Below are 53,258 nucleotides of genomic sequence, written 5' to 3'. Positions count from 1 at the left end.
GTCTGGGACTGACGAAGACCGCCGCAATGCCCGACCATCAGCCAGCAATCCGGGCGAAGCACCGCGAGGTGGTCGGTGATCGTCTTGGCGTTTGAGGGACCGACGCCGATGTTGACGAGCGTCGTACCCTGCAGGGTCCCGTCGGCACCGCGGGCGACGAGGTGATAGGCCGGCATCTGGTGCCGGTGCCACGGCGAAGCGGCAATCACGGCCGCAGGATCGGCATCCGCGGCCTCCGCGCGCGTCACCGAGACGCCGCCCGGAAGGACCAGCCGCTCGAAGCCTTCCTCATCGGAGGCCAGCCGTTCCAGGCCGTGGCGCACGAACTGGTCGACGTAGCGGTGGTAGTTGGTGAGCAGGATCCAGGGCTGGACGTCCCGCCAGTCGCAGCCCGTGTAATGAACCAGCCGCCGCAGCGAGTAATCGACCCGCACCGCATCGAACAGCGCCAGAGGCAGCGGCTCGCCGTCGGCTTGAGCGAACGTCCCGTCGGCGATCTCGTCGCCGACGAGCGACAGGAGCGGAACCGGGAAGTACGTGGCGAGCTCCGCGCCGTCGACGGCCCGGCCGCGGGCATCGAGCCCGGCCTCCAGCACGTAGGGATAGGGGATCTCCTGCGCGCTCAGGCCGATTTCGAGAGCCACGCCGTAATCGGCGATGAGCGGCTCCAGTTGCCGGGTGAGGTAGTCACGGAAGAAGCCTGGATGAGTGATGGTTGTCGCGTAGGTACCGGCGGCCTGGAGCTTGGCGGTGGCCCGCCGCACTCGGGGCAGCGGTCCGTCCGGCCGGTAGCTGACGCGCAGCTCGGGATAGCGGAAGGCCAGCCGTTCGGTCGCGTCCGGCGGCGGGCCGCCTGCGAGGTAGCGTTCCAGGGCGGTTCGCAGAGCGCCAGCCGCGTGGTCGTAGAGTTCGACCAAGCGGTCGATGGCGGTCCCGGCATCGGCCACCGCCTGCATCGGCCGCAATTCACGCTCGATCATGTCGCCTCCGTCGCTGGCGGCGGATCTACACCTGCGGCCGCCGGGGAGCGAGATGCAGGCCTGCTGCGCGTGCCATGTGGGCTTGCGGGCGCCGGGCGCTTGGCCGACAAGCCCGCCGAACCGGAGCGAGGCGGCATGGGCGCGGACGAGTTCGGGATCCGTCCCGGCGAAGAGGTGGCGGCTCTGCCGGAGCGCTACGACGCCGGCCTTTACTTCATCGGCCGGCTGCACACGCCGTGGCAAACGCGCTCGGATTGTCCGAAGAACGGCCTCCAAACCGACGCGGTCTGCAGCGTCGAGGTCGACCCCGCCTTCGCCCCAGGCCTGCGTACCGTGACCGGCTGCACGCACCTGATCCTGCTCTACTGGATGGACCGGGCGACCCGCGGCCTCGTCGTCCAGCACCCGCGTCACGCCGACGGTCCGCGCGGGACCTTCTCGCTGCGTTCGCCCGCGCGGCCGAACCCGATCGCCCTCTCGGTGGTGGAACTGGTCGGCCGCGACGGCGCGGTTCTGAAGGTTCGCGGCCTCGACTGCCTCGACGGCACGCCGCTCCTCGACATCAAGCCCTATTACGCATCGACGGATTCGCGGCCTGACGCCCAGGTCGATCGCGCTGGTGCCGCTTCGTGAAGCGCCTCACTCTTTTGCTCGTCGTCGGCCTAGTCCTGCTGGCGCTCGGCGGCCTCGCCGGATGGCGCCTCCACCGGCCCGGGGCCGACGCGCGCGCCTACGCGGACATGCGCCTGATCGCCGTGCAGGTGAGCCTCGACGAGGCGCCACCCGATTACGTGTTCTGGGCCGGCGATTCCCAGGTGGAACTGCAGCCCGGCGGCCAGCGCCCGTGCGGTCTGGATCTGGTCAACGGCGGCGTCAGCGGGGCGACGGCGGGCAGCTATGCCGACTACCTGAAGCGCCTGACCTTCAAGACCCGTCCGCGCTTGGCCGCCCTCACGATCGGGACCAACGACATCCTAGTGAAGAACAATCCGCAATTGACGAAGCCCACGGAGCAGTTCGAAGCATCTGCCGAGGCGATCATCAGGCGGCTCCAGGACTTGAGCCCCCGGGTCACCGTGACCGCCCTGCCCCCGGTCGGCCGGGAGATCGGCAAGCTCGTCGAGGCAGGCGCGGTGGCGGATTATTCGCGGCGGCTTGAGAACCTCTGCGGACGTCTCGGCTGCACCTTCGCGGATCCGTTCGCGGCGCTGCGCGATGGCGATACCGGCTATGCTAAGCCCGGTGCCTTGCGCGATGGGCTGCACCTGGCTGCGTTCCGGCCGGCCCTGCAGGCGCTTGAACCAGCCCTGTGTGCACCATGACAGCGCCCGCGGCGCGGGCTCTGCCGCCTTCGTTGGCTTCGCAGACCAAGTGAAGCAATCCAGGGTACGCCACGTCTTCCGACGTCGCGCTGCACCGAGTCGTTTCGCCGCGCTCGCGATGACGGCGCAGCACTCGGATGAAGATCGGTCCGTTGGCCGGCTCACTCCCACTCGATCGTGCCGGGTGGCTTCGAGGTGATGTCGTAGGTCACCCGATTGATACCCTTCACCTCGTTGATGATGCGGGTGGCGACCCGGCCGAGGAAGGCCATGTCGAACGGGTAAAAATCGGCCGTCATGCCGTCCACCGAGGTCACGGCCCGGAGCGCGCAGACGTGGTCGTAGGTGCGGCCGTCGCCCATCACGCCCACGGTCTTCACCGGCAGGATCACCGCGAAGGCCTGCCAGATCGTGTCGTAGAGCCCGGCCTGCCGGATCTCGTCGAGGTAGATCGCGTCGGCCTTGCGCAGGGCTTCCAGCTTCTCGGCCGTGATCGTGCCGGGACAGCGGATTGCCAAACCCGGACCGGGAAACGGATGGCGGCCGACGAAACCCTCGGGCAGGCCCAGTTCCTTGCCCAGCACCCGGACCTCGTCCTTGAACAGCTCGCGCAGCGGCTCCACGAGCTTCATGTTCATGCGCTCGGGCAGCCCGCCGACGTTGTGGTGGCTCTTGATCGTCACCGAGGGGCCACCTGTGAACGACACGCTCTCGATCACGTCCGGATAGAGCGTGCCCTGTGCGAGGAACGCCGCCCCGCCGATCTTCTTCGATTCGGCCTCGAACACGTCGATGAACAGGCGTCCGATGGTCTTGCGCTTCACCTCCGGGTCACTGACCCCCTCAAGCGCCGAGAGGAACATGCCCGAGGCTTCCACGTGAACCAGCGGGATGTTGTAGTGGTCGCGGAACAGGGCCACGACCTGCTCGGCTTCGCCGAGCCGCAGGAGCCCGTGATCGACGAACACGCAGGTGAGCTGGTCGCCGATCGCCTCGTGGATCAGCACGGCCGCGACGGCGGAATCGACGCCGCCGGACAACCCGCAGATCACCTTCTCCGCGCCGACCTGCTCGCGGATCTTGGCGATCGCCTCCTCGCGATAGGCGCCCATGGTCCAGTCGCCTGAGCATCCGGCGACGTCGCGGACGAAATTGCGGATCAGCAGGGCGCCGTGGGGCGTGTGCGCCACCTCCGGATGGAACTGGACCGCATAGTAGTTGCGCGCCTCGTCCGCCACCGCCGCGAAGGGCGCGTTCTTCGAGATCGCCACGGTGGTGAAGCCATCGGGCAGCTTGGTGACCCGGTCGCCGTGGCTCATCCAGACCGGGTACTTCTCGCCCTTATGCCAGACGCCGTTGAAGAGCGGGCAATCGGCCAGGATCTCGACCTCGGCCCGCCCGAATTCCGCATGGTGGCCGCCCTCGACCGCTCCGCCGAGCTGCGCCGCCATGGTCTGCTGGCCGTAGCAGATGCCGAAGACCGGGACACCGGAATCGAAGACCAGCTGGGGCGCCCGGGGCGAGGCCTCCACCGTCACCGACTCAGGGCCGCCGGAGAGGATCACGCCCTTCGGCCGCTGCTCGCGGAACGCGGCCTCGGCCTTCGTGAAGGGCACGATCTCGCAATAGACGCCCTCCTCCCGCACCCGGCGGGCGATGAGCTGAGTCACCTGAGAGCCGAAATCGACGATCAGGATCTTGTCGTGGTCGGTGTTCATCGCGGGCGATTATCCGATGGCCGGGACGCGCGCAACGCGCTGGCCCGCACCGGGCTGGGGATCGCGACGCAAGGTGCGCACCGCAATCCCCGGGTCGGTGGCCGTTCAGTCGAAATTCCGGACCTTGGCCGAACCGCCCAGGCTGATCGCGGGCTTCGGTGCCGCGCCGGCGAGGCTCACCTTCTTCTGCCCTGGCGGCGTCTTCGCGCGCAGCTGCGGCGCGGCCTCCGGCGCCGGCCGGGACGGCTTCAGGTGAGCCTGGCCGTGGATCACCGATCCGATCTCGCCGGCGACGCGGATGAGGTCGTCGCGCTCGCAGGAGCGGGCGACCTTGAGGCCGAGTTTGTGCATGTGGCTCTTGCCGTACAGGTAGGCGGCGAGCTGGGCACGCTTGAGCGGCGGGATCTGCTCCAGGATCAGCGGCAGATCGAAATCGTCGGCCCGATACACGGAGCCGAGTACCTCGAGGGTCACCGGGCAATCGACTTCGGGCTCGGCGCCGCTGGTCGGATGCGCTTGCGTCATGGATGCACCTCGGAAGTCGATGGATCGGGATGCTCGTCGGATGCCCCGGCACTGGGGTCGAGTTCAACCCCTATCGGCACCGCGAGGTTCGCAATCTGCGCCTCACGGGCTTCTGCGAGTCCGGGCCGCGCAGCCGTGGTCGGTGGGGCCTCGGCCTTCCAGGCGCCGAGGCAGCCGGTGCAGACGGATTCGATGACCGCGCGGGCATGAGCCTGCCGGCGTGCCCAGAGCATCTCCCGGGCGACGCGCGCGGCTTCGGCGTCGGGGAGCGGCCGGATCCGGATGAAGAGGGCCTCCTGCGCGGACGCCTGAAGGGGCGCTGTGAGCAGCGGGATGAGCAGGGCTAGCAGACAGCCGTCGTGCCGGCGCAACCGCCGCCCCGTCGAGGACCCCGCCATCCTGCTCTCCCGACCCGACCGAGCCCGAACCCTCAGCGCGCAGGGTAAACCGCGTCTTAACGGGCGGGACGGCGGCCGTTCCGGAACTTCGGGCTGCCGCGCCGGTAGAACCCAAGGCGGACCGTGAGAAGGACTGCCTCATGCCTCAGATGTTCGACTGGATCTTCTTCGCCATCATGCTCCCCTTTCCGGCCTTCCTGATCTGGGATTTCATGAAGCACCGGTAGGTCGACGGCCTCGCGCTGGCGGCGGCGGGCGGACGGCGGGCTGCTACCTTCGCCCAACGATGACGCCGCCGTGCACCCGGCCGGTGTCGTCGCCCGTCTCGCTTTCCTGGGCGATCCGTCGGCGCTCCTGAGCGCGGCCGAGCCAGACGCTGTTCACCAACCACGCCAGCGACAGCGGGATCGCCGCGCCGGCGATGCTCGCGCTGCCGAGGCCGATAGTCTGGATGCCGGTGAACGACCACGCGCCGACCTGATCGCCCAGCCGATACACCACCGTGTCGATAAAGCTCTTGGCCTTGTAGCGGTCCTCCCGTGGGACCACGGTGAACAGAACCTCCCGGACGGGCCGCGCGATGGCGAAGTTCCCGGCCCGGCGCAGGACCTGAAAGGCCACGATGACGCCGATCGTCGGCCAGGCCGCGAGCGCCGCGAAGCCGAGGATACTGAAGGCCGGCAGGATCGCGAGGGTCATGGCGACGCCGAGTCGCTTCACGATCCGCCCGGTGAGGAAGAGCTGGATGCCGAGGGTCAGCACGTTTACCGCAAGGTCGACGCTGGCGAAGAAGGCGGTCTGAGCGCCCCGGTCCGGGAAGCTGCGCTTCGCGATGCCCGCCTGCTCGAAGTACAGGAAGGTGGACGTCACCGAAAACAGCAGCAAAAACAGGGAGATGTTGAGAAGGTAGGAGGACGCCAGCGTACGGGTCACGCCGGCGAGCACGCTGCCGCCGATCGTCCGGTCCTGCCCGTCCTCCGCGGTCGGGCTGTTCCCCGGAACCTCGTGCAGTCGGGTCGACAGGGCCGCCAGCCCGCGCATGCAGAAGACCGCGACCTCCAGCAACACCACTGCGCAGAGCATCAGCCCCCAGGTTGGAACATTCTTGGCGAGCAGCGCGGTCGTGGCCGAGCCGGCGATCGCGCCCACCGTGGCGCCGGCCGCGATGAAGCCGAACAGGCGCTTGCCCTGGGCGTTCGAGAACACGTCGACGATCGTTGCCCAGAAGATCGATACGACGAATAGGTTGAAGATCGACAGCCAGACAAAGAAGACGCGCCCGATCCACACGCCCCACTCGGGCGGCGCGAGGTAAAGCGTCAGCGCGAAGGCGAGGATGTTGGCCGCGAAGAACCGATAGGTGATCGGCACGAAACGCGCCCGCGGCATCCGCTTCACCAGATAGGCGAAGGGCAGGTTGAGGCTGAGCATGCCCACCAGCGTGGCTGTGAAGAGCCACGGCAGGTTCTCGATGCCGCCCGCGACGCCCATCTGGTCGCGGATCGGACGCAGGACGTAGTAGGCGGCGAGGATCGAGAAGATGTAGGCCCAGGACCATGCGAGGGCCCGACCTTCCCCGGGCTGAACGCCGATCAGGCGCGCCAGTGGGCCACCAGCTCTTGCGGGCTCAGGCATGGAGAGATCTCAACGGAGCGTTCCCGTGCCGTCGGCCGACACGGCGACTCGACAGCGCGGCGTCTCGACCGGCCTGATCGAGCGCAGGGCCTGCCGCGCCCATGCCCTAATTCGCTAGTCCGAGCTTCTCGCGCAGCTCCGACGCGGTGACGTTCTGTCCGAAGGCCGGAGCACCGATGGCGACCTTATCGGCATCCTTGAGAGAGCCGATCACGACCGGATCGAACCCGGCATCACGGACGAGTTGCTCGGCGACCCGGAGCGCCGCAGGATCGTCGCCGGCGATCGGGATCGCCATCCGGCCGCCGGTGCGGTCGCGCCCGCCATTGGCGCCCTCCTTCGCGAACACTTTGTAGTTGGCTGAGCTGAAGGCCCGGACGAGCTTTGCGCCAGGGAAATACTTCGCGGACGTGATCCCGAGGCCGTTCGCCTGCACTTCGTCGTAGAGGGCCCCGTCACGCTTCTGCGTGGCATTGCCGGCGTCGAGCACGATCTTGCCCTTCAGCGACGGGCCGATCTCCTTCGCGAGATCCGGATAGGCCTTGTAGGGCACGGCGATGAACACGGCATCGCCGAACCTGATCGCCTCCTCGGGCGTACCGGCCTTCGCCTTCGGCCCGAGTTCCGAGACCATCGGGGCCAAGGTCTCCGGATGCCGTGAGGCGAACATCACCTCATGACCGTCCTTGACCCAGAGGGTGCCGACCGTGCCGCCGATATTTCCGGCCCCGATCACCCCGATTCGGATCTTCCTGGCGCCGTCCTGCGCCAGGGCCGGCATGGCGGCCGCCAGGGACAGCCCGGCCGCCAGGGCGAGCGCCGAGCGGCGCGTGGTGTGATCAGACCGCATCGATGAAAGCCTCCATCTGCCTGCGCTGCGCCGGATCGGGGAGCCTGCCCCGGGCGGCGCCGAGATTGTCCTCAACGTAGGAAGCCTTGGCCATGCCGGGGATCGGGCAGGTCACGGCCGGGTTGCCGAGCACGTACTTGAGAAAGAACTGCGGCCAGGTCGCGCAGCCGAGATCCTTGGCGACGGCGGGCAGCTCCTTGCCCTGCACGGCCTTGAACAGGCGGTCGCGGCCGAAGGGCACGTTCGTCATGACCGCCACCCCCGGTCGGCGGCGAGCGGAAGCACGCGCTCGGCGGCGGCACGGTTATCGATGGCGTAGTTCACCTGGATGAAGTCGAGGGTCTCGCGCTTCATGACCGCTTCCAAAGCGTCGAGCTGGTTGTCGCGCCACACTGTGACTCCGACATAGCGGATCCGTTTCTCGCCCTTCAGATCGCGCAGCACCGCGAGGTTGTCGTCCACATCGATCAGGTTATGGACCGCCACGAGATCCAGTGTGTCGACCTTCATCCGCTTCAGCGACCGTTCGAACTCCGCACGGGTCTGATCCCGGCCCGTCGTGTCGACCTTGCTGGCGAGGAAGATCTTCTGGCGCAGGCCCGTCTCCGCCAGGATGACCCCGAGCACGTCCTCGGCGGTCCCGTAGCTCGGCGCGGTATCGATCACTGTGCCGCCCAGCGCGACGAAGGTCTGCACGGCCTCCTTGAGGGGCGCGACCTTGTCGGGCGTGGCTTCAACCTCGTAGCGCCGGGAGGTGCCGATGCCGATCGCCGGAAGCATCTCCCCGGTCGATGGGATCGGCCGGCGGATCAGAGGTTCGGCGGCCCGCGCCAGGCGGCCCGCGGCGGGCATCAGGGCCGCTGCGGCGATCACGGCGCGACGGGATACGGACATGGCCGGCCTCCGGCGAAGTCAGGACGACGGGGAGATAGGGCGGCCACTGCCGGAAGTGTATTCGTTATTCTCACGCTTGCGCGAGGCCCCCGGTCCCGCGGCATTCCATGGACTGGCGGAACGGCTCAGTCCTCCTCCGGCGGATCCTCGAATTCGGCACCTTCGGTGTCGGGGGCGATGCGGAAGCGGTACTCGTCGATCGCCAGGAAGGCGCGGTGCACAACCTGCGGATCGATGCCGTCGCGGACCACGAGCGTCTGGAAATCGATGAACAGGCGCGCAATCCGCGCCTCTTCCGAGAGGGCGGCGAGCGCGGACGAACCGGCGCCCGCGCGCATCATGTAGCGCTTGGCCGCGCCGGCCTCGTCGGGTGCCGGCAGCACCGCCACCTGCCCGGCGGTCTCCGGTTTCAACTCTGCCCAGCGACGGGGTGTCCAGGCGATGATGGCCTCGATCTGCTTCATCCGAAGGCTCCGGCAGGTGGGGCTCCCCGCCTAACCGGACGAAGACTGCCCGTCGAGGCGCCGGCTCAGCGCGCCGGCTCGACTTGGCCGCGGATCTCACCCTTGGGATTGGCCGCGGTGTGGATGTTGAAGTAGAGCCGGCCTCCTTCCAGGTCGGCCGCCTTTGCGTCGTCCAGCATGGCCTCGCCGGAGAACGGGCTGCCGGCGGCAGTCACGGGCACCAGCACGCCCGCGTTCTCGCCCGCCTTGGCGGGACCGTGAAAATGGGCCGCCGTAACAGGGCCGGTGAGTCCGCTGTAGGTACCTTTCCAGCTGAGGCGTTTGCTGGCCGGGTCGAAGGTCGCGGTGACCTCGCCGGTGCCCTGCGATTGTGTCGGTGGCACCTCGCTGCTCCCGGTCAGCGCCGCCCGGTAGGTCTTGTCGGCCGCGAATGCCGGCGCGCCGATGAGGGGTGCTGCCGCGACGGCGAGCAGGACTGCGAAGCGGATGCTGGCACTGCGGGTCATCGAACACTCCGGGTCTGCCGGCCCTCGTTCCGGGCCTTCGGGTCAAGATAGCGGCGCGTACCGGATCGGACATGGTTCGATGCCGCGATCACCCCGTTCGGACTGACAGTTGCGACCATGTTTCAGCATGCCGGTCACGGGATTCTGCGTCCGGCCGGCAACGGACCGTTGACACCCCGCACCCCGTCTTCCTATACCGCGGCCTCGCGACAAGCCGTCCTCCCGGGGCGGATGCCGCTTGGGGCGGGGTAGCTCAGCTGGTTAGAGCAGAGGAATCATAATCCTTGTGTCGGGGGTTCAAATCCCTCCCTCGCTACCAAAAATCTCCAGCAAAAACACTCAATTAGCCGCCGAGCCCTGGACCGACCGTCCGGGGCTTTTCGCATCTCGGGCTGTTCTCGGGCTGCGACCCGCGATATTCGCGGCGGCCCGATCCGCACGGATTCGAGCGCCCGGACGCGCTCCAGGCCTCGATCGTCTCAGGCCGCGCTGGCAGTGCCAAGCCCTGCTTCGATCGCGCGGAAGCGGGCTAGCGACCGGGCAGCCTCGGCCTCGTCCACCGGCGGGCACGGGGGTTCCGGATCGTAGGCGGCCCGCCACTCCATCAGAACGATCTCGCAGAATTGGTCGACCAGCTCCTCGCGGAGGTCCGGGTACTTCCGCACCAGGCGGGCCAGCGTGGCGTTGCGCTCGCCCGGCTCGGGAAGGTGCAGTTCGAAGATGATGGCGTCGCGGTCGATCATGGCAGGTGTCTCCTTCCTCCATGCAATCGAAGCGAAGCGGGGAGACCGGAAACGGTAGTCGGCTCGCTGGACAGGATGCCGCACTCCGCACCCGTCCAGGCTTGCCCGCCGCCCCGCCCGGCGCGAGAATCCCTTCATGATCGACGACGACGACGAGCCGACCCTTGTCGACGAGGCCCTCGACCTGGTGGCGCGCGCCCGCCTCGCCGGGGCGTCTGATCTCGCCGTGCGGGTGCTCCAGCGGCTCGGCCGAGGCGACCCGGCGATGTGCCGGCACGCCGAGACTGAGGAGGAGGTCTACCGCGCGCTGACCGTGTGGCTCGTCGATGACGTCCGGGACGCGCTCGGGCGGAACGCGCGCGGCGAAGAGGTCTGAGCATGCCAGACGACAGCTACCCGCCCGAGAGCCTCCGCGTCCTCGCCGGCATGGAGCCCCGCCCCGAAGGCGTCACGATCGGCGAGAGCGCAGAGCACTGGTGGGCGTCGATCGACGGGCTCGCCGCCGAGCCGGTCGGCCTGTGGCGCGATGCCGGCGCCGAGCAGGATCCCCCGCAGCCCTGGGGCGTCGAGCGCCTCGGGCACGAAGGCCTCATCTGGCCGGACCGTGTCCGCCTCGTGGCCAGGGCCATCCCGCCGGGCGGCCGGATCGCGTTGCGGGCCGAGGACCTTTCCGACGACGAGATGGCCGGGATCATGGCATCCCAGCCGAGCGGACCCGGCTACCAACTCGACGACATCCCCGAGGCCGATGACCGCTATCCCGTCGAGGACGGCCCCGGCAGCGGCCAGCGCGTCGAGCTCAGCGTGAGCGTGCTCGTCGGGACGGAGCGGTCCACGATCATCGTGGCTGACGCGGTCACGGGGCGTGCCCTGGCGAACGAGGTGGTCCCGCACGGGGACGAAGCCCGGGCCGCGGCGGCCGCCGTCGAGGGCGCCGTGAAATCTTCCTGAAATTTATGTGTCGGTTTGTGTGTGGTGCCCGGGTGTGGAGTCGAACCACACTCTCTGGCTCTGTAAACCGGCGCTAACACCGGGTCAGCTGTCCGAGCCCGTTGACAGGATACGGGCCCAGCTCGCTTCAAACAGGTCGCCGCACAGCAGACGGGCTACACGCAGCCGAAGCCAGCCCCGGCTTAAGATCAAGCCGCCCGAAGGCGCCGTGGTGCACGGACCGCGGCTACATCCTCTCCGAACCAATCGGCGTAGCTTTGTCGAAGACGTGCATCAAACGGTGACAACCCAAGCATATAGGACAGGAGGCGGGATGCGAGAGCTTGCCCCGAGGTATCCATCCTGCCGCGATCGACATCCCAGATGACGTTCGCGAACGGTGTCCTGTTCATGAGTAGGGGGACGCGCCCCAACTCGACGAAGGTTTCCGCAAGAGTGTACCGTTCGCGCAGCTCGGCTGCGGCTTTGGTAATAATCTTGAGGCCGACCGGTCGTGCTAGCAGCCGCGGGTTGTCGACAGAGCGAGCGGCAACGACCGCCGGGCCGACGATTTCAGGTTCCGCCCCGAAAATCCGCGCCAGGAGCGGCTCGATAGCAGAGAGACGATCATAAAAATCGACGACGCCAGCTTGGTAGAACGCGATACGATCCTCGGGCAACCGGACCTTCTTTGCGTCATCAAGCTCAGCTGACACGCGTCCTTCGATGATGTTTTCAATTATTACTTTATTTGCATCATAAAAATTACCGATGGTAGTCCAAAATGAGGAGCGAGCCGGGATCGCATTGCCAAAACGATCAACGTCGACAATGCTGCGATTAAATTTTGGATTAGTGTCGATTAATCGACGACTTATGATTGCGGCCAAATCAACTTCATCGAGGATGATGATGTCCTTACGTTTAACCGGGACGGCTTTCTTGTTCAGTGATATGAACAAAGTCCTTGTCCGGATGATTCCTGCCGCTGTGGCCATGTGGGGAACGAAAAGTAGCGTTAGCTTCTCGTTGCCTAAAGCGGGCTGCTCATTAAGGGCGCGCCTGATACCCGCCAAACGATGCTGGCCATCGAGAGCAAACAGGGTTTCGTCGCCACTGAGTTGGAGGTACCCAACCAAGTCTTGATCACGCTCGGTCACTGCACCAAGATCGTGTTCGCCTTGTCTGCTAGACAAAGAAAACGGATGCCATTCTGGCTGGCCCCCAAGAACACCGATCACTAGGGCGTTGAAGAACCTGTCATCATTTCTAATGAGGTACTCGGCTATATCGTCGGCCCGCGCGCGATCGTCAAGGCGCCTCTGAATTTGCCCGGCCAAACCTGCGTTTTCATGCAACGGCGTCGCGTAGCCAACGCGCTCGACAATATCGCTGAGGCGGACTAGAGCAGAATAATATGTCCAATCGCCGAAGGAGCCTTGCAAAGCTGGCAGGAACAAGGGTTCGGGCATTATTGCCAAGCTCCTCTTGGTGCCCGGATTTCGGCGCTGTAGCCGGAATCACTGTAGGCCGGCATCATTGCATTAAGTAACGCTGTCTCGGTCGCCTTGACCTCCTGTGGAGTTCCGGCGAAGTGCGTACACATGAACGTAAGTTCGTTCTCGAATACATTGAGGAACTTACGTACGTGAACCCTGCCGGCATCGTTATCCTGCTCGCGAAGATACTCCGCGAAGCGTGTGCGAAGGGTGCGCTCGGTTTTCCCAAGATACATTGGATACCCTACCTGCGGCAGCGCGGCAGGGGGCGGTCCGACGAAAAAGCAGTAGAAACCTGGTTGCTGAGGAATATATTGCAATGCAGCGGCGTTGAATGGAAATGGCTGCCACTGCAGGTCAGCCCTACCGTGAAAGGCGACCCACCTCGCAGGCACTGGCTGACAGACGATCCTTCTCATTTCAAGGACGCCGAGGCCCTCCAGGAACGCTTTCATCTCAAACCATCGGATCCGTTCGTAGCCTCAGCGAGGCGCTGATAAGCTTATCTCCTGCAGCCGGGGCTGCGAATCCTTGAAACAATAAACAAATCGCGCAGCCTGATTTTGGCCTGTACGACCCGTCTATGGTCATCCAAGTTGCGTCATCGCTGCCAGCTGACGACCTTCCGAGCGGCATCCTCGCCGCGCATCTTCATCACGCATTGCCCTGTGACGAGCTTCGACAGGTTGACTCCCTTGCCGAAGATTTTCGTCACGGCATTGGGGCGTGCGTTCGATGCGAACGCCCCAACGAGCCCCATCTCGCTTAGGAACTCGTCATCCTCGCCTGAGAAGTCATCGGGCGACTGCGAGATCAGCATTATGGCCCCTCCCTTTGAGCGGCTCATGCGGATGAGGTTAGACAACGAGGGCAGTTTGCTCCCTAGGATCCGATGAGCCTCGTCGATGACACAGACCATGCGCAAGGAGCGGTGAACGCTATCCTCCATGGGCGCATCTGGGAGGCTGTTCAGGTAGGTGTCGAGGGCGTCGAGCATTAGATTGACGACGAGGCTTCGGCTCGCCTCCGGCACTTCCTGCGGAAGCCTTATGATCCAGCTTTTCGAGAAAAACTCAGCCGGCGACAGCGTCGGGCTGAACAGCGGGAACCGGCAGATGTCCTCCAGGGCCGAGGTAGCGCCGTCCTCGGGCATATTCTTCTGCGCGTAGACGGCCTGGAGCGCGTCGCGGATGTGGTGGAGCTCGCACGGGTGCTGGGTCCGTAAGGCAGTCTGTGCCGCGTCAAACACGGCCGTCCTCTGCTTGGCACCGAGCGTCGAACCCTTAAGCCGGCCGAAGGAGTCGCGGAAGCGCATGGCATCCTCCGACAACGTCATATCGTCGGTCGACCGAAGGGCGAGGACGTTGAGCGGAATCGGTGTCCGAGGAGGTTGGATCACAGTTGCGCCGAACACCTTGTCCAGCGCGTAGCCCTTGCCGTCGGCATCGGTGCCGAGGTCGCCCTTGAAATCGAAGGCCAGGAAGGGCGCATTCGAACGCTTCCGGATCGCCTTCAGCATGGCGACGGCGGTTCGGGTCTTGCCGGAGCCAACGCCGCCCATGATCGCCGAGTGCGGGCTGCCGCCGGGTCCGTTTAAAACCCACTCGATGAACGTCTTGGTCGTCGCATCGGTCGAGACCTCGCCGATCGGCACGGGGATGGGTCCCGGCGAGGACGAGAAGTCGACCCTCCCCAGTGGTCCGCCCAGGCCCGATCCCCCCGTCATCGGGAGTCCGGCGACTTCCACCAGGCGTCGGACGAAGGCGGGTTCCTGTCCCTCGGCGTGTCCCCACTCGGTGTCGAGAAGCGACAAGCCTCGGGCCCAGTGGGCTGCCACGACGCCCAGAAGGTCCTTCAGGCTCGTGATGTTTCCGCCGTTCTTCTGGGTGATGAGGGCGATCCACGTGGAGAGGTTCGCCCCAGTGCCGAACAGCGTGTCGCCCTTGATCGCCTTGCCCATCTCAGCCGAGTAGGGGACGGCCGGCGGGATCCCCTGCGCCGCGAGCGAACGGGCGATGGCGAGGCGGGCCGGGATGAAGCGCGACTTGATCCCGAGCCGCTGCATGAACTTGTTGTTGAGCTCGTCGGCATCCTCCTCGGTTCGGAAGTTACCGCCTGCCACATCCACGAGGGTCAGCGCCATCAGCGTGTACCAAGCTCAAAGTAACCGTCGACCGGCGTCGACTTGCCGGCACCTTCCACGTCCTCATGCTTGATCAGCATGCTCCTTAGAACGTGGGGGCGCACCAGCTCGTAATATTCCCCGACGACCTCGGTATTGGTCGACAGGAGGATGACCTGTCCCTCGCGCTGGGTGAGGTGCTTCAGCACCCCGCGCCGATGGTCTACATCGAGGCGGCCGAGGGGGGTGTCGATCAGCATCGGGAACGTGCGCCCCGAAACCTCTGCCACCGCCGAGATGAGGGACTGTGTGAAGATCTGCTTCTCGCCGGCGGACAGGTCCAGGTCTCGGACATCGTCGCCACGCTTGTTCAGAAGCTTGACGTTGCAGTCCTCGTCGATCGTCACGCGCTCGACGAGATCCTTCTTGTGGGCCATCGTGCGGTAGCCTTCGGTCATCGCCGTTGCGATGTCCTCGATCTGGCTCGGCACAGCCGCTTGGACGATCTCGTCGATGAGGGCGGCGACGCGGTCCGCCCGCGTTGCGCGGCGCAGCGCCGGCTGCGCCTGGTCCAGGGCCGCGCCGATACTGGCGATGACCTTGTTCCGATTCTCGATCTGCCCGGTGATGTAGGTCACTTCGTTACGCAGGGATCCGATCTCACGGTTGGCGACGTCGATCTCAGCAAGGAGCTCACGCAGACGCTCACGCTTCGCGTCGAGCTGCGGGGCAACGCCTTCGAGGCGGGTGATCGCATCCTTGATGCGGGCCGCCTCGGACTCGTTGTCCGCGATCGTATCGAGAAGGGCCAGGATCGGCGACGCACCGAGGTCGTCGATCTCGTCAAGCTTCTGTGTCGTTCGCCTGCGATCCGATGCTGTAAGATGGACGTGCAGGATCGTGTCGGCCGCATCCGCCGGAGGCGGGTGCCAGAGCGCTTCCCAGCAGCCTCCGATAGCCTCCCGCACCCCGTCAACTTGCTCGGGCGCGAGGTCCGGCTTCACTTGGCCGACCGCAGCGCCGAACAGGTCCACAAACTTTTCAAGGTTCTTGTCGCCCTGAGCCTTCCCCGCTTCCCACTCCTCCCGAACCTGTTCCCGCCGCAGCTGATCCTTCAGCTCGTGACGAAGCTGCTGCCCGGCGAGAGACAAGGCGATGTCAGTGCCGAGAAGGGCGTGGAGGCTGTCCTGTGCCTTCTCCGCCTCGATGTTGTAGCGATTGAGGTTCGAGAGCTGCTCCTGGAACTCCGCCTGCGAGCCTGACCCGAAGCTGTCGAGTTCACGGGTGATACGCTCGCGCTCCTGCGTCATGCTCAGCAGGTTCGGCTCGATCTCGTCGAGGCGAGCCTGAGCTTTCGAGAGCTGCTCGTTCAGCGCCTCTCGCTCAGCCTCCAGCTTTCCGAGCGTTGCGTCCGAGCCTGCCGGCGTATCCTGGCGGCGGCTCTTGGCGTACCCACGAAGGTCAATCGCCAGATCGCGGAGGACGGGGATGCCGAGCAGGCCCTGGATCCCGCTGCGCACCTGGGCGCCCATCTCGCGCTCTGCGAACGAGCTGACCGTCTCGCCGTCGAACATGAAGAAGGCCGCTAGGTAGTATGGAAGGAACTTCTTCGCGATGTAGTCCCTGAACCATTCGCCTCGGTCGTCACTGTAATTGTGACCGGGACCTACCGGCTTACGCTTGCTTCCTTCGAAGATCTGTACTTCCTCGTCGGCTGGCTTGAAATTGCCGCTATCCGTGAAGGACCAGATCCTCTTGATCTCGATTTCCTCGTCCTCCTCGTCGAGGCCGAAGGTCAGGGTTACGGAACAGGTGGCTCGACCATTGCGAATTGCGACGTTATTGACCGCCTTCTCAAGGAACGCACGGTACGTCGTGTTCTGACGCTCTTCGCCTATCTCCTTGAAGCCCGCACGGGCGATGAGCGGCATGCCGTCCTTGCCGAACAAGCCCAGCACCACCGCCTCGAACAAGCTAGTTTTACCGTAGCCATTCTGAGCGCCGATGAGGACGATGTTCTTGCCAGCGCGTGGCGCCGGGAAATCAAATTTGGCGAGGGCGTAGGCTTTCCACTCACGAAGCTGGATCGACTTAAGATACATGGTCGGGCTCCTCGTCCATGCGGTCGAGGATGTCGTCGAATTCTGCCCACATGCTTCTGCGACGTTGCTTGCCGACCTGATTGACCTGCGCTTGAACTAGTTCCTCGAATTCAGCGATGCGAACTCCGTGCTTGCGACAGAGCCGCTTGACGAGATTGCGGCCCTCCTTCTGGTCAAGGATGACCACTACGTTACGCGACATGCTTCCCCCTCAGAAGCGATGCGGCACCAGTTCTCTGGTTGCCGCCTTCGATATGATGATGGCGTCCTCTGCCCATATGCTGTGTATCAAGTCGAGCTCTTCGTCCGTGATCAAGGGCTGCGCCACCTCCGCCTGCAACTTCAACAAGCGTTTGAGGATCTCACGTCGCGTGTCGGGGGTGAACGGCCCCGGCACGAAAACGCCGTCGTTAGTAATGGTGACCTGCCCGGTCCGCCGCCGGGCCATCCGCCGTGAGGGGTCGCTACGGATGGAAGCGATCCAGTCCCTGAAGTCGAGAAGGGGACCAAACTCCGCGAAGCCGGATTCGACGAACCCTTCCAGGCTGCGATCCTTGTCGACGACCGTGCAGGTCCAGCAGCCGAACCGGGATGAGGAGGTGCCGCAGGCCGCGACCTCGTTCTTCTGCGTCATGACGGGGCATTCGCCGCCGGTCGCGTCGCTGTAGAGCTTAATCAGCCGGGCGTGGCTGCCTCCCCACGGCGGATCCGACAGCGCCAGGACCTCCCAGACCTCCTTCGTGGACATCTCCACGATGGGGCGGAAGACCATGCACTCGATCAAGTCGTTGTGTCGGTTCAGTCTCTCGCCGTTGTCGTACCGGGCGACCGTTGACGCACGCGTTGCGCTCTCGGTTCGCCTGACCCCCAACAGCAGGATGACCTGACCCGTCGCGCTCGCCCGCTCACGGATGTACTTGCTGGTAGGCTGGATCTTCATTCGATCCGTGCACCAGCGGAACGTCCTGTTCGGAGGGGGGTATCCGCGCCCGATCAGGTTGACCCAGAAAGACTTGTCGGGCTCCGGCGAAGTGATGGTGACGGTCACTGGTAGCCCGAAGGCCTCGGCCGCCTCCCGAATGTCGGACGTCACCTCTCGCAGATGGTTCACCACCAGCGGACTCTCGACCAACGTATCGTTGGCAACGATATGGACATCCCTCGTTCTCTGAGAGCGAGGGATGTTGAGCAGATGCTCGAACACGAGATGGGTTACGAGGGTGCTGTCCTTACCGCCCGAGAACCCGATCACCCACGGATGCTGATGCGGGGCGGCATATTCTTCAGCAATTTCTTGGCGTATTTTTTTGAGATCCGCCACTTTACCTCACAACCATCACTAACGTGCACCCTCAGTTTTCGATGACTCTATCGTACCACTGCATCGACAACGAAGCGACGACCGTTTTGCCCCGTCCACCGCGCTGTAAGCGAGCTGCCGCCGTCACCGTTTCGGCACCGTAGATGGGTGGTCCCCGTGCCGCCAGACCGCGCGGGCAACATCTTGATGCGGCATCGCTCGACGCCATGGCGAAGCCGTCGCCCAGGGAAAACCTAACCATCTCAGCACCCTGTCATTGCCCCGGAGGGCTCCCTCAGGCAGATTGACAGCCTGACCGGAAGGATCCCCGCCGTGACCGCTCGCCACTCGAAACGAGAGATAGCCACCGCCGCCTGAGCCAACCGCTCGGCGTGCCTGCGCATCCTCCGTTTCCAGCGAGCACCCCCCCAATGTCCGACGACTCCAAGCGCCCCACGGCGTGGGCCCGCCTGCGCGCGGTCATCCTGAACCCGGTCCTGCACTGCGGCCCCAAGGAGCCGATGTCCCCACTCGATCGGGGGGATCGCATCAGGGGCGGGGAATTCGTCGCCTGGGATGCCCGGGTCGACGCTCAAATGATCCTCAAGCGGTTGCAGGCCTACGAGCTACCCGATGACCTCGGGCTCCAGATCGCGCGGGCGATCGAGCGGCCGACGGTCGGAAAGCTCCGCCGCGTGCGGCAGGCCCTGCGGCGCGAGGTTCCGCAGGGCGCCGAGTTTGCCTGTCGGGATGCTGACAATTTGCTGGCGTTCAATGTGGCCGCGCTTGGCTGCCCGGCCGCGAGCGCGGAGTGCGCGGCCGCGTGCCTCGACAGTGCCGTCATGCACATCGGCACTGGCGACAGCACGGACGGCTGCGCGCAGGGGCACCTGGCATTCCGCGCGGCGTGCCTTTTCGCGAGCGACGCGCAGGCCGATGCGACGGACGTCGAGTACAAGCCCGGGCCGCTCTACCCTCGGCTTGCGTCCTTCGATCAGCGTGCGCGGTTCTGGATGGCCTCGTTTGCCATCATCGCGAAGGCCGAGGATGCGATCGCCGCGGAGGACGACATCCTCCGCGGGGGCGCCGGCATGCAGGCCGAACTGTCCGCGCTCGTCGGGCTGGATCCCCCGCACATTCCTGAGGACTGGGACAAGCCCGGCTCGGTGGCGGCGCGGCCGGCGCAGACGCTCGTGGTCATCCCATCTCTACGGCATCTCCCCAAGCCCTCGACGAGCGCAATCGACCGCGGGGACAGCCCACGCGCCCTAGCCGAGCCGTGGGCCGAGAAGCCCATGCCTCTCGTCCGGACGCCAGACCCGGCGGCCTTCGCCGCCGCACTGCGCGCCCGTTTCCCATGGGCGGGCGAAGCTATCGATGCCTACGCGATGGACCTCGTCGGCGCCCCTTTCGCAAGGTTTCGGCCGCGGATCCTCGTAGGCGGTCCCGGTCTCGGAAAGACGGCCTTTGCCCGTGCGGTGCTCGAAGAGGCTGGCCTCGGCGTCACCGTCTACAGCGCGGCAGGACAAATGGACGGGGGCAGCTACGCGGGCACGAGCAGGCAGTGGGGATCCTGGCGCCTGTCAGTTCCGGCACAGGGATGCATTCGCTTTGGGACGGCCAGCCACGGTGTCGTGGTCGACGAGGTTGAGAAGGCGGGCAACAGCCGCCGGTGGGGCCGTCTCGACGAGACGATCCTCCCTTATCTGGAGACTACGTCCAGGGCGATCCACGACCCGGCCCTCGAATGCGCGCTGGATCTCAGCGCCGTCACGCACATCCTCACGGCCAATTCCCTCTCGGGGATCGTGCAGCCCCTGCTCGACCGGGCGCCCCCGATCTACTGGCTAGCCCCTCGCGCGGAGGACCTCCCGATCGTGGCCGCGGCGCTCCTCGCGGATCTGCGCCGGGATCGTGGCCTCGATGAAGTGTGGTGCCCGGACCTCGACCCTGAAGAGCTCGACGCGATCCCATGGAGCGGGGGCAGCCTGCGCCCGCTGCGCCGCATGGTCGAGACGATCGTCGCGAGCCGCGACGTCCTCGCCCGCCGCATGCCGCACTGAGGGGGTCGCCGTCATGATCGAAGACGAATTCCGGACTGTCTGCAGCTACTCGCTCGTCGGATACGAGGGGGTCGAGACCCTCAAGATCCTCGGCGTCGAGCCATCGCCAATCGGCCCCCGCGTCCGCTGGCAGGCCCCGGGTATGCCCGCCGAGCGAGAACGCATCGTTTCGGGGGCCGGCTACGTCTCGCTCGGCCCCCCTTCCGGCCCGATGCTGCTCGATCTGCTCAGCAGAACGCTCGCGGCGCGGTGGGCGCACGGCACTCCGCGCTGCCCGGCGAACTGGCGGGACACCCTGCGTCAGCGGTTCCCCAAGCTGTTCACTGAGGACGACCCTGGCGTTGGCCCCGGATGGTCATGGCTTTTCGAGGCCGGAGCGGTAGCGATCCGCGAGCGCGGGGTGCCTCGCAATTTCAAGACACAGCAGACCAAGGAGAAGTTCGGCAGCGCCCGCTGGTATTGGAGCGCCGAGGAGAGCTGCGAATACACCAAGAACGTCATCTCAACTTTGGAGCATCTGTCGGCCTTCATCTGCGAGGACTGCGGGCGTCCAGGCCGCATCCGGCGCGGTGGGTGGGCCAAGTGCCGATGCGACATCCACGCCAGCGCCAAGTCCGCCCGGTAATCATCCAGGAGATCTCGTCATGCGTAGCCTCGCGATCCTCGCCCTCGTCGCCGCGACGGGCCTCCCCGCGCCCGGCACATACTGCGCCGCCGGCCCCGAGGGCGGCGCGCCCATCTTCGTCGGCCCCGCCCCCGGCGAGATCTCGATCGACGGCGAGGAATGCCACGGGGCCCTGGTCACCGGCGGGCAGCTTCGGGCCGCCCGCTGCTTCACGAACTCATTCAGCGATCGGGGATCCCCCTACGTCACCGACTTCCTGCTGCGCGAGGACGGCACGCTCCGGCACGCGGACACGGAGTACCGGCGGCTGCAGGGCGGCCTGTGCCACTGACTGGTGCCTCTCACGGCCCGGGCCGATCCTGCAGCCGAGGAGATCCACGATGCGCCTGCGCCGCCTGAGCCTCGCCGAGATCGCACGCCGCCGGGCCGACGCGGCGCGGGATGCGGACCTGCTGGCGTCGGGGTGGCGGCCGACGGCGGCGCAGCTGGCCGATGCCCCGTTCATCGACCAGTGGAGCGAGACGACCTACCCGGGGACTGGTGAGCCGGCGGTGTACGGCCGCGTCACCGGACATCCCCTGCTCGGGGCAGGGCCGGCCATCACGTCGCCGATCATCGCGCAGGGCCCCGGATGGATACGCACCGAGGGTCGGTTCTATAGGATCGGAGCGCGCCGCGCGGATCCGCCGGCCGATCCCGTTGAGGAGCTCGTCGCGGCCTGGAGCGCGCCCGAGCCAGAGGCGTCCGCAAATCCGGACGAGCCGGGATCCTCTGGCTTCGTGGGGTTCTAGGCCTCCTCGCCCACGAGCCCTATGAGTGCCGCGGCCCGCTTCCGCGCTTCCTGGCGCGCCCATGCCAGGGCCCGCCGCGGCACCTCGGCATCGCCGGCCAGCCACCTGCGGATCTGCCTGGGGTTCTCCGCGACGATCTCGGCCAGCTCCGTGACCCAGCGGCTGCCGTAGAGCAGCTCCCCGATCGCCCGGACCTCCGCGGCCGCCTTGAGGTCAGGCGGCCCCCCATTACCCGTGCGGCCGGCCTCGGCGACGAGGGTCTCGGCCCGGGCGGTCTCTGCGGCCCGGACAGCGCGACCCTTTGCGATCCTGCGCTCGCGCTCCTGGTCGCGGCGATCGCGTTCGGAAATGATACCCTTGTGCATTTCGCTTCCCTAGTGCGGGCGTACCGATTGGGATTGGGGGCGCATATCTTCGCTGCCCCTACCGACCATTGTGGGTCAGTCCTCGTGGTCGAAGAGGCCCGCATCGATCGGGGCCCGCTGACAGGCCGTCTCAGCTTTTGGCCCGCTTCTGAGATTTGAGCGCGGGCGCTTTCGAGATAGCGAAGTCGAATAGGCAAAGCTGTTGCGATTTCGGTGCAATCTTTCGCTGCAATTGAACGCGAACGCTTTCCTGCGCGGGCCGTATAATTAGCGGTATATCATCGATGTCGAAAAGCATGTTTTTTCTCCAAGTCGATATTAACTTGGAATATCATGACACTTTCGATCCATCTGTCTACGCAGCTTTATCTAAATTGTTCAACCGATGCAGGGGCTGCAAAGATGGCCAGCAAAGACGTGAATGGACCTCAGGAAGGCACCAAAAGCCGTCGCGTATGCCAGGTCCCGTGTGCCGAGGTCATTTTTCACGGCTCATGACGCTGGACCAATCAGAGAGGCTTCAAACGTCGTTCCTGGGCTTGTTCACAAACGCGTGAACGAGCCCAGGCCGCTCCCAAAGGGGGGATGGTAATGCAACGCAAAAAGCTTCAGCGAGCTGGCGGCGTTGACTTTATGCGAGCACTAACTTTTGCGCTGCGCTTTGCCCATTTATCTGCGTATAGGCGTCAGAAACCTGTCGAGCGTTTCTGGATCCTCGATCTGGGCGATGGTGCATCCGAGCGCTTCAATCCGACCCGGATCCCCGCGGGAGGCCGCACAGAGCAATCGCCATCCCACGATCAAACACTCCTTTTCGGAGACTGCCTCGACGACGGCTAGAAGAGCCTCTGCGGCGGAGACTGCTTCCGGCCAACCGACTGCGGGCCTCATGCCGCGCAGCGATTGAGCGACAGATGGCTGGTAAATAGAATGTGACGCCGCGCGGACGACCTCTTCCAAATATGCGATCGGATTCTGAAGTCCTTTCGGCTCACGGCGCAGGATCGAAAGCGCGAATGCGGTTGCCTCGCTTCCCTGAAAACGCATTAACCGCTCAACATCGTCTGCCTTCGCTTGCTGGGCGATGAGCCGTAGAAACGCCTTTGCTACTTCACCTTCGCGTGTGGCCCAGATCCCGCTTTCATAGGTAACGCGCCCAGCATCAATCGTACGTAGCTTTCCTAGTGCCGCCCGACTTAGGTCACTGGGCAACTTCCGCCCTCGACCGACTACGACGAGTTCGTCAATAAGGGCCGCGTTTAGGTCGACCCGTGCCCCTGTAAGGATGGCGAGAGCGTCACTTAAACGCTTGCGGTGGCTTCGGCGCGTCGACGCACATGTTGTTACTCCCCATATCTGCTCAGCCAATTCGAGAGCATTGACCGTGCTGATCCGCTTATCAGGAAGTGATGCTGCAAGAATGCGGTAAGCCTTCTGGCTTGGGGCAGGTAACGCAAGCAAGCGCGCTTCACGGTCCGGCGCGCCATATCGTTTTCTTATCACTGCTGCCACCGCAGAGCGGCTCGGCGCCGGCTGCGACTGCCGAGTGGCCCGTTCGGCGATCACGTCGTGGATCGCGCCTGACGAGGGTCGCATAAGCCGCGTTTTCCTCCCTCCGACCTGGCCGTGTTTGCCGGTCGAGATTGCTAAACTGGGACGGTCTTTATGTAGATTGCTGTAGAGCTCTGGGTCTGGCCCGGAGGTATAATCCACTAAATCTGTAACCGACTGTGTAAGGTCGCGTCTCGCTGCAGTAGTTGCACCTTGTCTTGGTGCTGGCGGCTTGAGAACCTTCGCTCTCGGTCGCCATTTTGCCCGGTACGCTACCAGGCGAGCCACCACCCCGTCCGCATCATCGTCGAGCGCCGCATACCCTGCCTTGGCTCGGTAAGCTTCAACAAGCGCAAGCAATTCGCGGTTGAGAAAGACGGGGTCGGGAACGCCGCTATTCCCCCGTGCAGATGTAAGCGCAAGCCGACGGGAATATGGGAGTAAGTAGTCCCAAAGCTTCTGGTTCGAGTTAGTTGCCGTCCGACGGGGTCTGGTGGTCCCACGCCTAGAAAAATAGGCACAAACGCGTGAAACGACGCTGTCGCAGTCGTCGTCGGATATCTCGCTGCATAGGCCGGCGATGGTAGCTTCAGCCAACACCTCCATGCCCAACCCCTTGATGGTTCGTTCGTCGGCAGAGGCTCCAGTATGGCGCAGGTCGTGAAGGCGCTTTCCGAGACCCTTGCGCATAAATTCGAAAAAGTCCGGATTTGCGGACATGCACGCCTTACTCCGCCACCATTTAGCGATATTAGATTAGCGGTGTGCGCATTGCAATGATGCAAAACATTGATTTATAAAGAAAAAATGCTTCTTGACTTGCAACGGCCGGCGGTGGCCAGCGACTAGCGAGCTCCCAGGCGCTCGCAATGAATGTTGCGGTCGGAGATGGGGCAAAGATTAGGCGCTGAAGTGACGCGCGGTTCCACGAAACGTTAACCCTATCTTAAAGGAGGACTTGCCGATATCGGGGGGCGTGTATAGTATAACCTCCCGGATGTTAACCTTGTGCTCGCTTATTTGTTGACCGGGCTCTTTGGCATGCCTTCTTGATGTGCGTCACCGCGACGTTGCCGCGAGCGCAATTCAGGAGGCTACATTGTCGATAGAGCAGGTTGGGGCTGGGGCGACCGCGGAAGATGGCGGCAGGTCCCCATCGTCGGATAGCCTGCCCCTACTGCCCGAATCGCAGGCGGCAGCGGCTTATCCGGTGCACGCCCTGGGTACCCATTTAAGCGCTGCCGCTTCCGCGATAGCGGACATTGTCCAGGTCCCGATTGCAGTTGCGGCACAATCAGTCTTAGCTGCGGCGGCGCTGATAATTCAAGATCTTGCAGACGTTCTATTGCCTATCGGCCCTAATGGCATGGCCAAGCCGCTAAGCTTATTTTTTGTGACATTGGCAGAGAGCGGCGACAGGAAGTCGGCTACTGATGCTTTTGCTTGTATGGCAATAAAAGAACATGAAGAGAAAGCCCTAAAAAATTATAAAAACTTTCTTGAGATTTGGGAGCGCGACCGTGAATCTCGGAAGATAGAAAAAAATTTGATTAGAACCAACAGGAATATTGATGCAGCCACCCGCACCGAAATGCTGCGCGCTCTGGGTCCTGAGCCTGCGAGGCCTATCGAACCAGTACTTATTCCCAATGACCTAACATTCGAGGGGCTCGTAAACGCGTGGAACAAACTGCCGCGGTCGATTGGTCTGTTTACTACAGAAGGAGGTCAGTTTATCGGCGGCTACGGCATGAAGGGAGATAGTAGGATTAACACTGCGGCCGGGCTCAGTTTATTTTGGGATGGCGGGACATATAAGCGAATTCGAGCATCTGACGGTCTTCATGTTTTGAGAGAACGCCGACTGTCGCTTCATTTAATGGTTCAACCGCAGATTTCAGCTAAATTTCTGAATGACGAGGTTCTTATCAAACAAGGTTTTCTCTCGCGCATTCTGATCGCCGCTCCGGAAAGTATTGTCGGCTCGCGCTTGCATAAAGTTGCTCAAGAAAATAGCGCTCAATCCCTGTCAGCCTACACTGACCGTTTGTCGGGCCTTCTTGGTCAGGTGACGACGATAAATGTTCGTCCCGATGTCGATGCGGGCCGTCGCAAACTAGCAATGACGCAAGAAGCTGAAGGTCTATGGGTAGAGCTTAGTGATTGGGTCGAAATTCAATCAACTCGAAATGGGCAGTTTTCCGATGTCAAAGATGTTGCGGCGAAGGCCGCCGAGCAGGCTGCGCGTATAGCTGGAGTGCTGACATTAGTAAACGACCACAACGCCTCTCACATTGCGGAGCAAGAGATGATTGCTGCGAGTGAGCTGGTTCTATGGTACATTTACGAGGCTCGACGTCTTCGTGATACACATCCCGTCAAGCCGGTCCTGACTCAAGCTAAAGCGCTTCTCGATTGGCTAGCCTCGCGGCCGGGGTCGGAGGCCGAGTTCGTCGAAATTCTGCAGCTTGGGCCGGCAAGGACCCGGACGAAAAGAGAGGCAGAGGCTGCCCTAGCTCAACTGGTTGAGCATCATCTCGTTAGGGAGACTGCTCAGCGCCCGCGAACCTTTCGGGTCGTCGCGAGCTGATAGCCCATTCTTGCTAGGCTGCTATTGTTGCTAGACAGCGAAGGTTTCTAGCAACAATAGCAGCCTAGCAGCCTAGCAGCCTAGCAGCCTAGCAGCCTTTCTGAGATTGGCCGTAAGCGGAATGGCTGCTTCCAAGTGGGGCCTGGAAAGCGGACGGCCTTCTCAACCCAGCTACGCCAAAAGGTGCTGGTCAGCTTCGGTGATGATGGGCGCCTTCCGCGCGGGTGGCACGCTCCATTGAAACGAGAGTTTCTGGCCCGAACCGGTGACCTTGCCGGTATGCACCGTTATGGCCAGACGGAATAGACACACTATATTAGGATCAGCTAAATAAGCGGGGACCACTGATTCAGGAGCGCCGCCGATGGACGCCGTCACGCCGAGCGAACTGATGCGGCTCCAGGACAAGGCCGGCGACGCGGCGCGCCTGCTCCGGCTGCTCGCCAACGAGAAGCGCCTGCTCATCCTGTGCCTACTGGTCGCCCGTGGCGAGATGGACGTGACGAGCCTCGCCGAGGCTGTCGAGCTCAGTCAGTCGGCCCTCTCGCAGCACCTCGCAAAGCTGCGTGAGGACGGGTTGGTCGCGTACCGCCGCGAGAGCCAGACGCTCCATTACCGGCTTGAGGATCCCCGCGCCGCCCGCGTGCTGGCGACGCTCAAGGACATCTTCTGCCCGGAACTCGGCTGACGGCATCAGACACGGAGGATCTCAGCCTCAAGCCCCGGGCGATCCGGCCGGTTGCGCAGCCGCAGGCTCAGTCCGCTCCGGCGGGACGCCATCTCGGCGATGGCGAGGCCGAGTCCACTTCCCGTCGCGCTCTTATGGCGCCCGCGGAAGAAGCGCGTCGTGACGTGGGGCAGTTCCTCTGCAGGAATCCCCGGCCCCTCGTCGCGCACCAGGATACCGTCGCCACCGGCTCGCGCGGTCCACTCCACCGTGCCGGCCTCCATGTGCTGCACGGCGTTCTCGTGCAGGTTGCGGACCGCCAGACGCAGGCTCTCGGCATCGGCCCGCAGGGTGTAGCCGCGAAGCGCCGGGTCGATCACCGTGCGGACTTCGGGCGGCACCCGCATCCCGTCGACGGTCTCGGCCACTAGCGCGCCCACATCGACCTCCGCCAGGGACGGCATCTCCCCGGCCGCGTCGAGCTTGGCGGCATCCAGCAGTTGCCGGACGAGGCGGGTGGTACGGTCCACGGCCGCCAGGATCTGGCCGAGCGCCGCCCTCGCCACGTCCGGATCGGTGGTGGCCATGGCGACCTGGGCCTGGGTCTTCAGCCCTGCCAGCGGCGTGCGCAGCTCGTGCGCGGCGAAGGCGGTCACCTCCCGCTCGTGTCGGCGCGCCGCCTCGACCTTGTGGAACAGCCCATTCAAGGCGTCGGCCAGCGGCCGGACCTCGGCAGGCGCCCGGCCGGCGTCGATGGCGCTCATGTCGTCGGCGTCGCGGCCCGCGAGGTCGCGGGCCATCCGGCGCAGGGGGCGCAGGCCCCGCCCGAGGCTCGCCCAGATCAGCATCCCGAGGAACGGCACGACGAGGAGCGCGGGGGTGACGAGGCCCATGATGAGATCGGTGACGAGGCGCTCGCGCAGGCCCAGGCGGTCGCCGACCATGACGCGCACGCCCTTCCCGGCGTCCTCGACGGTGAACACCCGCCACGTCTCGCCGTCGACCTCGCGCTCGGAGAAGCCGGCCGGCGCGTCGGATAGGCGCCGCTCCGGGGCCCCGCTCGACCGCGCGACCATGCGCCCGTCGAGCGACCAGATCTGGCAGGACAGTTGCCGCTCGTAGGACATCGGAACAGGGATGGTGGAGCGTGTTCCATCGGGAGTCGAAGCGCCGACCGTTCCCACGAGGGAGCCGACCATGCGCGCGGCCTCCTGCAGTCGGGTGTCGAGCACCTGCTCCACCTCGCGCTTCGAGCCGAGATAGATCCAGGCGACCGCGCTGAGCCAGATCAGCCCGGTCGCGAGGATCAGGATCGCGAAGAGCCTGACGCGCAGGGATGTCATGCCGGCGCCCTCATCCGGTAGCCGACGCCGCGCACGGTCTCGATGGCGTGCTTGCCGATCTTGGCCCGCAGGTTGTGCACGTGGACCTCGACGGCGTTGCTCTCGACCTCCTCCTGCCAGCCGTAGAGGCGCTCTTCCAACTCGGCCTTGGAGCGGAGAACGTCCGGGCGTTCCATCAGCGCCGCCAGCACCATGACCTCCCGCCTGGACAGGCCGACCGAAACGCCGTCGACCGTAACGGCGAGGCTGCCGGGATCGAGCCGGATGCCGCCGTGCTCCAGGAGGGCGGCGGCCCGCCCCGAGGCCCGGCGGACCACCGCGCGGATGCGGGCCGAGAGTTCGTCGAGGTCGAAAGGCTTGCCGAGATAGTCGTCCGCGCCGCCGTCGAGCCCGGCGATCCGGTCGGCCACCGCGTCGAGCGCCGTGAGAAGGACGACGGGCGTCCGGTCCTTCCGGCGGCGCAGGCCGCGCAGCACGTCGAGGCCGGAGCCGTCGGGGAGCATCAGGTCGAGCACGATGGCCGAGAACGCGCTCGTGGCCAGCGCCGCGTCGGCGTCGGCGCAGGTCCCGACGCAATCGACCGTCGCCCCGCCGAGGCCGAGCCCCGCCCTGAGCCCGTCCGAGAGGATGGGATCGTCCTCAACGACGAGGATGCGCATGCGTGTCTCCCCCTGACCGTCCCGCATCCTGCGGGCCTGGCTTAAGCCTGGCTTAAGCTGCGTTTCGGACCCGCGGCGGGCCGATACGGACCCCGCCCATGCCGAACGTGTTCGCCCACCTCATCCTCGCCGCCCTGGTCTGGGCCAGCGCCTCGCCCTGGTCACCGGGATGGTCGCAGGACGTCACCCCGCGGCAGTCGTCCTTCACCCTGGTCGCGACCCGCGACGCGAACCTCTCACTGCACCTGCGCTGGGCCATCGCGCCGGGTACCTACCTTTACCGCGATAGGATCCGCGCCGAAGCCGGTGCCGGCGCGGAGCTTCCCGTCAGCACGCCGCCTGCGCAGACCAAGGACGACCCGAACTTCGGGCCGACCGAGGTCTACCACGACTCCGTGGAGGCCATCGTGCCCGGTGCGGCGCTGGCCAGCCTGCGTGAGGTCCGGGTGAGCTACCAGGGCTGCGCCGAGAGGGGCATCTGCTATCCGCCGGTCACGAAGCGGCTGGACCTCGCCGCCCTGACCAGCGCCGGAGCGTCCCAAGGCGGCGAAGCCACCCCGGAAGGCGAAACGGCCGCCGCGCCTACCCGCCGGGACGTCTTCCCCGCCGGACCGCCCGCCCTCCTCGTCGGCAACCTCGTCGGCGTCCTGGCGGGCATGTTCGGGCTCGGCCTCCTGCTGGCGTTCACCCCCTGCGTCCTGCCAATGGTGCCGATCCTGTCGGGCATGATCGTCCGCTCGGGCCAAGGCCTTACGCCGGGGCGGGGCCTCGCGCTGTCCGGAAGCTACGTCCTCGCCATGGCGGCGGCCTATGCCAGCCTCGGCGTCGCGGCGGCGTGGCTCGGTCGCAACCTGCAGGTTGCGCTCCAGACCCCGCTCGCCCTCGGCCTGATGACCACCGCGTTCGTCGTGCTCGCCCTGTCGATGTTCGGCCTATTCGACCTGCAGGCGCCGCGCTGGTGGCGGGCCCGCTTCGGCGCCCCGGCGGCGCAGGGGGGATCGGTCGCCGGCGCCGCGTTCCTCGGCTTCAGCTCGGCCCTCGTCGTCGGGCCCTGCGTGACTCCGCCGCTCGCCGCCGCCCTGCTCTACGTCGCCCAGACGGGGGATGTCCTGCGCGGGGCGCTGGCCCTCTTCGCCCTCGGCCTCGGGATGGGCGCGCCGCTGGTGCTGGTCGGCGCGTTCGGTGCCGGCATCCTGCCCCGATCCGGCCCTTGGCTGGTACGGGCGAAACAGGCCTTCGGCTTCGTCTTCCTCGCTCTCGCGGCCTCGCTCGTGACCCGCCTGCTGCCGGACGGGCTGTCGCTTCTTCTCTGGGCGGTATTGGCCATCGGCCTCGGGCTGGCGCTCGCGGCGATCACCGCGAACGGCCGCCCGTCACGCGCCGGTCGCGCGGCGGGCTTGGTGGCCGTCACCTATGGGGGGCTCCTCCTGCTGGGCGCCGCCACGGGCGCGAGCGACCCGCTGCGCCCCCTCGCCGGCCTTGGCCACTCGCAACCGGACCATGTCGCCGGAAGCCGCACAGTGTCGACGCTTCCCGCCTTCGAGGCGGCCCTCCTGAAGGCCAGAGCAGAGGGCAAGCCGGTACTGGTCGAGTTCGCCGCTGACTGGTGCACCGTCTGCCGGACGAACGAGCGGACGGCCCTGGCGGATGCCGACATCCGAGAGCGGCTTAAGGCCGTCTCGGTCATCCGGGCCGACGTCACCCGCGACGACGACGACACCCGCGCCCTGATGCGTCGCTTTGATGTGGTCGGACCGCCGACCCTCATCCTGATGCATCCCGATGGCGGCGAGGTCCGGGGGGCCCGCGCCGAGGGCGAGCTCACGGTCGAGGACCTGAAACGCCGTCTCACCCTCGTCGGCGCCTGAGCCATCCCCCTTTCGACATATCCAAGGAGACCGTCGTGGACCGCAGGACCCTGCTCGCCCTTCTGCCCGCCGCAGCCCTCGCGCGGCTGGCCGTCGGCACCGCCCGTGCCGAGGGCATCGACGCCAACGCCATCCTCAACGACCCGGAGACGCCGGTCTCGGGCAACCCGAAGGGTGACCTGACCATCGTCGCCTTCCTCGATTACAACTGCCCCTTCTGCAAGAAGGCCGAGCCGGACCTGCTCCGGCTGGTGAAGGCGGACGGCCGCATCCGCCTCGTCCACAAGGACTGGCCGATCCTCGGCGACGCCTCCGTCTACGGCGCCCAGCTCGCCCTCGCGGCGAAGTACCAGGGCCGATACGACGACGTACATCGCACGCTGATGGGCATCCCCGGCCGCAAGATTACGAAGGAGCGGATGCTTGAGGCGGTGTCCGCCTCGGGCGTCGACATGGCCCGGCTGGAGTCGGACCGGGCGTCCCACCAGGGCGAGATCGCGGCCCTGCTCCAGCGCAACCTCGACCAAGCGGACGCCCTCGGCCTACAGGGCACGCCGGTCTTCCTGATCGGCCCGCTGAAGGTCGCTGCCGCCCTCGATTACGACGGCTTCAAGCAGGCGGTGGCACAGGCGCGCGCCAAGGGCCGCTCGTGATGCGGCCGGTCTTGCGCTTCCCGGCGATCCTGGCGCTCGCCGCAGCGCTCGGGGCCTGTTCGGCATCGATGGGCGCCCCCGGGCCGGTCGCCGAGGCGGGACCGCGCCTTCCGGTGGACGCCGTCCGCCGCTACGCGGCCATCAACGACGAGCCATTCCCGGTCGATGCGGTCGATCCGCGCGACCTGAAGGCCCGCAACGTCCGCCAGGTCGTCGATTATCCGACCCGGCAGCCGCCTGGTACCCTGGTGGTCGATCCCTACCGGCGCTTCCTCTACCTTGTCATGGAGGGCGGCAAGGCGATGCGCTACGGGGTCGGGGTGGGCAAGGCCGGCTTCGAGTTCACCGGAGAGGCGACGGTCGCGCGAAAGGCGTCGTGGCCGCGCTGGACGCCGACCCCCGACATGCTTCGGCGTGACCCTGAGCGGAACGGGCGCTGGGCCGGGGGCATGCCCGGAGGCGCACGCAATCCCCTCGGGGCCCGCGCGCTCTACCTGTTCAAGGACGGCAAGGACACGCTCTACCGCATCCACGGCACCACCGAGCCCTGGAGCATCGGCGAGGCGGTGTCCTCCGGATGCATCCGCATGCTGAACCAGGACGTCATCGACCTGCACCGCCGCGTGCCCACCGGCACGAAGGTCGTCGTGCTCGGGTCGCAGGGCACCGCACACGCCGTGCGGCCGGCAGCGCCGGAGACCACCGGTAGCCTCGGCGACGACGCCGGGCCGGTCCGGGGAGACGGGTTGGACCATGCCCGCCTCGACGACCTATCCCGCGGCGCCTCGGCGGCGCCCGAACCCCTGACGGACGACGGAGCGGCGGATGACGACGGTCTTTAGGAGCCTGATGCTGGCGGTCCTTCTCGCGACCATGGGCATCGGGACGGTCCGCGCCGGTTCGGAGGCGCCGGCCGGCTACTACGCCGACCAGAAGGTGGTGTACCACAACGGCGGGGGCGGCCCGGACGGAGCGGCCTACTTCAAGCGCCTGCTCGGCAACCTGCGCAACCACGTCGAGGCCGTGGGCAAGGCGCATGTCGAGATCCGCGTGGTGAGCCTCGGCGACGGGGTCGCTTTGTTCCAGTTGGCGGCGAACGACAAGGACCTCGCCGGCCGCATCGACGCCCTCAAGGAGATGGGCGTTCGGTTCCTGGTCTGCGCCAACACCCTGCGCGAGCGGAAGATCGACCGCGGGACCCTGTACGGCGTCGGCGAGGACGACCTCGTGCCGAGCGGCGTCGCCGAATTGGCGCGCCTGCAGGGCATGGGGTTCGCGTACGTCCATCCCTGATCTCTTTGGACGGTAGTCGTCGAGCCCCCCGCCGGCATCCCGTCGGCGGGGGGCGCCCGTGCGCCACCGCACCCTCCCATCGCACCCCAAGCCAGACCGTGAGTTTCCCGCTTGCCTATCTATTAGATGTTGCTAATTAAGCTACATCTAATGTTTGACCTGGCAGGGGACGGCGTCCCCCGCGGCCAGCCGGACCTGGACCGGACCAACGCCTGGGAGCGACCACCATGGATGACTTCACGCCTTTCAGCGCCCTCGCCGGCGGTGCCATGATCGGCACCTCCGCGGCCCTGTTCCTGCTCCTCAACGGACGCATCGCCGGCATCAGCGGCATCCTCGGCGGACTGCTCGCCCCACCCTCGCGCGAGACCGGATGGCGGGCCGCCTTCGTGGCGGGGCTCGTCGTGGCGCCGCTCGCCTATGCCGGCCTGGGGGGCAGCGCGCCGCCGGTGACGGTCGGGGCGTCGTTCCCGATCCTGGTCCTCGCGGGCCTGCTGGTCGGGTTTGGGGCGCGCCTCGGCGCCGGCTGCACCAGCGGCCACGGCGTCTGCGGCATCGGCCGCGGCTCGCCCCGCTCGCTGGCCGCGACCGGCACCTTCATGGCCGTCGCCGTCCTGACCGTCCTCGTCATGCGCCATCTCGTCGGAGCCTGAGCCATGGCCAAGACCGCTTCCGCCTTCGCCGTCGGCCTCCTGTTCGGCCTCGGCCTCCTCGTCTCGGGCATGGCCGACCCGGCCAAGGTCCTGGCCTTCCTCGACGTGACCGGACGCTGGGACCCGAGCCTCGCCCTCGTCATGGCGGGCGCCGTCGCGGTCTCGGCCGCCGGCTACCGCCTGGCACGGCGGCGCGGCCGGCCGGTGCTCGCGCCAACGCTCGACGTCCCGGCCCGGCGCGACCTCGACAGACGCCTGATCGCCGGTGCCGCGATCTTCGGCCTCGGCTGGGGGCTGGCCGGCCTGTGCCCCGGGCCTGCCCTCACCATCCTGACGGTGGCCCCGGCCGAGGCCGCGACCTTCGTGGCGGCGATGGTAGCCGGCATGCTGCTGTTCCGCCTGGTGCCGACGGCGCGCCTGAAGCCGACTGCCGTGCTGGGAGCCGACGCATGATGCCCGGTCCCCTCACATCCGGCCTCGCCGCCGGCTCGGGCGGGGTCGTAGGCGTGATCCTCGGCCTCGTCGGTGGGGGTGGCTCGATCCTCGCGGTCCCGCTCCTGACCTACGTGGTCGGCGTGTCCTCGCCCCACGTTGCCATCGGCACGAGCGCCCTGGCGGTCTCGGTCAGCGCGGCGGGCAACCTCGTCCCGCAATGGCGGGCCGGGAACGTGAAGTGGCGCTGCGCGGCGGCGTTCTCGCTCGCCGGGGTCCTCGGCGCGCTCGTCGGCTCGGCGGCCGCCAAGGCGGTCGACGGAAAGAGCCTGCTCGCCCTGTTCGGGGTCGTCATGCTCGTGGTCGGCGGCCTGATGCTGCGCAAGCGGCGCGGCGAGGGCGACCCGGACGTGCGCCTGACCAAGGCCAGTGCTCCGGTGCTCCTGCCGTGGCTCCTCGGCATCGGCCTCGCGGTCGGCCTGTTCTCCGGCTTCTTCGGCATCGGCGGGGGATTCCTGATCGTGCCGGGCCTGATGCTGGCGACAGCGATGCCGTTGCCCATGGCCATCGGCACCTCGCTGGTCGCGGTCAGCGCCTTCGGGGCGGCGACCGCGGCGAGCTACGCCGCCTCCGGCCTGATCGACTGGCCGCTCGCCGGCCTGTTCATCTTAGGCGGCGTGCTCGGGGGCTTCGTCGGATCAAGGCTCGGCCAGCGCCTAGCCGGGCGCAAGCGCGCCCTGACCGTCACCTTCGCCGGCCTCGTCATCCTGGTCGGCCTGTACGTCATCGCCCAAGGGGCCCTGCCGCTCCTCGGTAAGAACGCTTGATCCCGGAAAGGAGGAGATCCATGTCGAACCAGACCGTCGGAGCCCTGCGCGGGCATCCCATCGTGACCGGTTTCCACGACGAACCGACCGGCAGCATCCAGTACGTCGTCGCGGACCCCAGGACGCAGCGCTGCGCGATCATCGACCCGGTCCTCGACTTCGACCCGAAGTCCGGCGCGACCGCGACCCGGTCCGCCGACGCCCTGCTCGCCCATATCGAGCGGGAAGGCTACGTCCTGGAGTGGATCCTCGACACGCATCCGCACGCCGACCACTTTTCGGCGGCCGGCTACCTGCACGACAAGACCGGTGTCCCGACCGCCATCGGCGAGAAGGTCGTCGACGTGCAGCGGCTCTGGAAGGGGCTGTACAACCTGCCGGAGACGTTCCGCACGGACGGTTCGCAGTGGTCCCGGCTCTTCGCCGACGGCGAGCGCTTCCGGGTCGGCGACCTCGACGTCGAGGTCATGTTCACGCCGGGCCACACCATGGCCTCCATCGCCTACCGGATCGGCGACGCCGCCTTCATCCACGACACCCTGTTCATGCCCGACAGCGGCTCGGCGCGGGCGGACTTCCCGGGCGGCAACGCGCACGCGTTGTGGCGCAGCATCCAGCGCATCATGGCCCTGCCGGACGATACGCGGCTGTTCACCGGGCACGACTACCGCCCGTGCGGCCGGGCGGCGGCCTGGGAAAGCACGGTCGCCCGGCAGCGGGCGGAGAACCCGCACCTCGTCGAGACCCCGACCGAGGAGGCGTTCGTGGCGATGCGCGAGGCCCGCGACCGCGAACTGCCGATGCCGAAGCTCATCCTGTACTCCCTGCAGGTGAACATCCGCGGCGGGCGCCTGCCCGAGCCCGAGGCGAACGGCCGCCGCTACCTGAAGATCCCGCTGGACGCCCTCGACGGCGCGGCGTGGGGCGAATGACGGAGGTCACCATGGCAAAGATCAGCGCGAAGGACTTGGTGGCGCAGGCCAACCGGGAGGTGGAGACTTTGTTGGCCGAGGAGGCGCTGGCGCGTCTCGGCCAGCCGGACACGGTGCTCGTCGACGTGCGCGAGGGGGAGGAGTTAGCCAAGACCGGCAGGATCGCCGGCGCCGTCCACGTCCCCCGCGGCTTCCTGGAGTTCCAGGCCGACCCCGCGAGCCCAACCCACCGGACCGAGCTCGGCGGGAACAAGCGCCTCGTGCTCTACTGCGGCTCCGGCAACCGCTCGGCCCTGGCCGCCAAGTCGCTCAACGACATGGGCCTAGGACCGGTCGCCCACGTCGCGGGCGGCTTCCCTGCGCTGGCGAAGGCCGGAGCGACCGTCGAGCCCGCCTGAAGGCGTCAGGCGGCGCCCGTCGCCGGGCGTGGCGCGCCGTCCATTGGAGACCACGATCCGTGACCGAGACATCGCCCGTCGCCGAGCCGAAGGCCGCGCCGGTTGATGGCGGCTGCCGCAAGGCGGCCATCGCTTCCCACCTCACCGGGCCCCTGCGGGACTATTTCGCCCTCGCGGAACAGGCCCCGATGCCGCCGAGGCTCTCGGTCCTGGTCGACCGCATCGAGGCCGCCGTCGCGGCATCGGGCCACAGGCTCGTCGACAGCTTCCGCGACGACCTCATCCGCGGCCTGCCGATGCTGCGGACCTTCGCCGTATCGCTGTGCGGAAACGAGGCGCGGGCGGACGACCTCGTACAGGAGACGCTGGTCCGGGCATGGGCGAACCGGACGCGGTTCACGCCCGGCAGCAACTTCATCGCCTGGACCTTCACCATCCTGCGCAACCAGTTCTACAGCGAGATCCGCAAGGCCAAGCGGGAGGTCGAGGACGGCGATGGGGCGCACGCGGCCACGCTGCAGGCGCTCCCGAACCAGGAGCATACAGTCACCCTCGGCTCGGTGATGAACCTGATCGGGACCTTGCCGGCGGCCCAGCGCCAGGCCCTCCTCCTCGTGGGGGCGGAGGGCTTCACCTACGAGGAGGCGGCGGCCCGCCTCGGATGCCAGGTCGGCACCGTGAAAAGCCGGGTGAGCCGGGCGCGTAATCTCCTCGTCGAGACCCTGGCGCGCGATGCGACGGCTGTCGGCATCGCGGGAGCGTAGAGCGAAACCACGGCGGCTCGGCCGCACGGTCGAAAAGCGCGATCCGCGTCGGCCTCCGTGCTGGCGCCACTCGCCGTTGTCACTTACGACCGGTGGCTTCCAGGCCGGCGCGGTCGACGATCTCGACCGCGCCACGCCGGACCTCGATGAGGCCCGCCTCGGCCCATTGCCCCAGGATGCGGCTCACCACTTCACGCACACTGCCGACGTCGTCCGCGAGCTTCTGATGGGTAACGGCGGCGACACCCCGAGGATCGGCCTCGGCCAGGAGCCTTTGGGCGAGGCGTTGCTTCAACGGCGCGAACGCGACCTCGTCGATCAGCGTGAACAGGCCGGACATCAGCCGCGTGTAGTCGTCCATGACGAAGCTGCGGAAGGCGGCGCTCTCGCCCATCAGATGTTGGAACGCGCCCACCCGGCAACGCTGCGAGTTCGGTCCGCTCCTCGGCGATGCTCTGCGCCGGGAATGTGCCACCGGAAAGCAGGCACTGCGTGGTCAGGGCACAGGTGCCGCCGGGGCCGACCTTGTAGATCAGCACCTCGCGCCCGCCCTCCGACATGCGGAAGATGCGCGTGCGCCCCTCCAGGCACATCAGGTAGTTGGCGCACTCGCCATCCAGTTCGTAGGCGATGGCCCCCGCATCCAGCACCGGGAAGTGCACCGTCCCCCGGGCGAGCTGGAGGTGTGCCGGGCTGAGGGCTTGGAGCAGCGGAAACCGCTCGATCCAACGTTCGACCTTCTGGGCATCCATCATGGCGGCGTAGTCCCCCCGGCCATGACGACGGGCTGATCGTCCGGCTCGCGTTGCGTTTTTCTCCCGCCGCTCTGGACTTGTGTGACCGGGGTCACCGACCGGGTGCAGCGGCTCGGCATAGCATCGCGACACAACGAACACGATAAGGGCACCTGCCATGCGCGGTGCCCACCGGGAGTGAACTGATGCGCCGCCTCGCCCTGAGCTTCATACTCGCCGTACTCGCCGCCGGCCCCGCCGCCGCCGAACAGGACCTCCTGCTCGGGGCCGACATGTCCTCGCCCGCCATGACCAAGGCCGAGATGAGCCGCGCCGACGTCGCGGCGCTGGTCAAGGCCGCGGACGGCAAGCCGGTCGACCTGCACGACAAGTCCCTGTCCGGCCTCGACCTCTCCGGGCTGAACCTCCGGGGCGCAAACCTGCGGACCGCCCGCCTCAACAAGGCCAACCTGCGCGGCGCCGACCTCAGCGGCGCGAACCTCGAACAGGCGTGGTTCATCAAGGCGAACTTGTCGGGCGCCAAGCTGGCGGACGCGAAGATGTTCGGCATCACCGCCCGCGATGCCAACCTCAGCGGCGCCGATCTCAGTCGCGCCATGCCCATCGGCGACTTCAAGGGCGCCAATATGAGCGGCGCCACGCTGGTCGACCTCAAGGGCGGCGCCGATATCAAGAACCAGTCCATGGGCTTGATGCGGGCGGTGTTCGTGTCTGTGAACCTCTCCGGCGCGAACCTGAAGGGAGCCAATCTCGGCCGGTCGCGGCTCGAATACGCCAACCTCACGGATGCCGACCTCACCGACGTGGTTCTGATGGGATCGGACCTGTCCGGGGCCAATCTGACCGGCGCAATTGTTACGGGCGCAGACTTCAAGAACGTCGACGTTAGCGGTGCCCGGCTCATCGACCTCAAGGGTCAGTCCGAGGCCAAGGACTGGGCCGAGCGTGTGAACGTCGACCGCGCCGTCACCCAGGCATCCAATTGAGCCGCCCGTTCGCCTCGACCCATCAACAAGGAGACAGACAGCCCATGACCACCCGTCGGTTCCTGCTCGGCGCCCTGGCCGCCGCTCCCCTGCTGTTCGGTACCGCCACGAATGCCGCCGAGGCGGTCTTCACCCCTGATGCATTCGAGGCGGCCCAGAAGGCAGGCAAGCCGATCCTCGTCCATGTCACTGCGCCGTGGTGCACCGTCTGCGCGGCCCAGAAGCCGATCCTGGCAAAGCTGGAAGCACAGCCCCGGTTCAAGGATCTCCAGGTATTCGATGTCGACTTCGACAGCCGCAAGGATGTGTTGAAGCGGTTCGGCGTGACGACACAGAGCACCCTGATCACCTTCAAGGATGAGAAGGAGACGGGACGCTCAGTCGGCGACACCCAACCAGAGTGGATCGAGGGCGCCGTCGAGAAGGCTTTGTAGGCCGGCCATGGCCACGACGTTCGGCCTCGCGTTCCTCGCCGGCATCCTCTCGGTGCTGTCCCCATGCGTATTGCCCTTACTGCCGCTGGTTCTGGGGGCGGCGGCATCGGAACACAGGCTCGGTCCTGCAGCCCTGGCTGCCGGCCTCGCGCTGTCCTTCGTGGCCATTGGGCTGTTCGTGGCGACCGTAGGGTTCGCCCTCGGCCTCGACGCCGATGTCTTCCGCACCGTCGCGGCCATCATGCTGGTCCTGATCGGGCTCGTCCTGATGGTTCCGGCCGCCCAGATCCGGCTCGCCGTCGCCGCCGGCCCGGTGAGCAACTGGACCGAGAGCCGGTTCGGTGGCTTCTCGACCGCCGGGCTCCTGGGACAGTTTGGGGTCGGGCTGCTACTCGGGGCGGTCTGGAGCCCCTGCGTGGGGCCGACCCTCGGGGCCGCGTCCCTCCTCGCATCGCAGGGGCGAGACCTGAGTACGGTGGCGGCAACGATGCTTCTGTTCGGCATCGGCGCCGCTCTTCCGCTCCTGCTCCTCGGCACGCTGTCCCGCGAGGTACTGATGCGCTGGCGCGACCGGATGATGGGGCTCGGCAAGGGGCTGAAGGTCGCCCTGGGCGCCATCCTCGCGGCTACCGGCCTGATGATCGCCACGGGCTACGACAAGACTGCGGAGACCGTCCTTGTCAACGCCTCGCCGGCTTGGCTCACCAACCTGACGACCCGCCTGTGACCTCGATGGTATCCGCCTCCAGAGCCCGCCCCATGCGACCCTACTTTCTTCGGACCTGCCTGCTCTACGCTGCCATCCTCCTCGGGATTGCAGGTCCGGCACATGCTTGGGAAATGGTCGGCACGAAGCAGCTTGAGCTACGCACCCGCGACGGGACATCCATCCCAATCGGCACCGTGACGTTCACCCCGGGGCCGGACGCCACGCGGTTCGCCGTCACCCTCGACCGGGCGAAGTTCAAGGACTTCTTTCTGTCGATGCGCGAGTTCAAATGTGTCGAGGGGCCCGAGGTGCAGTGCCACGTCCCCTATCCCTACGCGAACCCGGGAACGGTCCGTCTGGGCGATTTCACGTGGCTGGAGCACGCCCTGCTTTTCCTCTACAAGGCGCCGGCCGACTACGGAGCCAAGTTAAGCAACGGCCTCTATTACGCTCTTCAGAAAACGGAGGACGGGCTGGTTGGAAGGCCGATGGCGGTGGACCTCAACGACATCGCGGCTCCGCCCCAGGATCCCTCCGTGCCCCCGTTCGATCAGGCTGCCCGTGCGGACATTGTTCCAGGCGCCCGCTGGATCGAGGCGCTCGTCATTCGCTGAGACGAACTCGTCAACCCACCGGACTCAGTTAAACGCGCAGGTAGCTCCATCCTGCTTCCTGAAGGGTCACGAGACGGACCGCCCCCGCTGGAACGATGCCGACGTGGGGCAGCAGTTCCAAAGGGTGTCCCTCGGCCTTCTCCATAGCCTTGATTGTGTTGCCGCAGGCCGAGAGGACGATCCCGGGCACGCTCTCGCTGATGGAATGGATCCTCGCCGTCACGGGCGATGTGTCGGCCCGCAGCATGTGCAGGCCTGGGCCATAGGCGACGATCTCGACTTCCAGTTCCTCGGCCTGTTCGCTGTATTCGCGCGCGAGGTTGACCGCATTGTTGAGGGCAAGATCGAACACGCCGCTCTCGCGCGAACTGACCTGCATCGCGACCCGGTGGGTCTTCGGGCCGGTTGCCGGAGCCGCCGTGGCCCTGCTCGCCCCGAGTCCGGCCAGCAGCGCGGCCAAACCGGAGACGCCCCTGCGCGACAGCATCATCTCGTCCCCTCCGTTGTCGAACGATCCTGATCCAGGACGCGCGCTCCTTTTGGAACCCTCTCGTCAGGTCTGCAGGAATCGATAGCTGTCGCCGGCACGCTCGACATGTCCGACGCCCGAGCCCGGGAGATGAAAGCCAACGAGCGTCATCCGCTCGTTCGCCAACCGGTCCAACAGGGTCAGGCGGGTGCGGGAAGCGAGGTCGCGGTCGAGATCGCTTCCGAACGCCCAGGCGGGACGCCGGAACGACAGGATGCCATGGCTTAGGGCATCCCCGCCGATCAGTACCTGATCCCGTCCCGCTTCGACCAGGACGGAGGCGTGGCCGGGTGTATGCCCCGGCGTCGCGACGTAGGTGAGGCCGGGAGCGATGCTCTCGCCGGGCTTACGACGCTCCATCTTCGACTCAAGACGGCGCAGGGTCCGTCGCGAGCCTACGGAAAGACCCTTCAGCCAGTCGGGCACCAGGTTCTCGACGTCGTCGCGGGTCCAAAAATCCCATTCCGCCGCCGGCACCACGTAGCGGGCATTGGGAAACCGTTCGCTGTCGTCGAAATCGTCGATCGCGCCCCAGAGATGATCGGGATGGGCGTGCGTGAACACGACCTGGGTGATCGCCTCGCGCGAAATGTTCCGGCTCTCCAATGTCTCTCCGAGCTTGCCCGCCGTAGGCTGAAATGAGTTGCCCGAGCCAGCATCGATCAGGATGATCTCCGAACCAATTCGCACGAGGCTCGCGTTCGTCGGGATTGGGGTGGCCTCCGCGCGCTGGCCCTCGACCTTGAAGACAGTCTCCACCTCCTCGCGCGGCGTGTTGGGCAGCATGAACGCGAGGGAGGAGGACAGCGTGCCGTCGCTCGCCGTCTCGATGGAGGCGCCGCCGACCTTCAGTGCTTCCTCCGGGTTGGCCGACGCGCTGTTGGTCGGCCACGCGCTCGCGAGGCCTACCGCAAGCCCCGCCATGAAGAGACGCCTGTCGCAGCGCGATCCCGGGATAGGGGCGCCGGTCATCATTGGACCGGCGGCGCCTTCTTCGCGGAGTCGGCAGCCTTGTTGGGCGTCACGTCGAGGATGCGCGCATGGCTTGTGATGGTCGCCTCTTTGGGCAGGCAGTTGGTCATGCAGGGCTTGGCCGTCCAGAACTCCTTCTCCGCCGTCTCGCGGTCGTCCATGAAGAAGTTCTTCTCGTTCGGCAGGCGGATGCTGGCGAGGTTCTTCTCGTTCACCTCGAAATCCTGATCCTTCAGAATGTCGTTGAGATAGAGGAGATAGGCCGTGACCGAGTAGGTCTCGTCCGGCGTCAGGGTCTGAGCCGCGCCGAACGGCATCGCCCGGTGCACGAAGTCGAAGACGGTCGAGACGTAGGGCCAGTAGGACCCAATGGTCTTGACCGGGTTCTCCGACTTCAAGGTCCCGGATCCGCCAGCGAGTTCCGGCCACCGGCCCGCGCCTTCGCCGAACTCGCCGTGGCAGCTGGCGCAGCGCTCCTGGAAGATGGTCTCACCGAGTGCCGCCGTGCCCTTGCCGACCGGAAGCCCCTGGCCGTCCGGCCGCACGTCGATGTCCCAGCCCTTGATTTCCTCGGGCGTTGCCGCGCGGCCGATGTTTAGGCGCTCGGCCGCCACCGGCGTCGCGGCGAAGAGGATGGCCGAAAGGGCGGCCGGAATGAGGTTACGCGACCTCGACATTCTCGATCTCCCCGGTGGGCAGCACGTGCCAGGTCTGGATGCCGTTGTTGTGGTAGATCGAGTTCAGGCCGCGATGCTGGCGCAAAGCCGCCTTGGTCGGCTGCACATAGCCGGTCTCGTCCCTGGCGCGGGACTGGAGCAGCAGCGGCTCACCGTTCCAGTCGAACTCGTAATAAAAGCGCGTCAGCGCCTTATCGAGGACCGGACCGTCGAGGCGGGCGGCGCGCCAGTTGCGACCGCCATCGAGGGAGACGTCCACGCCATTGATCGCCCCGCGTCCCGACCACGCGAGGCCCGAGAGCACGGTGAAGCCCTTGCCGTGAATGGGCGCCTGCGGGCTCGGATTGGTGATCACGGACTTCGCGTCCATGGCCCAGGTGAAGCGCCGCGCCTGTCCGTCCGGCATGAGGGCCGTGTACTTCGAGGTCTCCTCGCGGGTGTGCCAGGGCTCGTCGCCGACCTTGATCCGGCGCAGCCACTTCACCCACATATTGCCCTGCCAGCCGGGCAGGACGAGGCGCAGGGGATAACCGTGCTCGGGATAGAGAGCCTCGCCGTTCATGGCGTAGGCGACGATGGCGTCGTCGAGCGCCTTCTCGATCGGCACCGAGCGGGTCATGGCCGAGGCGTCGGCCCCCTCCGGCAGCAGCCACTTGGCGTTCGTCTTGAGACCCGCCTCTTCGAGCAGGCGCTTGAGCGGCACGCCCGTATACATGACGCAGTGGATCATGCCGTGGGTGAACTGGCAGCCGTTGAGCTGCGCGCCCTTCCACTCCATGCCGGAATTGGCCGCGCATTCGAGGAAGGCGATCCGGTTGACGCGGGGGAAGCGCTTGATGTCCTCCAGCGTCAGCATCAGCGGCTTCTCGACGAGGCCGTGGATCATCAACCGGTGCTCGGCCGGGTCGATCTCGGCGATGCCGCCATGGTGGCGCTCGAAGCCGAGGCCGTTGGGCGTGATGATCCCCTCAAGCTGGTGCAGCGGCGTGAAGCTCACCGAGCTCTGGCGAGAGGCGGTCAGCCATTCGACGTCGCGGCGGATCACGTCCGCCTCGAACTTCGAGGGGCGGCCATAGGGCCGGCTCACGACGCCGTCACCGAGGGATTGCGACCATTCCGGCACGTTCGGCGGCAGGTTCTTCGCCTCTGGCGCGGCGGCGGCCGCACGGCCCGCGAAAGCGCCGGTTCCCACCCCGGCGCCGACCGCTCCGCCCAAGGCGAGGCTGGTGCGCAGGAAGGATCGGCGGGAGGTCGGCCCGGACGGATCGGGGCGCGGCTTCGGTTCAGACATCGGTCTCTCCGAACTGTTTCAAGTATGGCAATGTGTGAATATCTTGAAGACGACTAGGCGCCACGGACGGTGACCTGCGCGGGCGTCGGGTTCACCGTTCCCTTGGCCTTGATGTGCGAGGCGACGACGTCCCAGATCGGCGGACCCTCGGTCCCCTCGTTGACGCTCGCCCAGCCCGCCACGGTGTAGCTGCTGCCGGCCTCGATGGGTTTGCCGGTGCGCAGCAGGGTGAGGTCGGAGATGCGGCTGCCAGCCGGGCGGGCGACATCGATGGCGTAGGACACGCCCCCCACCCGAACCATGTCGCCCCCCTGCTGGTAGTACGGGTCTGCGTTGAAGAGGTTGTCGGCCACGTCCTCCAGCACCTCCTTCAGCCGGGCGCCGGTCATGGGCATCCGGTAGGCCGCCGGGTAGGTGATGGCGGTGGCGTTGTAGACGTCCTCGTGGGTGATCGCTTGTCCGGGCAGGAGGGTCGTGCCCCAGCGGAAGCCGGGCGAGAGGGCGATGTCGGCCTCCCGCTCGGACAGGAGCGCATCGCAGATCAGGTCATCGAGGGTGCCGTTGAAATTGCCGCGCCGGTAGAGCAGGGCCTCGGTCCGCCCGAGTTCCTGGCTCAGCATCGTCTCGTGGGGTGCACGGATCGCCTGGATCTTGGCCGCCATCGCCTTCTGCGGGGCGATGACATCGGAGAAGATCGGGATGAGCTTCGAGCGGTAGCCCTTCACGGCGCCGTCCCGCACGTCGAGGTCGACACGGGTGAGGAACTTGCCGTGGCTGCCCGAGGCGATGAGCAGGGTGTTGCCGACCTTCACCGCCTGCGGCAGCGCATCGTGCGTGTGGCCGGTCAGGACGACGTCGATTCCCTTCACCCGCGAGGCGAGTTTGCGGTCGACGTCGAAGCCGTTGTGGGAGAGCAGCACGACAAGGTCGGCGCCCTCTTTCCGGGCCTTGTCGACGCTCGCCTGGACATCCTCCTCACGAATGCCGAAGGACCAGTTCGGAATCATCCAACGCGGGTTGGCGATGGGCGTGTAGGGGAAGGCCTGCCCGATCACCGCGACCTTCGCGCCACCGCGCTCGAACATCTTCGTGGCTTCGAAAGCCGGCTCGTTCCACTCAGCGTCGCGGACGTTCTGGCCGAGGAACGGGCAGCCGAGCCCGTCCACGATCTCCTTCACCCGCTCGGTTCCGAGGGTGAACTCCCAGTGGCCGGTCATGGCGTCTGGCTTCAGCAGCGCCATGCAGTCGACCATGTCCTGGCCCTTGCTCACCATCGAGGTGTAGCTGTTCTGCCAAGTGTCGCCGCCGTCGAGGAACAGCACCTTGTCGCCGCGCTCGGCGCGGATCGCGTCGAGCACCGTGGCGATGCGGTCGAGGCCACCCATCCGGCCGTAGCTGCGGGCCAAGGCGACGTAGTCCTCCGGCGTTAGCGCATAGGCCAGCGGCGAGCCGCCGGGGATGCCGTAGAGGTCGAGGTAGGCGCGTCCGGTGACGTGGGGGACCTGACCGCGCGCCTCGCCCACCCCGAGGTTGGTCGAGGGCTCGCGGAACAGCACGGGCCGCAACTGCGCGTGGATGTCGGTCAGGTGGACCAGGGTGACGTTGCCCATCGGCTCGAAGGCCAGGAGGTCGTCCTGGGTCAGGCGCTGCTGGGCGAAGGCGCGGGTCCAGCCTGTCGGCACCAAGGCCGCGGTGGCGGCGGCGATCTGCAGGAAGTCGCGGCGTGAGGTCATGGGACGATCCGACCCTTAGTTGCGCACGGCAGGCGTCTCAACCGGAAGGCCGAGGCCGCGCCACGCGACATAGGTCTCCAGGGCGAGGAACTCGTCGGAGAGCGGCTTGAACGGCGTGGCCCGGACGTCCTGCATGCAGCCCTCCATGCGCTCGTGCAGCGGCACCAGCCGCTGGTCGCGCAGGCGGTAGACGGGGAAGCCGTTGCTCTGCCCCTGGCTGAGGAAATCGGCGCGAAGGTATTTGCCGTGGTTCTTCTCGTGGCAGCTCGCGCAGGCGAGATCGAGCTGGCCGTTCCGCTGGTAGTAGAGCGACTTACCGCGCTCGAACCAGGGCGTCATCGGCCCGTCCACCTTCACGGCGACCGGCATCCCCCGGGACTGGTTGCGGATGTAGGTGGTCATCGCCGTGAGTTCGGGCGAGCCGAAGGCGTAAGGCTCGGCCTTCAGGGCGCCGCTGCGGCAGATGTTGATCCTCTGCTCAAGATTGATTGGCTTCCCGAGCTTCTCGTTCCACTTCGGATAGGCCGCCGCGACGCCCTTCATCGAGGTCGAGGCCTCGTTGTGGCAGCTCGCGCAGGACTTGCCGGCCGCGCCATCGACCTTCGACCAGAGTTCCTCGCCCTGCTCGACGGCGAGGAAGCCCGGATTGTTGAAGTCGTCGGCCTGCATCTCCTGTGTTTCCTTGGAACGGAAATACAGGCCCGAGACGACTTCCTCGAACGGAGAATCCGGGCTCTGGGGCTTCATGCCGTGCGCCTGCCACGCCGGGCGCTCGGACGCTTCCTTCGCGACGGGCGCCGACGGCATGTCCTGTGCGTGCGGCGCGACGGCCAACGCGACGAGCGCGAGCGCTGTAAAGGCGAGAGTTGGGCGGACCATGGTGAGGGCTCCGGCGCGGCGGGGAAAGGCGCTCCGGGGCGAACGGCCCCGGGCGCGCGTCAGGCGACCTTGATCTGCTCGGTAGCCTGGATCTTCGACCCGTCGTCATCGACCCAGGTAAAGGTCAGCGCTCCGGATTCCTCGGGCTTGATCTTGAACTGGAAGTAGGGATTGGCGGAAACTGCGCTTTCGATATCGGCGCTGAAGATCGTCTTGCCGTTCAGGTCACAGGTGAACTTGTTCAGGATCTTGCGCGGGATCGTCTTCCCGTCCTTGTCCTTGCGCTGGCCGGATTCCATCGTGTGGGAGACGAGCGTCTTCACCTCGATGATGCCGCCCTTGGCGACTTCCTTCTTGTCCAGTTTGATCCGCGGCTTCACGTCGGCCATTTGGTCCTCCCGTCCTCGTTCGATGCTGTCGCGTGTGGGTTAGCCGCCGCAGCCGCCGATGGTGACCTTCACCTGGCGGACGTCGCTGAAGACCGAGCCGTCGTTCATGCGGGCGACCGCGATGACGTTCTGGGTCTCTGCGAGACGGATCCGGGTGTTCGCCTCAGCGACGCTCGACGGCGTGAAGTGGAAGCTGATGACGCCGGGGTTCGGATTGCCCTCGGCGACGATCATTACCTCCTCGACGTAGCTTTCAGCCGTCATCGGCCCGTCGACGCTCACCGTCATCGGCACGGTGTTGCCGTTCTCGGCGATCTCGGGGAGTTCGAGCTTGACCCTGCCCTTCACCGGCTCCTTGCCGCGGGTGAAGGCCTTGATGGCCTCATCGGTCGCGGGCTTCGCCGCCAGGGCCGGGCCGGCGCGGAAAGCGAAGGCGGTAGCCACCATGGCGCCGGTGCCGAAGGCTAGGGCTTGGCGGCGGCTCAATGCGGGGATCTTGGCAGAGGTCATGGCAAGCGGCTCCTTCAGCCCGCGAGATCACTTCAAGGTCGTGAGGTAGGCGACGACGTCCTCGACCTGCTGCGCGGTCAGGATCGGCTTGCCCTGGAATTCGGCGCGCACGCGGTGGAGGCCGTCGATCCGGTAGAAGGCCGGCATCACGGTCGCCTCGGTGAACACGTGCTTTGGGTTGACGATGATCATCCGCAGATGGGCCGCGTCCCACCGGCCTGCGACGCCGTCGAGGGAGGGCCCGACCTCGCCGTGGAAGGATTCGCCCTTGAGCGACGAGACCTGATGGCAGCCGAGGCAATTGCCCTGGCGCCGGTTCACGACGACCTTCGCGCCGGCCGACGCATCCCCCGGCTTGTCGGTGAGCGGCGCGGGGATCGCGTCGCTGCCGTCGATGGCGACGATCTTGAACGGGGCGAGCCCGGTGGAAGCTGTCTCGGCTCCGGCGGCGGTCGCGAGGACGCAAAGTCCCGCGAGCGCAAAGGCTGTGATCGGCCTGCGCATCTGGCGTTTCCTCGGTGCGCCGTCATTGCGGCGGGTGCGGTCTACTTGGACCGCTCTCCATGCCGGCGGGCGAACCCATCGACATATGCGAATTATTGCAAGTTTGACGCGGATCGCCTCCAAGTCAAGCTGGAATTGCGAGGCCGTTGACTATCGCGGCCCGACTGTCAGCCCCGCTGCGCCGTCTCCGGGGAGCGCAGGTAATCCTGCAAAGTCGTCCGCTCGTTGGCGCGCTCGGCTACGAAGGCGAAGGTCCGGCGGAACTCCTCCGGCGGCACGTAGCCCCGCATTCGAAGGATCTCGCGCTGCTGGGGCGTCTTGCCCGCGAGCGCCGTTTCGTCCGCCGGGAAGAATTGAACGGTGGGCGTGGAGCGGATGCCATATTTCTCCGCGAAAGCCTTCTCGGAGAGGGTTTGACCGTCAAAATCGGTGACCTCCCGCGAGCCGATGAAGTTCAGTTGCAGGATCTCGAAACGCTCGCGGATGAAGGCGCTCGTCGCCGTGTCGGCGAAGTTCACGAGATGGATCTGCTTGCAGAAGGGGCAGCCCTTCAACTCCCAGAGGATGGCGAGACGCTTACCGTGCTCCCGCGCGGCCTTCAGATCGTCGGGGAGATCGAGGAAGCTTTCGAGGAACCAGGGCTCCCGGTAGAGGCCGTCATCGCCTTGGGTCGCCTCGGCCATGGCCCTGGTGGGCAGGCCGAGCGCGAGGGCACCCGCTAGAAACCGGCGCCGGGTCGACATGGCGTCCCCTCCAAATATTCTAGTTCCTGCATGTGTAGAGCGATTGTCCCGCCCCTGGCAATCCGGTCCTCCTAACATCCGGCCGCCACTGAAGCCGCGCGGACGACGGCGGCTCCGTGCCGAGGGCGATCACGATCTTGGCGGCTGCGCCGTTACCCCTCGAACACATTCGTCTTTTGCTATATCAGGATCGATGGTCCTGGGCTTGGGAAGGCCAATGCGGAGAACGAGGCGAGCGGTCATGGCGGGGGCGTGGGGGTTCGCCCTATGGCCCGGCATCGTCAATGCCGCCGAGTTGATCAAGTTCGAGCGGCGCGGCTGCCCGTGGTGCAAGGCGTGGGACAAGGAGATCGGGCCGATCTACCCGAAGACAGATGTCGGGAAGCGGGCGCCGTTGCGCCGTGTCGATCTCGACGCAGGCCTCCCTCCCGGACTCACGCTCAAGCGCCCGATCCGCTACACACCAACATTCGTCCTCGTCGAAGACGGGTCCGAGCTCGACCGGATCGAGGGCTATCCGGGTGAGGATTTCTTCTGGGGGCGGGCCGAGCGGTTGCTCGAACGGCTCCCCGGATCCCCGTGACGGGCTTCGGGCGGCGAGGAAAAGGGTGGGATGATGCCGTTGCAACAGGCGCAACCGGTGACGAGCGTCGAGGTCCCGGGCAGCCTCGACCTGGATCTGTTGCTGGCCAATGCCCGCGATGCCAGCGAGCTGCTCAAAGCCCTCGGGCACGAAGCGCGCCTCGTCATCCTCTGTCTGCTGGTCGAAGGCGAGCGCTCGGTCTCGGAACTGGAGCAATTGCTGAATCTGCGGCAGCCGGCCGTGTCCCAGCAACTGGCGCGGCTACGGGCCGACGATCTCGTCGAGGCTCGCCGCGACGGCAAGAACATCTACTATGCGCTGGCCCGGCCCGAGGTCCGTGAGATCATCGCCGCCTTGCACCGGGCGTTCTGCAACGGACGGACGCCGTAGTCTTCGAAGTGCCTCACGCGTGCCGGTCCACGAGATAGTAAAGACCCGCGCGAGCCCCGACGAGGATCGCGCCGAGGGCGAGGATCGAGCCGACCGAGAGCGTCGAGAGCCCGCTCAATCCCTGGCCAATGGTGCAGCCCAGCGCCGTGACGCCGCCGGTGCCCATCAGGAGGGCGCCGAGCAGATGGCGTTTTACCTCGCGGGCATCGTCAGGTGCCTCCCAATGAAATTCCCCCGCAGCGCGCGCCGCCGCGAAGGACCCGAGCACGACGCCCACGACTGAGGCCACACCGAAATCGATCCGCGTGCCGCTCGCGAGCATGGCGTAGAGGAGAGTATCGCCGACCGGCCGTGCGAAGCTGAAGGAGCCGACCGCCCGGGTTTCGAACTCATCGAAGCCCGCGCTCCCATTCGTCCACCACCCGGCGACAATGACGAGCCCGATGGCGATGGCGCCGAACCAAAGCCTTCTGGCCTGGCGAAAGTTCTTGCTCGTAAGCGCCACGATACAGAGGCCGATCCCCGCAACGACGCTGAAGGCCACGCGGCTGGTTCGATCCAGCCCCAGGAGCGCCCCGAGTCGCTGGCTGCCGAGATCTAGGCTCAGCGGTTCGGTGATCGTCACGCGCAGGAAGGCTGTCAAGCCGCTGATCGCCATGTAGGCCGCGAGGCCGAGCACGAGGAGGACGAGGAGGGCACGCAGGTCTCCCCCGCCGAGCCGCAGCAACGCGCCGAAGCTGCAGGTGCCGACGAGCGCCATTCCGAAGCCGAACATCGTCCCGCCGAGGATCATCGCGCCCCATTCGAGGTGCGGCCCCGCATAGATCGACCGTGCGAGGTCGAGACCGAATTCGGATTCCAGAAGCTGCGTGCCCACCACGGCGATGCCGGTCGCCAGCAGCCATGCCCGGGCGCGGCGCGTGTCGCGCGCATAGACGGCATCTTCGATGGCGCCCAACGTGCAGAACCGCCCCCGACGCGCGACCATCCCAAGCACGGCACCCAGCACGAGGCCGAGTGCCGCCCGGACAAGATGCGCAGGCAGGAGGTCTATCATTAGCTCAGGTACGCCCAATACCGATGAGCTCTGTCAAACGCCCAGTTCCGCTCCGCCTTTCAGTTTGACCGGAATGGTCAGGTAATGAACGCCATTCGCCTCGGCCGGGGGAAACTTGCCGGCGCGGATATTGACTTGGATAGACGGCAGAAGCAGGCGCGGCGCAGCCAGGGTCGCGTCCCGGGCGGTGCGCATGGCGGTAAACTCCTCCTCGCTCACGCCCTCCTTCACGTGAACGTTGCGCTCGCGCTGCTCGCCGACCGTGGTCTCCCAGGCGTACACATCGCGGCCCGGCGCCTTGTAGTCGTGGCACATGTGCAGAACTGTCTCCGGGGGCAGCGTCAGAAGCTTGCGGATCGAGCGATAGAGCGTGCGCACGTCGCCGCCGGGGAAGTCGGCCCGCGCCGTGCCGAAATCGGGCATGAACAGCGTGTCGCCGACGAAGACGTGGCCGCCGATGTGGTAGCAGATGTCGGCGGGCGTATGGCCCGGCGTGTACAGCACCTCGACGGCGAGGTTGCCGATGGCAAACGCCTCGCCGTCCACGAACAGCCGGTCGAAATCGCTGCCGTCGGTCTTCAGGTCGGTGGCGTTGAAGACCGGGCGGAAGATCTTCTGGACCTCCTTGATGTGCTCGCCGATGCCGATCTTCGCGCCGGTCTTCGCCTTCACGTAGGGCGAGCCGGACAGGTGATCGGCATGGGCGTGGGTCTCCAGCGTCCACACAACGGTGAAGCCGTCCTCTCGGGCGGCCTTGAGCATGGCCTCGACCGAGCGGGTGTCGACGCTGCCGCCGCTGTGATCGTAGTCGAGTACGGGGTCGATGAAGGCGGCCTGCTTCGTATCGGGATCGGCCACGATGTAGCTCACCGTGTTGGTGGGCTCGTCGAAGAAGGCGCGGATGACGGGCTCGGTCATGGGTGGTCTCCTGTCGGTGAAGGGCCTGCCGTCGTTCAGGCGCCGGGGATTCGGCGGCGGCAGGTGTTGAGGCCAAGGATCGTGTAGGCGGGGCAGAAGCCGACAAGCGCGGTCAGCGCGAGCACCGCGCCGACGCCGGCGGCGACGTAGGCCCAGACATCCGTGAGCATCGTCAGGCCCAGCCCGGCGACGATGATGCCGGCGGCGAGACGCAGCATGCGGTCGGTGCTTCCAACGTTGGCGGTCATGATCGCTCTCCAAAGCGGTGCCGGGGGTGATTGCCGAAGCGAGCGTGGCACCGGGCGCCCACTTGGTAGGGGTCAGGGCGTCGCGGCGAACGCACTGGCGTTGCGGTAGAGCATGTAGCCGGCGACCACGAAGATCACGGCGGCAAACACCGTGTTGAGCACGCCCTTGTAGCCGGCGAGGCGGTTCGCGAGCCGCATGCCGAGGAAGCCACCGAGAATACCGCCGGCGATGAACTCCCCAGCCACGACCCAATCGACCATCCCGGACAGTGCGTAGTTCAGCGCGGTGGCAAGGCCGAATGCACCGACGGCGAGGAGTGAGGTACCGACCGCGTTGATGAGCGGCATGCCGGTGGCGAAGACCAGGCCCGGCACGATCAGGAAGCCGCCGCCGATCCCGAAGAAGCCCGACAGGACGCCGACGGTGAAGGCCACGCCGGTCACCCGCCAACTCGGCACCGGGCCGCAGCCGACCGGTTCGCTCGATCCTCCCTGGCCTCTCCGGCCGCGCAGCATATGCACGCCGACGACGACCATCAGCAGCGCGAACAGGAACAACAGGCGCTGTCCGTCTATCGCCTTACCGAGGGTTGAACCGACAAAGGCGCCGAGGATGCCGATTCCCGCGAAGACCGCCGCGCAGTTCCAGCGCACGTTGCCAGTCCGCGCATGACCGATGAGCGTGAGGAAGGCGTTGGCCGCGACGGCGAGCGCGCCGGTGCCGATGGCGAGGTGCGGCTGGGCCATGCCGACGACGTAGAGCAGCAACGGGGTTGCCAGGATCGAGCCGCCCCCGCCGATCAGGCCAAGCGTGAAGCCGACCCCCGAGCCGGACAGAAGGGCGGGAAGCGCATTCATTGACCGGTGACCTTCACGTCCAGAGGCCATGCCGGCGACCGGTCGAACCAGTCGGCGGCGGATCAGCCTCGATCCCGACGCAGCCGTCATCTGATAAAATTACAAAATGACGGTCCGTCGCTTCGGTCGTTGATGAACCGCATTGCATTGCTCGTCAATACATGATTTATAGAAATCGTCAGTCAAAATATAAATATATCATATGAGGATCTCGTCATGGACGTCAAGTGCCTCTCGCCTGACCTGTCGGTCACGGGTCAGCTCACCCCCTCCGATCTCACCGCGGCGGCCAAGACGGGCTTTCGCGCGGTGATCTGCAACCGGCCCGACGGCGAAGGCGGCGACCAGCCGGGTTTTGCGGAGGTGGAGGCCGCCGCGCGTGCAGCCGGCCTGGAGGCGCGGTACCTGCCCGTCCTGTCGGGAAAGGTGTCCGACAGGGATGTGACGGCCTTCCGCGGCGAGCTCGCGGCCCTGCCGAAGCCGGTGCTCGCTTTCTGCCGCACCGGGACTCGCTCCGCGACGCTGTGGGCGCTCGGCGAGGCGGCGGCCGCGCGGCCGCTTCCGGACATCCTGGCTGCCACAAAGGGGGCGGGATACGACCTGAGCGGCGTCGTCCGGCGCATCGCCGCGGGCGGCCGCATACCCACGGACCACGCCGACCACTTCCACAGTGTGGTGGTCGTCGGGGGCGGGGCCGGCGGCATTGCCGTCGCGGCGAGCCTGAAGGCGCGCAAGCCCGACCTCGACATCGCCGTCATCGACCCGGCGGACGTCCACTACTACCAGCCGGGCTGGACGATGGTCGGGGGCGGGGTCTTCGCGCCCTCCGACACGGCCAGGACCATGGCTTCCCTGATTCCGGACGGGGTGAGATGGATCAAGGCGGCGGTTGCGGCCTTCGAGCCCGAGCGCAAGGCGGTGATCTTGGAAGGCTGCCGGGTGGTGCGCTACGACCGCCTCGTGGTCGCGCCCGGTCTCAAGCTGAACTGGGCAGGAATCGAGGGTCTTCCCGAGACC

At 66.5% G+C, this 53,258-nt stretch carries 61 protein-coding genes, 2 tRNA genes and 1 pseudogene (2 of these 64 cut by a window edge); 28 read left to right on the top strand and 36 right to left on the bottom strand.

Translation table 11 applies throughout. The features are described 5' to 3' along the window. Window positions 1-980: the 5' portion of an AMP nucleosidase gene (locus MMSR116_RS16100; protein ID WP_039892188.1), read on the bottom strand. Its footprint begins 514 nt before the window's first position; the window shows 980 of its 1,494 coding nt (coding positions 1-980); it begins with the start codon at window positions 978-980; the stop codon falls past the left edge of the window. Between the two features lie 135 nt (window positions 981-1,115). On the opposite strand from MMSR116_RS16100, the gene tsaA reads away from it, so the two are divergent. Beyond that, window positions 1,116-1,613, top strand: coding sequence for a tRNA (N6-threonylcarbamoyladenosine(37)-N6)-methyltransferase TrmO (tsaA, locus tag MMSR116_RS16095; RefSeq protein ID WP_039892194.1), 498 nt, complete (start codon window positions 1,116-1,118; stop codon window positions 1,611-1,613). After that, window positions 1,610-2,302: an SGNH/GDSL hydrolase family protein gene (locus MMSR116_RS16090; protein ID WP_039892196.1), complete on the top strand. Its 693-nt coding sequence runs from the start codon at window positions 1,610-1,612 to the stop codon at window positions 2,300-2,302. The genes tsaA and MMSR116_RS16090 overlap by 4 nt, the downstream gene beginning before the upstream one ends. A 161-nt stretch (window positions 2,303-2,463) precedes the next feature. Here the strand turns inward: MMSR116_RS16090 and guaA are convergent, their stop codons facing one another. From guaA to MMSR116_RS16050, 8 genes and pseudogenes are all read right to left on the bottom strand, one after another. Then, complete coding sequence (gene guaA, locus MMSR116_RS16085) at window positions 2,464-4,020, bottom strand: glutamine-hydrolyzing GMP synthase (protein WP_010682088.1); 1,557 nt, start codon at window positions 4,018-4,020, stop codon at window positions 2,464-2,466. A gap of 105 nt (window positions 4,021-4,125) precedes the next feature. Then, window positions 4,126-4,545: a hypothetical protein gene (locus tag MMSR116_RS16080; protein ID WP_010682089.1), complete on the bottom strand. Its 420-nt coding sequence runs from the start codon at window positions 4,543-4,545 to the stop codon at window positions 4,126-4,128. Next, a complete protein-coding gene (locus MMSR116_RS16075; RefSeq protein WP_010682090.1) occupies window positions 4,542-4,943 on the bottom strand; it encodes a hypothetical protein in 402 nt (133 codons plus the stop codon). Before MMSR116_RS16075 ends, MMSR116_RS16080 begins: the two co-directional genes overlap by 4 nt. A 270-nt stretch (window positions 4,944-5,213) precedes the next feature. Continuing rightward, complete coding sequence (locus tag MMSR116_RS16070; protein ID WP_010682091.1) at window positions 5,214-6,578, bottom strand: NTP/NDP exchange transporter; 1,365 nt, start codon at window positions 6,576-6,578, stop codon at window positions 5,214-5,216. Between the two features lie 106 nt (window positions 6,579-6,684). After that, window positions 6,685-7,428 carry an NADPH-dependent F420 reductase gene (locus MMSR116_RS16065; RefSeq protein WP_010682092.1) on the bottom strand — a complete coding sequence of 248 codons (744 nt, stop codon included), beginning with the start codon at window positions 7,426-7,428 and terminating at the stop codon, window positions 6,685-6,687. Then, window positions 7,418-8,322 (bottom strand): annotated as a pseudogene (locus MMSR116_RS16060) (aldo/keto reductase). Before MMSR116_RS16060 ends, MMSR116_RS16065 begins: the two are co-directional and overlap by 11 nt. Window positions 8,323-8,447: 125 nt before the next feature. Beyond that, entirely contained in the window at window positions 8,448-8,786 is a 339-nt protein-coding gene (locus MMSR116_RS16055; protein ID WP_010682094.1) for a hypothetical protein, read from the bottom strand. Window positions 8,787-8,851: 65 nt separating this feature from the next. Then, on the bottom strand, window positions 8,852-9,292 hold the full coding sequence (locus MMSR116_RS16050) for a CHRD domain-containing protein (RefSeq protein ID WP_010682095.1): 441 nt from the start codon (window positions 9,290-9,292) through the stop codon (window positions 8,852-8,854). A gap of 242 nt (window positions 9,293-9,534) precedes the next feature. Here MMSR116_RS16050 and MMSR116_RS16045 point away from each other — a divergent pair. Further along, window positions 9,535-9,611, top strand: a tRNA-Met gene (locus MMSR116_RS16045). Window positions 9,612-9,771: 160 nt separating this feature from the next. Here MMSR116_RS16045 and MMSR116_RS16040 read toward each other — a convergent pair. After that, window positions 9,772-10,035 (bottom strand): hypothetical protein, encoded by a 264-nt coding sequence (locus MMSR116_RS16040; protein WP_010682096.1) that lies wholly within the window; start codon window positions 10,033-10,035, stop codon window positions 9,772-9,774. A 136-nt stretch (window positions 10,036-10,171) separates the two neighbouring features. Here MMSR116_RS16040 and MMSR116_RS16035 point away from each other — a divergent pair, with 136 nt between their 5' ends. Both MMSR116_RS16035 and MMSR116_RS16030 read left to right on the top strand, forming a co-directional pair. After that, entirely contained in the window at window positions 10,172-10,411 is a 240-nt protein-coding gene (locus MMSR116_RS16035) for a hypothetical protein (protein ID WP_010682097.1), read from the top strand. Window positions 10,412-10,413: 2 nt separating this feature from the next. Then, window positions 10,414-10,986 carry a hypothetical protein gene (locus MMSR116_RS16030; protein ID WP_010682098.1) on the top strand — a complete coding sequence of 191 codons (573 nt, stop codon included), beginning with the start codon at window positions 10,414-10,416 and terminating at the stop codon, window positions 10,984-10,986. A gap of 22 nt (window positions 10,987-11,008) precedes the next feature. Here the strand turns inward: MMSR116_RS16030 and MMSR116_RS16025 are convergent. From MMSR116_RS16025 to dndC, 7 genes are all read right to left on the bottom strand, one after another. Continuing rightward, window positions 11,009-11,084, bottom strand: a tRNA-Cys gene (locus MMSR116_RS16025). Between the two features lie 90 nt (window positions 11,085-11,174). Beyond that, window positions 11,175-12,437: a DGQHR domain-containing protein gene (locus MMSR116_RS16020; RefSeq protein ID WP_010682099.1), complete on the bottom strand. Its 1,263-nt coding sequence runs from the start codon at window positions 12,435-12,437 to the stop codon at window positions 11,175-11,177. Beyond that, window positions 12,437-12,919, bottom strand: a complete 483-nt coding sequence (locus MMSR116_RS16015; RefSeq protein WP_158168892.1) for a hypothetical protein — start codon at window positions 12,917-12,919, stop codon at window positions 12,437-12,439. Before MMSR116_RS16015 ends, MMSR116_RS16020 begins: the two co-directional genes overlap by 1 nt. Window positions 12,920-13,065: 146 nt before the next feature. Then, window positions 13,066-14,607 carry a DndE family protein gene (locus MMSR116_RS16010; protein WP_010682101.1) on the bottom strand — a complete coding sequence of 514 codons (1,542 nt, stop codon included), beginning with the start codon at window positions 14,605-14,607 and terminating at the stop codon, window positions 13,066-13,068. Further along, on the bottom strand, window positions 14,607-16,688 hold the full coding sequence (gene dndD, locus MMSR116_RS16005; protein ID WP_010682102.1) for a DNA sulfur modification protein DndD: 2,082 nt from the start codon (window positions 16,686-16,688) through the stop codon (window positions 14,607-14,609). Before dndD ends, MMSR116_RS16010 begins: the two co-directional genes overlap by 1 nt. Next, window positions 16,678-16,890: a DNA modification system-associated small protein gene (locus tag MMSR116_RS16000; RefSeq protein WP_010682103.1), complete on the bottom strand. Its 213-nt coding sequence runs from the start codon at window positions 16,888-16,890 to the stop codon at window positions 16,678-16,680. Before MMSR116_RS16000 ends, dndD begins: the two co-directional genes overlap by 11 nt. 9 nt (window positions 16,891-16,899) lie before the next feature. Continuing rightward, window positions 16,900-18,009 (bottom strand): DNA phosphorothioation system sulfurtransferase DndC, encoded by a 1,110-nt coding sequence (gene dndC, locus MMSR116_RS15995; RefSeq protein ID WP_010682104.1) that lies wholly within the window; start codon window positions 18,007-18,009, stop codon window positions 16,900-16,902. Window positions 18,010-18,683: 674 nt separating this feature from the next. Here dndC and MMSR116_RS15990 point away from each other — a divergent pair. The 4 genes from MMSR116_RS15990 to MMSR116_RS15975 are packed head-to-tail and all read left to right on the top strand — an operon-like array spanning window position 18,684 to window position 21,467. Beyond that, window positions 18,684-20,051 (top strand): AAA family ATPase, encoded by a 1,368-nt coding sequence (locus MMSR116_RS15990; protein WP_158168890.1) that lies wholly within the window; start codon window positions 18,684-18,686, stop codon window positions 20,049-20,051. A 13-nt stretch (window positions 20,052-20,064) separates the two neighbouring features. After that, a complete protein-coding gene (locus MMSR116_RS15985) occupies window positions 20,065-20,676 on the top strand; it encodes a hypothetical protein (protein WP_010682106.1) in 612 nt (203 codons plus the stop codon). 19 nt (window positions 20,677-20,695) lie between these two features. Next, on the top strand, window positions 20,696-21,007 hold the full coding sequence (locus tag MMSR116_RS15980; protein WP_010682107.1) for a hypothetical protein: 312 nt from the start codon (window positions 20,696-20,698) through the stop codon (window positions 21,005-21,007). A gap of 49 nt (window positions 21,008-21,056) precedes the next feature. Continuing rightward, window positions 21,057-21,467 carry a DUF6634 family protein gene (locus tag MMSR116_RS15975; RefSeq protein WP_010682108.1) on the top strand — a complete coding sequence of 137 codons (411 nt, stop codon included), beginning with the start codon at window positions 21,057-21,059 and terminating at the stop codon, window positions 21,465-21,467. Here MMSR116_RS15975 and MMSR116_RS15970 read toward each other — a convergent pair. Both MMSR116_RS15970 and MMSR116_RS15965 read right to left on the bottom strand, forming a co-directional pair. Continuing rightward, entirely contained in the window at window positions 21,464-21,832 is a 369-nt protein-coding gene (locus tag MMSR116_RS15970; protein WP_010682109.1) for a hypothetical protein, read from the bottom strand. The genes MMSR116_RS15975 and MMSR116_RS15970 overlap by 4 nt on opposite strands. A 669-nt stretch (window positions 21,833-22,501) precedes the next feature. Next, window positions 22,502-24,103, bottom strand: a complete 1,602-nt coding sequence (locus MMSR116_RS15965; RefSeq protein WP_158168888.1) for a hypothetical protein — start codon at window positions 24,101-24,103, stop codon at window positions 22,502-22,504. A 379-nt stretch (window positions 24,104-24,482) separates the two neighbouring features. Between MMSR116_RS15965 and MMSR116_RS15960 the strand changes: the two genes are divergently transcribed. Next, window positions 24,483-25,973, top strand: a complete 1,491-nt coding sequence (locus MMSR116_RS15960) for a DUF3987 domain-containing protein (protein WP_010682112.1) — start codon at window positions 24,483-24,485, stop codon at window positions 25,971-25,973. A gap of 364 nt (window positions 25,974-26,337) precedes the next feature. Further along, window positions 26,338-26,661 (top strand): ArsR/SmtB family transcription factor, encoded by a 324-nt coding sequence (locus MMSR116_RS15955; protein WP_010682113.1) that lies wholly within the window; start codon window positions 26,338-26,340, stop codon window positions 26,659-26,661. A 5-nt stretch (window positions 26,662-26,666) separates the two neighbouring features. Here the strand turns inward: MMSR116_RS15955 and MMSR116_RS15950 are convergent, their stop codons facing one another. Then, window positions 26,667-27,983, bottom strand: a complete 1,317-nt coding sequence (locus MMSR116_RS15950) for an ATP-binding protein (RefSeq protein ID WP_010682114.1) — start codon at window positions 27,981-27,983, stop codon at window positions 26,667-26,669. Next, window positions 27,980-28,642, bottom strand: a complete 663-nt coding sequence (locus MMSR116_RS15945; RefSeq protein WP_010682115.1) for a response regulator — start codon at window positions 28,640-28,642, stop codon at window positions 27,980-27,982. The genes MMSR116_RS15950 and MMSR116_RS15945 overlap by 4 nt, the downstream gene beginning before the upstream one ends. A gap of 98 nt (window positions 28,643-28,740) precedes the next feature. On the opposite strand from MMSR116_RS15945, the gene dsbD reads away from it, so the two are divergent. From dsbD to MMSR116_RS15895, 10 genes are all read left to right on the top strand, one after another. Further along, window positions 28,741-30,510, top strand: a complete 1,770-nt coding sequence (gene dsbD, locus MMSR116_RS15940; RefSeq protein WP_010682116.1) for a protein-disulfide reductase DsbD — start codon at window positions 28,741-28,743, stop codon at window positions 30,508-30,510. Window positions 30,511-30,545: 35 nt separating this feature from the next. Further along, the gene (locus MMSR116_RS15935; protein WP_010682117.1) at window positions 30,546-31,163 is read left to right on the top strand and encodes a DsbA family protein; all 618 of its coding nucleotides are present in this window, start codon (window positions 30,546-30,548) and stop codon (window positions 31,161-31,163) included. Continuing rightward, a complete protein-coding gene (locus MMSR116_RS15930) occupies window positions 31,163-32,005 on the top strand; it encodes a L,D-transpeptidase (protein WP_010682118.1) in 843 nt (280 codons plus the stop codon). The genes MMSR116_RS15935 and MMSR116_RS15930 overlap by 1 nt, the downstream gene beginning before the upstream one ends. Further along, the gene (locus MMSR116_RS15925) at window positions 31,989-32,456 is read left to right on the top strand and encodes a DsrE family protein (protein WP_039892200.1); all 468 of its coding nucleotides are present in this window, start codon (window positions 31,989-31,991) and stop codon (window positions 32,454-32,456) included. Before MMSR116_RS15930 ends, MMSR116_RS15925 begins: the two co-directional genes overlap by 17 nt. 227 nt (window positions 32,457-32,683) lie before the next feature. Then, window positions 32,684-33,109, top strand: a complete 426-nt coding sequence (locus MMSR116_RS15920; protein ID WP_010682120.1) for a YeeE/YedE family protein — start codon at window positions 32,684-32,686, stop codon at window positions 33,107-33,109. A gap of 3 nt (window positions 33,110-33,112) precedes the next feature. After that, window positions 33,113-33,562, top strand: coding sequence for a DUF6691 family protein (locus MMSR116_RS15915; protein ID WP_010682121.1), 450 nt, complete (start codon window positions 33,113-33,115; stop codon window positions 33,560-33,562). Next, on the top strand, window positions 33,559-34,368 hold the full coding sequence (locus tag MMSR116_RS15910; RefSeq protein WP_010682122.1) for a sulfite exporter TauE/SafE family protein: 810 nt from the start codon (window positions 33,559-33,561) through the stop codon (window positions 34,366-34,368). Before MMSR116_RS15915 ends, MMSR116_RS15910 begins: the two co-directional genes overlap by 4 nt. Before the next feature lie 20 nt (window positions 34,369-34,388). After that, window positions 34,389-35,300, top strand: a complete 912-nt coding sequence (locus MMSR116_RS15905) for an MBL fold metallo-hydrolase (RefSeq protein ID WP_158168886.1) — start codon at window positions 34,389-34,391, stop codon at window positions 35,298-35,300. 11 nt (window positions 35,301-35,311) lie between these two features. After that, the gene (locus MMSR116_RS15900; protein WP_010682124.1) at window positions 35,312-35,698 is read left to right on the top strand and encodes a rhodanese-like domain-containing protein; all 387 of its coding nucleotides are present in this window, start codon (window positions 35,312-35,314) and stop codon (window positions 35,696-35,698) included. A 59-nt stretch (window positions 35,699-35,757) separates the two neighbouring features. Next, entirely contained in the window at window positions 35,758-36,462 is a 705-nt protein-coding gene (locus tag MMSR116_RS15895) for a sigma-70 family RNA polymerase sigma factor (protein WP_010682125.1), read from the top strand. Window positions 36,463-36,541: 79 nt separating this feature from the next. Here the strand turns inward: MMSR116_RS15895 and MMSR116_RS31910 are convergent, their stop codons facing one another. After that, window positions 36,542-36,856, bottom strand: a complete 315-nt coding sequence (locus MMSR116_RS31910; protein ID WP_244625471.1) for a Crp/Fnr family transcriptional regulator — start codon at window positions 36,854-36,856, stop codon at window positions 36,542-36,544. Window positions 36,857-37,402: 546 nt separating this feature from the next. Between MMSR116_RS31910 and MMSR116_RS15885 the strand changes: the two genes are divergently transcribed. From MMSR116_RS15885 to MMSR116_RS15870, 4 genes are read left to right on the top strand one after another with little or no spacing between them, the layout of a single operon-like run. Then, entirely contained in the window at window positions 37,403-38,203 is an 801-nt protein-coding gene (locus MMSR116_RS15885; RefSeq protein WP_158168884.1) for a pentapeptide repeat-containing protein, read from the top strand. A 44-nt stretch (window positions 38,204-38,247) separates the two neighbouring features. Then, a complete protein-coding gene (locus MMSR116_RS15880; protein ID WP_010682128.1) occupies window positions 38,248-38,637 on the top strand; it encodes a thioredoxin family protein in 390 nt (129 codons plus the stop codon). Window positions 38,638-38,644: 7 nt separating this feature from the next. Further along, window positions 38,645-39,364 (top strand): cytochrome c biogenesis CcdA family protein, encoded by a 720-nt coding sequence (locus MMSR116_RS15875; RefSeq protein ID WP_010682129.1) that lies wholly within the window; start codon window positions 38,645-38,647, stop codon window positions 39,362-39,364. Window positions 39,365-39,396: 32 nt separating this feature from the next. After that, a complete protein-coding gene (locus tag MMSR116_RS15870) occupies window positions 39,397-39,960 on the top strand; it encodes a hypothetical protein (RefSeq protein WP_010682130.1) in 564 nt (187 codons plus the stop codon). 28 nt (window positions 39,961-39,988) lie between these two features. Here the strand turns inward: MMSR116_RS15870 and MMSR116_RS15865 are convergent, their stop codons facing one another. The 10 genes from MMSR116_RS15865 to MMSR116_RS15820 form a co-directional block, all read right to left on the bottom strand. Further along, a complete protein-coding gene (locus MMSR116_RS15865; RefSeq protein ID WP_039892203.1) occupies window positions 39,989-40,450 on the bottom strand; it encodes a DsrE family protein in 462 nt (153 codons plus the stop codon). Window positions 40,451-40,513: 63 nt separating this feature from the next. Then, the gene (locus tag MMSR116_RS15860) at window positions 40,514-41,461 is read right to left on the bottom strand and encodes an MBL fold metallo-hydrolase (RefSeq protein ID WP_039892205.1); all 948 of its coding nucleotides are present in this window, start codon (window positions 41,459-41,461) and stop codon (window positions 40,514-40,516) included. After that, window positions 41,461-42,138 (bottom strand): c-type cytochrome, encoded by a 678-nt coding sequence (locus MMSR116_RS15855; protein ID WP_010682133.1) that lies wholly within the window; start codon window positions 42,136-42,138, stop codon window positions 41,461-41,463. The genes MMSR116_RS15860 and MMSR116_RS15855 overlap by 1 nt, the downstream gene beginning before the upstream one ends. Beyond that, window positions 42,122-43,429, bottom strand: a complete 1,308-nt coding sequence (gene soxC, locus MMSR116_RS15850) for a sulfite dehydrogenase (RefSeq protein ID WP_010682134.1) — start codon at window positions 43,427-43,429, stop codon at window positions 42,122-42,124. The genes MMSR116_RS15855 and soxC overlap by 17 nt, the downstream gene beginning before the upstream one ends. A gap of 53 nt (window positions 43,430-43,482) precedes the next feature. Then, window positions 43,483-45,162 (bottom strand): thiosulfohydrolase SoxB, encoded by a 1,680-nt coding sequence (soxB, locus tag MMSR116_RS15845; protein ID WP_010682135.1) that lies wholly within the window; start codon window positions 45,160-45,162, stop codon window positions 43,483-43,485. 15 nt (window positions 45,163-45,177) lie between these two features. Beyond that, window positions 45,178-46,041, bottom strand: a complete 864-nt coding sequence (gene soxA, locus MMSR116_RS15840; protein ID WP_010682136.1) for a sulfur oxidation c-type cytochrome SoxA — start codon at window positions 46,039-46,041, stop codon at window positions 45,178-45,180. Window positions 46,042-46,100: 59 nt separating this feature from the next. Then, the gene (soxZ, locus tag MMSR116_RS15835; protein WP_010682137.1) at window positions 46,101-46,430 is read right to left on the bottom strand and encodes a thiosulfate oxidation carrier complex protein SoxZ; all 330 of its coding nucleotides are present in this window, start codon (window positions 46,428-46,430) and stop codon (window positions 46,101-46,103) included. Between the two features lie 39 nt (window positions 46,431-46,469). Beyond that, window positions 46,470-46,940 (bottom strand): thiosulfate oxidation carrier protein SoxY, encoded by a 471-nt coding sequence (gene soxY / locus MMSR116_RS15830; RefSeq protein ID WP_010682138.1) that lies wholly within the window; start codon window positions 46,938-46,940, stop codon window positions 46,470-46,472. Window positions 46,941-46,967: 27 nt separating this feature from the next. Further along, window positions 46,968-47,444, bottom strand: coding sequence for a sulfur oxidation c-type cytochrome SoxX (soxX, locus tag MMSR116_RS15825; protein ID WP_010682139.1), 477 nt, complete (start codon window positions 47,442-47,444; stop codon window positions 46,968-46,970). A 167-nt stretch (window positions 47,445-47,611) separates the two neighbouring features. Then, window positions 47,612-48,187, bottom strand: coding sequence for a thioredoxin family protein (locus MMSR116_RS15820; RefSeq protein ID WP_010682140.1), 576 nt, complete (start codon window positions 48,185-48,187; stop codon window positions 47,612-47,614). 241 nt (window positions 48,188-48,428) lie between these two features. On the opposite strand from MMSR116_RS15820, the gene MMSR116_RS15815 reads away from it, so the two are divergent. Both MMSR116_RS15815 and MMSR116_RS15810 read left to right on the top strand, forming a co-directional pair. Beyond that, the gene (locus MMSR116_RS15815; RefSeq protein WP_010682141.1) at window positions 48,429-48,770 is read left to right on the top strand and encodes a regulatory protein SoxS; all 342 of its coding nucleotides are present in this window, start codon (window positions 48,429-48,431) and stop codon (window positions 48,768-48,770) included. 33 nt (window positions 48,771-48,803) lie between these two features. After that, window positions 48,804-49,160 (top strand): ArsR/SmtB family transcription factor, encoded by a 357-nt coding sequence (locus MMSR116_RS15810; protein WP_010682142.1) that lies wholly within the window; start codon window positions 48,804-48,806, stop codon window positions 49,158-49,160. A gap of 13 nt (window positions 49,161-49,173) precedes the next feature. Here MMSR116_RS15810 and MMSR116_RS15805 read toward each other — a convergent pair whose 3' ends face one another. The 4 genes from MMSR116_RS15805 to MMSR116_RS15790 all read right to left on the bottom strand — a co-directional run bounded on the left by MMSR116_RS15805 (window position 49,174) and on the right by MMSR116_RS15790 (window position 52,241). After that, the gene (locus MMSR116_RS15805) at window positions 49,174-50,217 is read right to left on the bottom strand and encodes a YeeE/YedE family protein (RefSeq protein WP_039892207.1); all 1,044 of its coding nucleotides are present in this window, start codon (window positions 50,215-50,217) and stop codon (window positions 49,174-49,176) included. 33 nt (window positions 50,218-50,250) lie between these two features. Then, complete coding sequence (locus MMSR116_RS15800; protein ID WP_010682144.1) at window positions 50,251-51,135, bottom strand: MBL fold metallo-hydrolase; 885 nt, start codon at window positions 51,133-51,135, stop codon at window positions 50,251-50,253. A gap of 35 nt (window positions 51,136-51,170) precedes the next feature. After that, window positions 51,171-51,383, bottom strand: coding sequence for a YgaP family membrane protein (locus tag MMSR116_RS15795; RefSeq protein ID WP_010682145.1), 213 nt, complete (start codon window positions 51,381-51,383; stop codon window positions 51,171-51,173). 72 nt (window positions 51,384-51,455) lie between these two features. Further along, window positions 51,456-52,241: a sulfite exporter TauE/SafE family protein gene (locus MMSR116_RS15790; protein ID WP_010682146.1), complete on the bottom strand. Its 786-nt coding sequence runs from the start codon at window positions 52,239-52,241 to the stop codon at window positions 51,456-51,458. A gap of 216 nt (window positions 52,242-52,457) precedes the next feature. On the opposite strand from MMSR116_RS15790, the gene MMSR116_RS15785 reads away from it, so the two are divergent. Beyond that, a protein-coding gene (locus tag MMSR116_RS15785) for a bifunctional protein tyrosine phosphatase family protein/NAD(P)/FAD-dependent oxidoreductase (RefSeq protein WP_010682147.1) crosses the window boundary here: on the top strand, window positions 52,458-53,258 show its beginning. It continues 900 nt past the right edge of the window; 801 of the gene's 1,701 nt are visible here — the first part of the coding sequence; its start codon is at window positions 52,458-52,460; the stop codon falls past the right edge of the window.

This window comes from Methylobacterium mesophilicum SR1.6/6 (assembly GCF_000364445.2).
GTDB classification, from domain to species: Bacteria; Pseudomonadota; Alphaproteobacteria; order Rhizobiales; family Beijerinckiaceae; genus Methylobacterium; species Methylobacterium mesophilicum_A.
This window is presented reverse-complemented; position numbering and strand designations above follow the sequence as displayed.

Excerpts from the sequence above, each read along its gene's own strand:
- tsaA (WP_039892194.1), top strand. The coding sequence starts at position 1,116 with ATGGGCGCGGACGAGTTCGGGATCCGTCCCGGCGAAGAGGTGGCGGCT.
- guaA (WP_010682088.1), bottom strand. The coding sequence starts at position 4,020 with ATGAACACCGACCACGACAAGATCCTGATCGTCGATTTCGGCTCTCAG.
- MMSR116_RS16080 (WP_010682089.1), bottom strand. The coding sequence starts at position 4,545 with ATGACGCAAGCGCATCCGACCAGCGGCGCCGAGCCCGAAGTCGATTGC.
- MMSR116_RS16075 (WP_010682090.1), bottom strand. The coding sequence starts at position 4,943 with ATGGCGGGGTCCTCGACGGGGCGGCGGTTGCGCCGGCACGACGGCTGT.
- MMSR116_RS16070 (WP_010682091.1), bottom strand. The coding sequence starts at position 6,578 with ATGCCTGAGCCCGCAAGAGCTGGTGGCCCACTGGCGCGCCTGATCGGC.
- MMSR116_RS16065 (WP_010682092.1), bottom strand. The coding sequence starts at position 7,428 with ATGCGGTCTGATCACACCACGCGCCGCTCGGCGCTCGCCCTGGCGGCC.
- MMSR116_RS16055 (WP_010682094.1), bottom strand. The coding sequence starts at position 8,786 with ATGAAGCAGATCGAGGCCATCATCGCCTGGACACCCCGTCGCTGGGCA.
- MMSR116_RS16050 (WP_010682095.1), bottom strand. The coding sequence starts at position 9,292 with ATGACCCGCAGTGCCAGCATCCGCTTCGCAGTCCTGCTCGCCGTCGCG.
- MMSR116_RS16040 (WP_010682096.1), bottom strand. The coding sequence starts at position 10,035 with ATGATCGACCGCGACGCCATCATCTTCGAACTGCACCTTCCCGAGCCG.
- MMSR116_RS16035 (WP_010682097.1), top strand. The coding sequence starts at position 10,172 with ATGATCGACGACGACGACGAGCCGACCCTTGTCGACGAGGCCCTCGAC.
- MMSR116_RS16030 (WP_010682098.1), top strand. The coding sequence starts at position 10,414 with ATGCCAGACGACAGCTACCCGCCCGAGAGCCTCCGCGTCCTCGCCGGC.
- MMSR116_RS16020 (WP_010682099.1), bottom strand. The coding sequence starts at position 12,437 with ATGCCCGAACCCTTGTTCCTGCCAGCTTTGCAAGGCTCCTTCGGCGAT.
- MMSR116_RS16015 (WP_158168892.1), bottom strand. The coding sequence starts at position 12,919 with ATGAAAGCGTTCCTGGAGGGCCTCGGCGTCCTTGAAATGAGAAGGATC.
- MMSR116_RS16010 (WP_010682101.1), bottom strand. The coding sequence starts at position 14,607 with ATGGCGCTGACCCTCGTGGATGTGGCAGGCGGTAACTTCCGAACCGAG.
- dndD (WP_010682102.1), bottom strand. The coding sequence starts at position 16,688 with ATGTATCTTAAGTCGATCCAGCTTCGTGAGTGGAAAGCCTACGCCCTC.
- MMSR116_RS16000 (WP_010682103.1), bottom strand. The coding sequence starts at position 16,890 with ATGTCGCGTAACGTAGTGGTCATCCTTGACCAGAAGGAGGGCCGCAAT.
- MMSR116_RS15985 (WP_010682106.1), top strand. The coding sequence starts at position 20,065 with ATGATCGAAGACGAATTCCGGACTGTCTGCAGCTACTCGCTCGTCGGA.
- MMSR116_RS15980 (WP_010682107.1), top strand. The coding sequence starts at position 20,696 with ATGCGTAGCCTCGCGATCCTCGCCCTCGTCGCCGCGACGGGCCTCCCC.
- MMSR116_RS15975 (WP_010682108.1), top strand. The coding sequence starts at position 21,057 with ATGCGCCTGCGCCGCCTGAGCCTCGCCGAGATCGCACGCCGCCGGGCC.
- MMSR116_RS15970 (WP_010682109.1), bottom strand. The coding sequence starts at position 21,832 with ATGCACAAGGGTATCATTTCCGAACGCGATCGCCGCGACCAGGAGCGC.
- MMSR116_RS15965 (WP_158168888.1), bottom strand. The coding sequence starts at position 24,103 with ATGTCCGCAAATCCGGACTTTTTCGAATTTATGCGCAAGGGTCTCGGA.
- MMSR116_RS15955 (WP_010682113.1), top strand. The coding sequence starts at position 26,338 with ATGGACGCCGTCACGCCGAGCGAACTGATGCGGCTCCAGGACAAGGCC.
- MMSR116_RS15950 (WP_010682114.1), bottom strand. The coding sequence starts at position 27,983 with ATGACATCCCTGCGCGTCAGGCTCTTCGCGATCCTGATCCTCGCGACC.
- MMSR116_RS15945 (WP_010682115.1), bottom strand. The coding sequence starts at position 28,642 with ATGCGCATCCTCGTCGTTGAGGACGATCCCATCCTCTCGGACGGGCTC.
- dsbD (WP_010682116.1), top strand. The coding sequence starts at position 28,741 with ATGCCGAACGTGTTCGCCCACCTCATCCTCGCCGCCCTGGTCTGGGCC.
- MMSR116_RS15930 (WP_010682118.1), top strand. The coding sequence starts at position 31,163 with ATGCGGCCGGTCTTGCGCTTCCCGGCGATCCTGGCGCTCGCCGCAGCG.
- MMSR116_RS15925 (WP_039892200.1), top strand. The coding sequence starts at position 31,989 with ATGACGACGGTCTTTAGGAGCCTGATGCTGGCGGTCCTTCTCGCGACC.
- MMSR116_RS15920 (WP_010682120.1), top strand. The coding sequence starts at position 32,684 with ATGGATGACTTCACGCCTTTCAGCGCCCTCGCCGGCGGTGCCATGATC.
- MMSR116_RS15915 (WP_010682121.1), top strand. The coding sequence starts at position 33,113 with ATGGCCAAGACCGCTTCCGCCTTCGCCGTCGGCCTCCTGTTCGGCCTC.
- MMSR116_RS15910 (WP_010682122.1), top strand. The coding sequence starts at position 33,559 with ATGATGCCCGGTCCCCTCACATCCGGCCTCGCCGCCGGCTCGGGCGGG.
- MMSR116_RS15905 (WP_158168886.1), top strand. The coding sequence starts at position 34,389 with ATGTCGAACCAGACCGTCGGAGCCCTGCGCGGGCATCCCATCGTGACC.
- MMSR116_RS15900 (WP_010682124.1), top strand. The coding sequence starts at position 35,312 with ATGGCAAAGATCAGCGCGAAGGACTTGGTGGCGCAGGCCAACCGGGAG.
- MMSR116_RS31910 (WP_244625471.1), bottom strand. The coding sequence starts at position 36,856 with ATGGGCGAGAGCGCCGCCTTCCGCAGCTTCGTCATGGACGACTACACG.
- MMSR116_RS15885 (WP_158168884.1), top strand. The coding sequence starts at position 37,403 with ATGCGCCGCCTCGCCCTGAGCTTCATACTCGCCGTACTCGCCGCCGGC.
- MMSR116_RS15880 (WP_010682128.1), top strand. The coding sequence starts at position 38,248 with ATGACCACCCGTCGGTTCCTGCTCGGCGCCCTGGCCGCCGCTCCCCTG.
- MMSR116_RS15875 (WP_010682129.1), top strand. The coding sequence starts at position 38,645 with ATGGCCACGACGTTCGGCCTCGCGTTCCTCGCCGGCATCCTCTCGGTG.
- MMSR116_RS15870 (WP_010682130.1), top strand. The coding sequence starts at position 39,397 with ATGCGACCCTACTTTCTTCGGACCTGCCTGCTCTACGCTGCCATCCTC.
- MMSR116_RS15865 (WP_039892203.1), bottom strand. The coding sequence starts at position 40,450 with ATGATGCTGTCGCGCAGGGGCGTCTCCGGTTTGGCCGCGCTGCTGGCC.
- MMSR116_RS15860 (WP_039892205.1), bottom strand. The coding sequence starts at position 41,461 with ATGACCGGCGCCCCTATCCCGGGATCGCGCTGCGACAGGCGTCTCTTC.
- MMSR116_RS15855 (WP_010682133.1), bottom strand. The coding sequence starts at position 42,138 with ATGTCGAGGTCGCGTAACCTCATTCCGGCCGCCCTTTCGGCCATCCTC.
- soxC (WP_010682134.1), bottom strand. The coding sequence starts at position 43,429 with ATGTCTGAACCGAAGCCGCGCCCCGATCCGTCCGGGCCGACCTCCCGC.
- soxB (WP_010682135.1), bottom strand. The coding sequence starts at position 45,162 with ATGACCTCACGCCGCGACTTCCTGCAGATCGCCGCCGCCACCGCGGCC.
- soxA (WP_010682136.1), bottom strand. The coding sequence starts at position 46,041 with ATGGTCCGCCCAACTCTCGCCTTTACAGCGCTCGCGCTCGTCGCGTTG.
- soxZ (WP_010682137.1), bottom strand. The coding sequence starts at position 46,430 with ATGGCCGACGTGAAGCCGCGGATCAAACTGGACAAGAAGGAAGTCGCC.
- soxY (WP_010682138.1), bottom strand. The coding sequence starts at position 46,940 with ATGACCTCTGCCAAGATCCCCGCATTGAGCCGCCGCCAAGCCCTAGCC.
- soxX (WP_010682139.1), bottom strand. The coding sequence starts at position 47,444 with ATGCGCAGGCCGATCACAGCCTTTGCGCTCGCGGGACTTTGCGTCCTC.
- MMSR116_RS15820 (WP_010682140.1), bottom strand. The coding sequence starts at position 48,187 with ATGTCGACCCGGCGCCGGTTTCTAGCGGGTGCCCTCGCGCTCGGCCTG.
- MMSR116_RS15815 (WP_010682141.1), top strand. The coding sequence starts at position 48,429 with ATGGCGGGGGCGTGGGGGTTCGCCCTATGGCCCGGCATCGTCAATGCC.
- MMSR116_RS15810 (WP_010682142.1), top strand. The coding sequence starts at position 48,804 with ATGCCGTTGCAACAGGCGCAACCGGTGACGAGCGTCGAGGTCCCGGGC.
- MMSR116_RS15805 (WP_039892207.1), bottom strand. The coding sequence starts at position 50,217 with ATGATAGACCTCCTGCCTGCGCATCTTGTCCGGGCGGCACTCGGCCTC.
- MMSR116_RS15800 (WP_010682144.1), bottom strand. The coding sequence starts at position 51,135 with ATGACCGAGCCCGTCATCCGCGCCTTCTTCGACGAGCCCACCAACACG.
- MMSR116_RS15795 (WP_010682145.1), bottom strand. The coding sequence starts at position 51,383 with ATGACCGCCAACGTTGGAAGCACCGACCGCATGCTGCGTCTCGCCGCC.
- MMSR116_RS15790 (WP_010682146.1), bottom strand. The coding sequence starts at position 52,241 with ATGAATGCGCTTCCCGCCCTTCTGTCCGGCTCGGGGGTCGGCTTCACG.